At 36.6% G+C, this 57,671-nt stretch carries 53 protein-coding genes (2 of these 53 cut by a window edge); 18 read left to right on the top strand and 35 right to left on the bottom strand.

What is annotated here, in order from left to right:
* Positions 1–399 carry the 5' portion of a fumarylacetoacetate hydrolase family protein gene (locus HX124_RS05705; protein ID WP_286382222.1) on the bottom strand. The gene continues 261 nt to the left of window position 1, outside the view, so the window shows 399 of its 660 coding nt (coding positions 1–399); the start codon lies at positions 397–399; its stop codon lies off the left edge, out of view.
* A gap of 149 nt (positions 400–548) precedes the next feature.
* On the opposite strand from HX124_RS05705, the gene hpaA reads away from it, so the two are divergent.
* Positions 549–1,436 carry a 4-hydroxyphenylacetate catabolism regulatory protein HpaA gene (gene hpaA / locus HX124_RS05700; RefSeq protein ID WP_286382221.1) on the top strand — a complete coding sequence of 296 codons (888 nt, stop codon included), beginning with the start codon at positions 549–551 and terminating at the stop codon, positions 1,434–1,436.
* A 57-nt stretch (positions 1,437–1,493) separates the two neighbouring features.
* Here hpaA and efp read toward each other — a convergent pair whose 3' ends face one another.
* Entirely contained in the window at positions 1,494–2,063 is a 570-nt protein-coding gene (gene efp / locus HX124_RS05695) for an elongation factor P (RefSeq protein WP_107006601.1), read from the bottom strand.
* A 349-nt stretch (positions 2,064–2,412) separates the two neighbouring features.
* Between efp and epmB the strand changes: the two genes are divergently transcribed.
* The 3 genes from epmB to HX124_RS05680 are packed head-to-tail and all read left to right on the top strand — an operon-like array spanning position 2,413 to position 7,412.
* Positions 2,413–3,426 (top strand): EF-P beta-lysylation protein EpmB, encoded by a 1,014-nt coding sequence (gene epmB, locus HX124_RS05690; protein WP_286382220.1) that lies wholly within the window; start codon positions 2,413–2,415, stop codon positions 3,424–3,426.
* Positions 3,427–3,453: 27 nt separating this feature from the next.
* Entirely contained in the window at positions 3,454–5,208 is a 1,755-nt protein-coding gene (locus HX124_RS05685) for a cyclic-di-GMP receptor FimW-related protein (RefSeq protein ID WP_286382219.1), read from the top strand.
* Positions 5,190–7,412 (top strand): EAL domain-containing protein, encoded by a 2,223-nt coding sequence (locus HX124_RS05680; RefSeq protein ID WP_286382218.1) that lies wholly within the window; start codon positions 5,190–5,192, stop codon positions 7,410–7,412. The genes HX124_RS05685 and HX124_RS05680 overlap by 19 nt, the downstream gene beginning before the upstream one ends.
* 130 nt (positions 7,413–7,542) lie before the next feature.
* Here the strand turns inward: HX124_RS05680 and rpmE are convergent, their stop codons facing one another.
* From rpmE to HX124_RS05660, 4 genes are all read right to left on the bottom strand, one after another.
* On the bottom strand, positions 7,543–7,767 hold the full coding sequence (gene rpmE, locus HX124_RS05675) for a 50S ribosomal protein L31 (RefSeq protein ID WP_005015004.1): 225 nt from the start codon (positions 7,765–7,767) through the stop codon (positions 7,543–7,545).
* A gap of 216 nt (positions 7,768–7,983) precedes the next feature.
* Complete coding sequence (locus HX124_RS05670; protein WP_286382217.1) at positions 7,984–8,991, bottom strand: bile acid:sodium symporter family protein; 1,008 nt, start codon at positions 8,989–8,991, stop codon at positions 7,984–7,986.
* Positions 8,992–9,184: 193 nt separating this feature from the next.
* The gene (gene gloA, locus HX124_RS05665; RefSeq protein ID WP_286382216.1) at positions 9,185–9,586 is read right to left on the bottom strand and encodes a lactoylglutathione lyase; all 402 of its coding nucleotides are present in this window, start codon (positions 9,584–9,586) and stop codon (positions 9,185–9,187) included.
* Positions 9,587–9,814: 228 nt separating this feature from the next.
* Positions 9,815–11,983: an AmpG family muropeptide MFS transporter gene (locus HX124_RS05660; protein ID WP_286382215.1), complete on the bottom strand. Its 2,169-nt coding sequence runs from the start codon at positions 11,981–11,983 to the stop codon at positions 9,815–9,817.
* Between the two features lie 183 nt (positions 11,984–12,166).
* Between HX124_RS05660 and HX124_RS05655 the strand changes: the two genes are divergently transcribed.
* Positions 12,167–14,785: a Lon protease family protein gene (locus HX124_RS05655; protein WP_286382214.1), complete on the top strand. Its 2,619-nt coding sequence runs from the start codon at positions 12,167–12,169 to the stop codon at positions 14,783–14,785.
* An 89-nt stretch (positions 14,786–14,874) separates the two neighbouring features.
* On the opposite strand, the gene pstB is transcribed toward HX124_RS05655, so the two are convergent.
* The 10 genes from pstB to HX124_RS05605 all read right to left on the bottom strand — a co-directional run bounded on the left by pstB (position 14,875) and on the right by HX124_RS05605 (position 26,066).
* Entirely contained in the window at positions 14,875–15,789 is a 915-nt protein-coding gene (pstB, locus tag HX124_RS05650; RefSeq protein WP_107006593.1) for a phosphate ABC transporter ATP-binding protein PstB, read from the bottom strand.
* Between the two features lie 13 nt (positions 15,790–15,802).
* Positions 15,803–17,197, bottom strand: coding sequence for a phosphate ABC transporter permease PstA (gene pstA, locus HX124_RS05645; RefSeq protein WP_107006592.1), 1,395 nt, complete (start codon positions 17,195–17,197; stop codon positions 15,803–15,805).
* Entirely contained in the window at positions 17,194–18,573 is a 1,380-nt protein-coding gene (pstC, locus tag HX124_RS05640) for a phosphate ABC transporter permease subunit PstC (RefSeq protein ID WP_286376439.1), read from the bottom strand. Before pstC ends, pstA begins: the two co-directional genes overlap by 4 nt.
* 102 nt (positions 18,574–18,675) lie before the next feature.
* Positions 18,676–19,701: a PstS family phosphate ABC transporter substrate-binding protein gene (locus HX124_RS05635; protein WP_107006590.1), complete on the bottom strand. Its 1,026-nt coding sequence runs from the start codon at positions 19,699–19,701 to the stop codon at positions 18,676–18,678.
* A 480-nt stretch (positions 19,702–20,181) separates the two neighbouring features.
* Positions 20,182–20,958: a M48 family metallopeptidase gene (locus tag HX124_RS05630; RefSeq protein WP_107006589.1), complete on the bottom strand. Its 777-nt coding sequence runs from the start codon at positions 20,956–20,958 to the stop codon at positions 20,182–20,184.
* Between the two features lie 110 nt (positions 20,959–21,068).
* Positions 21,069–21,374, bottom strand: coding sequence for a hypothetical protein (locus HX124_RS05625; protein ID WP_286382213.1), 306 nt, complete (start codon positions 21,372–21,374; stop codon positions 21,069–21,071).
* Positions 21,375–21,523: 149 nt separating this feature from the next.
* The gene (locus HX124_RS05620) at positions 21,524–22,315 is read right to left on the bottom strand and encodes a M48 family metallopeptidase (protein WP_107006587.1); all 792 of its coding nucleotides are present in this window, start codon (positions 22,313–22,315) and stop codon (positions 21,524–21,526) included.
* Between the two features lie 180 nt (positions 22,316–22,495).
* A complete protein-coding gene (locus tag HX124_RS05615; protein ID WP_107006586.1) occupies positions 22,496–23,815 on the bottom strand; it encodes an adenylosuccinate synthase in 1,320 nt (439 codons plus the stop codon).
* A 72-nt stretch (positions 23,816–23,887) separates the two neighbouring features.
* Complete coding sequence (locus tag HX124_RS05610; RefSeq protein ID WP_286382212.1) at positions 23,888–25,054, bottom strand: ATP phosphoribosyltransferase regulatory subunit; 1,167 nt, start codon at positions 25,052–25,054, stop codon at positions 23,888–23,890.
* Positions 25,055–25,292: 238 nt separating this feature from the next.
* Positions 25,293–26,066 (bottom strand): YidX family protein, encoded by a 774-nt coding sequence (locus HX124_RS05605; RefSeq protein WP_286382211.1) that lies wholly within the window; start codon positions 26,064–26,066, stop codon positions 25,293–25,295.
* 197 nt (positions 26,067–26,263) lie between these two features.
* Here HX124_RS05605 and HX124_RS05600 point away from each other — a divergent pair, with 197 nt between their 5' ends.
* On the top strand, positions 26,264–26,818 hold the full coding sequence (locus HX124_RS05600; RefSeq protein WP_286382210.1) for an RNA 2'-phosphotransferase: 555 nt from the start codon (positions 26,264–26,266) through the stop codon (positions 26,816–26,818).
* Between the two features lie 66 nt (positions 26,819–26,884).
* The gene (locus HX124_RS05595; RefSeq protein WP_286382209.1) at positions 26,885–27,616 is read left to right on the top strand and encodes a hypothetical protein; all 732 of its coding nucleotides are present in this window, start codon (positions 26,885–26,887) and stop codon (positions 27,614–27,616) included.
* Between the two features lie 67 nt (positions 27,617–27,683).
* Here the strand turns inward: HX124_RS05595 and HX124_RS05590 are convergent, their stop codons facing one another.
* A complete protein-coding gene (locus HX124_RS05590) occupies positions 27,684–28,145 on the bottom strand; it encodes an Lrp/AsnC family transcriptional regulator (protein WP_286382208.1) in 462 nt (153 codons plus the stop codon).
* 150 nt (positions 28,146–28,295) lie between these two features.
* Here HX124_RS05590 and HX124_RS05585 point away from each other — a divergent pair, with 150 nt between their 5' ends.
* Together HX124_RS05585 and HX124_RS05580 are read left to right on the top strand one after the other, a co-directional pair.
* Entirely contained in the window at positions 28,296–29,039 is a 744-nt protein-coding gene (locus HX124_RS05585) for an AzlC family ABC transporter permease (RefSeq protein WP_286382207.1), read from the top strand.
* Positions 29,036–29,335, top strand: a complete 300-nt coding sequence (locus HX124_RS05580; protein WP_286382206.1) for an AzlD family protein — start codon at positions 29,036–29,038, stop codon at positions 29,333–29,335. The genes HX124_RS05585 and HX124_RS05580 overlap by 4 nt, the downstream gene beginning before the upstream one ends.
* Positions 29,336–29,371: 36 nt before the next feature.
* Here HX124_RS05580 and HX124_RS05575 read toward each other — a convergent pair whose 3' ends face one another.
* Positions 29,372–29,671 (bottom strand): hypothetical protein, encoded by a 300-nt coding sequence (locus HX124_RS05575; protein WP_286382205.1) that lies wholly within the window; start codon positions 29,669–29,671, stop codon positions 29,372–29,374.
* Positions 29,672–29,774: 103 nt separating this feature from the next.
* Entirely contained in the window at positions 29,775–30,800 is a 1,026-nt protein-coding gene (gap, locus tag HX124_RS05570; RefSeq protein ID WP_286376449.1) for a type I glyceraldehyde-3-phosphate dehydrogenase, read from the bottom strand.
* Positions 30,801–30,994: 194 nt separating this feature from the next.
* Here gap and HX124_RS05565 point away from each other — a divergent pair, with 194 nt between their 5' ends.
* From HX124_RS05565 to csrA, 5 genes are all read left to right on the top strand, one after another.
* Entirely contained in the window at positions 30,995–31,774 is a 780-nt protein-coding gene (locus HX124_RS05565) for a hypothetical protein (protein ID WP_286376450.1), read from the top strand.
* Between the two features lie 237 nt (positions 31,775–32,011).
* Positions 32,012–34,705: an alanine--tRNA ligase gene (alaS, locus tag HX124_RS05560; RefSeq protein WP_286382204.1), complete on the top strand. Its 2,694-nt coding sequence runs from the start codon at positions 32,012–32,014 to the stop codon at positions 34,703–34,705.
* A 10-nt stretch (positions 34,706–34,715) separates the two neighbouring features.
* Positions 34,716–35,114: a hypothetical protein gene (locus HX124_RS05555; protein ID WP_286382203.1), complete on the top strand. Its 399-nt coding sequence runs from the start codon at positions 34,716–34,718 to the stop codon at positions 35,112–35,114.
* A 25-nt stretch (positions 35,115–35,139) separates the two neighbouring features.
* Complete coding sequence (locus tag HX124_RS05550) at positions 35,140–36,420, top strand: aspartate kinase (protein ID WP_107006574.1); 1,281 nt, start codon at positions 35,140–35,142, stop codon at positions 36,418–36,420.
* A gap of 230 nt (positions 36,421–36,650) precedes the next feature.
* A complete protein-coding gene (csrA, locus tag HX124_RS05545) occupies positions 36,651–36,911 on the top strand; it encodes a carbon storage regulator CsrA (protein ID WP_107006573.1) in 261 nt (86 codons plus the stop codon).
* Positions 36,912–37,000: 89 nt separating this feature from the next.
* Here the strand turns inward: csrA and rnhB are convergent, their stop codons facing one another.
* Both rnhB and HX124_RS05535 read right to left on the bottom strand, forming a co-directional pair.
* Positions 37,001–37,573, bottom strand: coding sequence for a ribonuclease HII (rnhB, locus tag HX124_RS05540; protein WP_107006658.1), 573 nt, complete (start codon positions 37,571–37,573; stop codon positions 37,001–37,003).
* Positions 37,574–37,634: 61 nt separating this feature from the next.
* The gene (locus tag HX124_RS05535; RefSeq protein WP_286382202.1) at positions 37,635–38,015 is read right to left on the bottom strand and encodes a hypothetical protein; all 381 of its coding nucleotides are present in this window, start codon (positions 38,013–38,015) and stop codon (positions 37,635–37,637) included.
* Positions 38,016–38,244: 229 nt separating this feature from the next.
* On the opposite strand from HX124_RS05535, the gene HX124_RS05530 reads away from it, so the two are divergent.
* A complete protein-coding gene (locus HX124_RS05530; protein ID WP_107006571.1) occupies positions 38,245–38,799 on the top strand; it encodes a cytochrome b in 555 nt (184 codons plus the stop codon).
* Between the two features lie 116 nt (positions 38,800–38,915).
* Here the strand turns inward: HX124_RS05530 and HX124_RS05525 are convergent, their stop codons facing one another.
* The 12 genes from HX124_RS05525 to HX124_RS05470 form a co-directional block, all read right to left on the bottom strand.
* Positions 38,916–39,917: an adenosine deaminase gene (locus tag HX124_RS05525; protein ID WP_286382201.1), complete on the bottom strand. Its 1,002-nt coding sequence runs from the start codon at positions 39,915–39,917 to the stop codon at positions 38,916–38,918.
* A gap of 84 nt (positions 39,918–40,001) precedes the next feature.
* Positions 40,002–41,321 carry an NCS2 family permease gene (locus HX124_RS05520; protein WP_107006569.1) on the bottom strand — a complete coding sequence of 440 codons (1,320 nt, stop codon included), beginning with the start codon at positions 41,319–41,321 and terminating at the stop codon, positions 40,002–40,004.
* Between the two features lie 282 nt (positions 41,322–41,603).
* On the bottom strand, positions 41,604–41,780 hold the full coding sequence (locus HX124_RS05515; protein ID WP_171405049.1) for a hypothetical protein: 177 nt from the start codon (positions 41,778–41,780) through the stop codon (positions 41,604–41,606).
* A gap of 412 nt (positions 41,781–42,192) precedes the next feature.
* Positions 42,193–42,636, bottom strand: a complete 444-nt coding sequence (locus HX124_RS05510) for a 2-amino-4-hydroxy-6-hydroxymethyldihydropteridine diphosphokinase (RefSeq protein ID WP_286382200.1) — start codon at positions 42,634–42,636, stop codon at positions 42,193–42,195.
* Positions 42,593–42,973 (bottom strand): dihydroneopterin aldolase, encoded by a 381-nt coding sequence (folB, locus tag HX124_RS05505; RefSeq protein ID WP_286382275.1) that lies wholly within the window; start codon positions 42,971–42,973, stop codon positions 42,593–42,595. Before folB ends, HX124_RS05510 begins: the two co-directional genes overlap by 44 nt.
* A gap of 120 nt (positions 42,974–43,093) precedes the next feature.
* Positions 43,094–44,392: an ABC1 kinase family protein gene (locus HX124_RS05500; RefSeq protein ID WP_286382274.1), complete on the bottom strand. Its 1,299-nt coding sequence runs from the start codon at positions 44,390–44,392 to the stop codon at positions 43,094–43,096.
* A 51-nt stretch (positions 44,393–44,443) separates the two neighbouring features.
* A complete protein-coding gene (locus HX124_RS05495) occupies positions 44,444–45,190 on the bottom strand; it encodes a HesA/MoeB/ThiF family protein (RefSeq protein ID WP_286382273.1) in 747 nt (248 codons plus the stop codon).
* A 489-nt stretch (positions 45,191–45,679) separates the two neighbouring features.
* Positions 45,680–47,326 carry an AMP-binding protein gene (locus tag HX124_RS05490; RefSeq protein ID WP_286382199.1) on the bottom strand — a complete coding sequence of 549 codons (1,647 nt, stop codon included), beginning with the start codon at positions 47,324–47,326 and terminating at the stop codon, positions 45,680–45,682.
* Positions 47,327–47,524: 198 nt separating this feature from the next.
* Positions 47,525–48,091: a LemA family protein gene (locus HX124_RS05485; protein ID WP_286382198.1), complete on the bottom strand. Its 567-nt coding sequence runs from the start codon at positions 48,089–48,091 to the stop codon at positions 47,525–47,527.
* A 22-nt stretch (positions 48,092–48,113) separates the two neighbouring features.
* Positions 48,114–49,139: a hypothetical protein gene (locus HX124_RS05480; protein WP_286382197.1), complete on the bottom strand. Its 1,026-nt coding sequence runs from the start codon at positions 49,137–49,139 to the stop codon at positions 48,114–48,116.
* Between the two features lie 196 nt (positions 49,140–49,335).
* Positions 49,336–50,718 carry an amino acid permease gene (locus tag HX124_RS05475; protein ID WP_286382196.1) on the bottom strand — a complete coding sequence of 461 codons (1,383 nt, stop codon included), beginning with the start codon at positions 50,716–50,718 and terminating at the stop codon, positions 49,336–49,338.
* A 170-nt stretch (positions 50,719–50,888) separates the two neighbouring features.
* On the bottom strand, positions 50,889–52,610 hold the full coding sequence (locus tag HX124_RS05470) for an alpha-keto acid decarboxylase family protein (RefSeq protein WP_286382195.1): 1,722 nt from the start codon (positions 52,608–52,610) through the stop codon (positions 50,889–50,891).
* 130 nt (positions 52,611–52,740) lie between these two features.
* On the opposite strand from HX124_RS05470, the gene HX124_RS05465 reads away from it, so the two are divergent.
* Entirely contained in the window at positions 52,741–53,208 is a 468-nt protein-coding gene (locus tag HX124_RS05465) for an Lrp/AsnC family transcriptional regulator (RefSeq protein WP_286382194.1), read from the top strand.
* 87 nt (positions 53,209–53,295) lie between these two features.
* On the opposite strand, the gene HX124_RS05460 is transcribed toward HX124_RS05465, so the two are convergent.
* Both HX124_RS05460 and HX124_RS05455 read right to left on the bottom strand, forming a co-directional pair.
* Positions 53,296–54,828, bottom strand: a complete 1,533-nt coding sequence (locus HX124_RS05460) for a pyridoxal phosphate-dependent decarboxylase family protein (protein ID WP_286382193.1) — start codon at positions 54,826–54,828, stop codon at positions 53,296–53,298.
* A 3-nt stretch (positions 54,829–54,831) separates the two neighbouring features.
* The gene (locus HX124_RS05455) at positions 54,832–56,205 is read right to left on the bottom strand and encodes a diaminobutyrate--2-oxoglutarate transaminase (protein WP_107006558.1); all 1,374 of its coding nucleotides are present in this window, start codon (positions 56,203–56,205) and stop codon (positions 54,832–54,834) included.
* Positions 56,206–56,670: 465 nt separating this feature from the next.
* On the opposite strand from HX124_RS05455, the gene HX124_RS05450 reads away from it, so the two are divergent.
* Positions 56,671–57,375, top strand: coding sequence for an SIMPL domain-containing protein (locus HX124_RS05450; protein WP_286382192.1), 705 nt, complete (start codon positions 56,671–56,673; stop codon positions 57,373–57,375).
* A 198-nt stretch (positions 57,376–57,573) separates the two neighbouring features.
* Positions 57,574–57,671, top strand: partial view of a phosphatase PAP2 family protein gene (locus tag HX124_RS05445; RefSeq protein WP_107006556.1) — the beginning only. 499 nt of this gene lie beyond the right edge of the window; the window shows 98 of its 597 coding nt (coding positions 1–98); its start codon is at positions 57,574–57,576; the stop codon falls past the right edge of the window.

Genomic DNA, 57,671 nt, shown 5'->3' with positions numbered 1-57,671 from the left:
ATCACGAGCAACAGCTTCACCAATGACACAAAAGCCATCCTGACATTTGGCTTTAATGGCTGGGCGATAATAACTGTCTTCAGGCAAACTCAATTCATTGACCACGACATAAGCTGCAATATGTTCATGCGCATCTTTTTCTTGTACACGACTGGTACTTTTCCCAATCACAATACCCACCGTAGGTCCTGCTTGTAAAACATCATCCACTTGTTTAAAAACCACCTGACCACTTTGATTACGGGTATTTGGAGTTTTAATAAACAAAACGGGTTTGACAGGCTCTTTCACATAAGGCTTTTGATTAAATTGTGTCTGTAAGCTTTCATATAAACACTTATAATTTAATGCGATACCAAAAATATTGCCGTGAGTATCTATCTTTTTTAGATCATTCATCGCGTTTTCTCTTCCTTGGATCTAGATATTTTTTTCTAGACTTTTCACAAATTAGTTAATATATTAACTTTATAGTTAACATCATAACTAATTGCAAGCACTTTTTACGTTATGATATAAAAAATTATACTTTTCATGGATCCGAAGGTATGAAAAACGCATTTATCCCCAATTTACCGATGGGGCAAGTTGATGATCAAGGTCTTATCACTGAAGACATTCATTATGAAGATCAAGCGAAACTGGCGAACTTTTTTGGTCAAAATATGCCACCGCATCGTCATGACCGCTTTTTTCAATTACATTTTTTCACTAAAGGTACAGTGCAAGTTTTTCTAGACGATGTGAAATATATCTGTCAAGCACCTGCTTTTTTTCTAACCCCACCCTCTGTTGCACATTCTTTCATGACTGATCCTGACTGCGAAGGACATGTCTTAACTGTGCAACAAAATATTATTTCGCGACTACAAAATGACTTAAAAATTCAGCATATTTACCCTATGTGTGTACATTCAGGTCAGTTCAATCATTCTGATTTTCAAGATTTACATCGTTTAGAACATTATTTACATCAACTCAAAGATGAATTTGAAAATAATCAACAAGGTAAAAATTTTGTTTTAAAAAGCTTAATTGGTCTGATTTTTTTACAAGCCATGCGACTCGCTGAATCTGCTTTACCTTATACCTATAATAACAATCATGATCTGGCAATTTTTCGTAAATTTAATGAATTAATTGAATCTCATTATGATCACCATTGGACATTAACTGAATATGCAGCTCATTTAGCCATTACAGAAACACGTTTAAATGAAATTTGCCGCCGTTTAGCCAACACCTCTTCTAAAAAGTTAATTTACAACCGACAAATGCAAGAAGCTAAACGTATGCTTATTTTCACAGATAGTTCTATCCATATGATTTGCTATCAACTAGGTTTTAAAGATCCTGCTTATTTCAGTCGCTTTTTTCAAAAATATGCAGGTATAAGCCCTTCTAAATTTAGACAAGTAAATCTGCTATCTTATTAAAATTTAAAATAAAAAAGGGATGATTATCATCCCTTTTTGCATCTTGTAAAACTACAATTATGCGCGCTCTAAATAGTCACCAGTACGAGTGTCTACACGAACATTTTCTTCTTGCTGTACAAATAATGGAACACGTACTACTGCACCTGTTTCTAATTTTGCAGGTTTACCGCCACCACCAGAAGTATCACCACGTACACCTGGATCAGTTTCAACAACTTTTAATACAACAAAGTTCGGTGCATTTACAGTTAATGGCACGCCATTAAATAGCATAATCGTACATTTTTCATTTGAATCATCTTTCAACCATTTCGCAGCATCACCCATTGCAGTTTTATCTGCTGCAATTTGCTCGAAAGATACAGGATCCATGAAATTCCACATTTCACCATCGTTGTAAAGGTATTCCATTTCAACTTCCACAATATCTGCTGCTTCTAAAGAGTCGCCAGATTTGAAAGTTTTTTCTAATACTTTGCCAGACTTAAGGTTACGTAGTTTTACGCGGTTAAATGCTTGCCCTTTACCTGGTTTTACATATTCGTTTTCCATGATTGAACATGGGTTACCATCAAGCATAACTTTTAAGCCAGCTTTGAAATCATTTGTAGAATAATAGGCCATGAAAGGCTCACTCCAAACTTAAATCTTGAATCTATTCATGCTGAAAATTCATGCATTGAATAAAACTATGTGTGAATTTGTCTAGCAGACTGCTAGCCATATGTTGTCATTCTTGGCTATTCTAAATGAGCAACGTACTTTGAAGCAATGTAAAAATTTTCAGCAGCGCTCAGATATTAGCTAAATACAGCATATTATCAAGTTTTATCCCCTGCATCTTCGCCAACTAAGTGCTAAAATCATCAAGCTGAAATAGATAATTGAATGATCTATTGCATTGTAAACAGGATCTAACTTTTTCAAGTTACTGTTCGTTTTTTCTCCCAACACTCTATATTCTTTTATTTTCATGACTTATCTATATCAAGAGCAAAACTGGCAATCACAGATGAGTGATTTGATCACTTCACCGCAAGAACTGCTTGAGCAATTACAGCTTTCACCCGCTGAATTATTGTCAGGTGCTTTACTCGCTTCAGAACAGTTTAAACTGCGTGTGCCACGTGCTTTTGTCAAAAAGATGGAAGTAGGAAATGCATATGATCCTTTATTATTACAAGTGCTTCCTCATCATTTAGAGCTTGAAGAACACGAGGGTTTTGTCACAGACCCTTTAGGAGAAGAGCAAGCAAACCAACTTCCTGGCGTATTACATAAATATAAATCAAGATTTTTACTCACCCTAACAGGGGCTTGTGCTGTACATTGTCGTTATTGTTTTCGTCGTCATTTTCCTTATCAAGAAAATTTACCTAAAAATGATGACTGGCTACATATTAAAAATTATTTAGAACAACATCCTGAAATTAATGAAGTGATTTTAAGTGGTGGAGATCCCCTAACCTTATCAAATCGTAAACTTGCACTTTGGATTGAAAGGTTAGAATCTTTAGCACAAGTTAAAATTCTAAGAATTCACTCCCGCGTTCCAATCGTAATTCCTGAAAGAATCGACGAAGAACTTGTTTACTTATTGAAAAACAGTCGGCTACGTGTCATTCTAGTTGTGCATGCAAATCATGCAGCAGAACTTGATGCTTTAACCTGTTCTAAGCTTTCTATGCTGGTTAAAGAACAAATTTTAGTACTGAATCAAGCTGTTTTATTAAAAGGGGTGAATAATTCTACAAGTGTTTTGGTTGAACTCAGTCAACGCTTGTTTGAAGCTGGGGTATTACCTTATTATTTACATGTGTTAGATAAAGTAAAAGGTGCACATCATTTTGATTTACATACAAATGAAATTGATGACATTTATAGAGAACTACTCGCTAGCTTACCCGGTTATTTAGTTCCTAAATTAGTCAGAGAGATTGCGGGAGAGAAAAATAAAACACCGCTATTTGGGGCTTCAAGTTTTTAGATTTTTTAAAATGAGTTCAATATAAGTATGATAAATAAGGAAATCTCTGATATTTTCCACGCTTCAACGGTCTTAAACCGTGAACAGTTGAGCTTTTCAAAAGCATCAGTAGAAGCACTACACCAATGGGTGTCAGACTTATCTATTATGAAGCTAGGCGACAGTTCAGAAGCGTTATTAAATGCAATGTATGAAATTGCAGAATTAGATTGCACCGAAACATTACGTTTTGATTTGCTACAAGTTTTGCATCCTAGCATTGAAAATGTGTTAATTGGTTTAGAAAAATACTTTTTAGATCAAGGACTTTCTCATTCTGATCGTAATGAGCATATTATTGAGCTCACGACGTTTATGCGTGCCTATTTTGCAAAAATTTATGTCGATATTACACACAGAAGTTCCTTACAACTCAATCAACAAAAATATGCCATTTTAAAATTTGCACAAAATCGTAGTTTTAAAACGGCTCGTATTTTGTCTAGCTATTATGCGTTACAACAACTCGGTTTACTCCTTACGCAGCAGCAAATGCTTTACAGCCCTGCTTTATCAAATCAGTGGCAAACGATTCATAATATTTATGAACTTGCTGCAAAAAATAACGAATTATTAATTAATATCAATCAATTACAAGGAACACATTTTCCTGTACAAAATATTCAGCAAGCTTATGCTCAAGTCTTGTTATTAGATATTTTTAATACTCATCAAATTCGCCCTAATGAGATTCAAGCCCTTTATCAATGTAGTCTAGACTGGGCAAAGCTCACACAAATTTTACCAAGAGAAAGCTCTCTTTCAAGATATATTGTAGATACGACAAAAGATCATCCTCCTATTTACAACCGTAAACATCATGAAGATTTTAAAGCAAATGTCTTTGTTTCAACCCAACAATTGCTTGAACATATCAATGATACGATTCAAAATGAATCCACCTATATTTCTAAAAATGAAAAGGATTTTCTTTCCTCTGCACTAAAATTTCATGTACAAAACGTTTTAGGAACGCATTCTGAGCGTCAACATGAACGTTATGAATATTCTGCGCAATTACAAATTTGCTTTACTTTACAAACAGCACATTTTTATTTATCTAATGCGAAAACTTTTGATGAAACATTATTAATCAATCAAAATTTCGGCTTTAGGTCTGAAGCGAATGTACAAACTAGTATTGCAAATCACAATTATGATGCTGCACAGACACAAAAAATTAAGCAAATTGACCGTGAAGTTAAGCAAATTTATCAAACCGAAGTACTCGATATTAGTATTAATGGTTATCGTATTGCTTGGTCAGGTGAAGCACCTAAAAATTTGCGTACAGGCGAACTGATTTTGGTCAGTGAAAGTCAACAAAATAAATGGAAATGCGCTGTTGTACGTTGGATTAAACAAAGTGTAAATAAAAGCTATGAGGTCGGGATTGAGATTTTATCGCCAGATATTTATCCATGTGCCATCAAAGTGCCTTCTGAGGTTTCAAGTTATAATTATCAGCCTTGCTTATTGGTTCAAACTGAACAAGAAGAGCAAAATAGATTGTCTTTAGTTCTCCCTAACTTAGCACATTTCAAAGAACAACAAGCTTTGTATTTACGTTTTAAAAATCAAGAAATCAAAATTTATTTATTGAAGTCACTGTTTATTTCTCAAAGTTTTGTTCAGTTTGATTTTGAATTGCTCAACGATGAAGAACAAATGATTATCGATGAATTTATCCAACAACAATTAAATGATTTAAATAATCATGACTTATGGGACACTTTGAAGTGAGAAATTTATTATTATCTAAGAAGTTAAAACTCTCCGAAACACGAGTACTGATTATTGATGATAATCAAATTCGTTATAATATGCTGATGGAGATGTTTCAGAGTAAAGATCATCTCGCACAAGGTTTACTATTAGATGATTTGAAAAGCTTCGAAAAACAACTTAATACGTCTTGGGATTTAATCATTTTTGGACGTGCTTATGATTTAAAAATGGAACAGGCGGTTACATTAATCCAAGCGTCTGAACAAGTAAATATTCCCGTGATTTTATTACGTCCTACGGAATATAAACCTGAACAATATGAATATTTTATTCATAAAGGCATTTATGACATCATTGATTTGCAAGAACCAGAACATTGTTATATCAGTCTAGTTCGGGCATTGTCTTATAGCCGTGCGCTACAATCAAAACAACATTTACTACAAGATTTAGAAAATGCTAAAACTCAAGCACAATCTCTTGTAGAAGAACAGCATAAAGCATGTGCTGTGATCGAAGAAGGTATTCATACTCAAGCAAATCCTGAATATCTTGAGTTATTTGGTCTAAAAAGCGAAGAAGAGCTGATCGGTTTACCAATTTTAGATATTTTACAGCCTGAAAATTTAAATGATTTCAAAAATCGTTTCAAAAAAATAACTCAAGGTCAATTTGACTATGCTCGTTTTGATTTAAGCACTCAAAATCAAAATGCCAAAACTCAAAACCCTTTAAAAATTGAGTTTCTACCAGGTTTAGACGAAGATTCACTTAGCATTACAATTGAAGTTGGTGGCGCGCAGCAGAGTACAAATACTCAACCTCAGCAGAATAACTCTAGCTCTATCTCTAACTTATTCCCACAAATCAACCGTGCACTGATCAACCAGCCTGCAAAAGCAAATGCGTTGGTTATTTTTAGTCTTGCAGATTGTCCTGACTCTATTTTTGATCTTTCGTGGCAAGACGCAAATAAATATTTTGAAGGTATTCAAAACTTTCTTAAAGAACAAACCAACCAAACGATTTTCAATATTTACCCTGGTGTCTATGGGATCTTATTACAAGCAGGTTCTGATTCATTATTAGAATCTAGAATTTCTAATTTGCATGTACTACAAAAACCACAATTGCAAGAAATTAATTTTCAAGCCTATAACTTCCATCTCAAAATTGGGGTTGCTCCTATTATTGCGCATGATTTTCATGAAAATAATTTTTCTGAGTTACTGACCCAAGCCTATAACTCACGTATATCAGCACAACCATCTGAATCAGATTTACAGATGAGTGCATCATTAGAATCGACCAAAATTGAACTTGCGCCGCTTGTAGAAGCGCCTATTTCCGAAGAATCTGCACCTGTTATCATTGAAACGATTGAAACAGCAAGCGTTGACGTACCGACGATTACACCTGTGTCAAAGCCAGAAAATGTGATAAAACAAGACGTTTCACACCAGTCCTCACCTATTCTTCGCCAAATTGCAAATAGTTTGGAAAAAGGTGAAATTCGTATTAAATATCAACAACTTTATGATAAACAAGATACTAACTTATATATTTACCAAGTGACCAGTGGTTTTATTTATGAAAATCAATGGAAAAAAATTAGTAATCTCATTGAGCTTGATGAAGATATTGAACTTTCTATTAAATTAGATCGCTGGATTTTGGTAGAAGCTTGTAAACAATTACATAACTTTATTCATCAATATCCTGAAGCAAAGATCATTGTGAATTTAAATCGTCATGTTTTATTCCATGATAAACAATTCCCTGAACTTGTTTCAAAATTAATCACTATTGTTGGAAGTCGTGCCACGCACCCAATTATTTTGCAGTTTGATGAAGAGGATCTTGCGAAAAATATCGTTGAAGCACAAAAAAATATTGCAATCTTACGTGAACATGGTGCTGATATTGCGGTACGTCGCTTTGGCTCAAGTATTTCCAGTGAAATTATTTTGCAACAAAGTGATATCACGCATCTAACCTTAGATGAAAAATATACATTGATGCTCAACAAAGAAAATACAACTCAAGCCTTACAGGAAATAATTGATAAATATCAAGAAATTAAACCTGTAGAGTTTCTGCTTACCCAACTAGATGACATGAATAGCTTTGCCAATGCGTGGAATGTTGAAGCACGTTTCTTACAAGGCGACTATTTCCAAAAGAAACTTGACCAACTCACAGATGTTCAAGATCAATAAAATCTGAGCTGACTAAAATACATCAGGAGCTTAGCAATAAGCTCTTTGAATCTCAAAGCAAAAGATCGTCACAAAGCAAAATATAGATACAAAAAAACGAGCCAAAGCTCGTTTTTTATGTTTTGTCGTATTAACGTTTGATAGAACGTGACATACCAGCAAAACGTTGTTTGAACTTGTCGATACGACCGCCAGTGTCCACATTCTTTTGTTTACCAGTATAGAATGGGTGACAAGCTGAACATACGTCAAGATAAAGAGTTTCTTTACCTAAAGCAGAACGTGTTTCGATTACGTTACCACATGAACAAGTTGCAACTAATTTTTCGTATTTTGGGTGAATATCGGCGCGCATGGTCGATTCTCCTAAGTTAAGAAAGGTTTTGCTGTCATCGCAATTAACCACTCTTAAACAGAGTGTAAACCCTATTTAAGGAAAGCAAATTTAAAAATAAATTTAGCAGGCTAACACCATAACAGACCATTTCTTTTGAGCCCACCGAGACTATAAGTGTCAGAGCTAAGCACAACAAGTGGGCAACATTATACCGAGTTTTTCTCAATAATGCGACTAATCAAGTACAGAATTTTCTTGAGTTTGACTATTTTCATCGTGTTGTTTAGACCAATAGTTCGCAATTACACCACAGACCATCAATTGGATTTGATGGAAGATCATGATTGGTAAAACAATCATTCCGATCGGCTGTCCAATAAATAGAATTTGCGCCATTGGAACACCACTTGCCAAAGTTTTCTTCGAACCACAGAAAAAAATTGAGATTTGATCTGCTTTATTAAAACCAAGCCACTTGGGAATATACAAAGCCAAAAGCATGATGATGGTTAAAAAAATCGAACAAGCCAATGTTAAATATGTCAGTGTCGTCCAACTCACCTGATGCCATAATCCTGCAACAACTGCACCACTAAATGCGCCATAGACCACCATCAGAATGGTGCCCTGATCAAAAGTTCTGACAATACTCGGAACTTTTTGCATCAATGGAAATACATAAGGACGTAACAACTGCCCCGCGATAAATGGCACTAAAAGCAATAAAGTAATTTCAATAATTGATGAGGTTGGGTCATAATCATGTTTAGATTGACCAAAGATAAATAAGCTCACCATTACAGGTGTAATAAACATCCCGATCAAGTTTGAAAATGAAGCACTACAGACCGCAGCCGCGACATTCCCTCGTGCAACTGATGTAAATGCTATTGAAGATTGGACAGTTGACGGCAAGAAGCACATAAACAAAAAGCCCCAATACAGCTCTTGCCCAAGTAATGGTAATAAAACTGGTTTAGCCAACAAACCTATGATTGGAAATACGGCAAAAGTGAATGCAAAAACAACTGCGTGTAATTTCCAATGTAATACTCCTTCGATAATCGCTTCTCTTGAGAGTTTTGCACCATGTAAAAAAAATAAAATGGCAATTGCAATAGTGGTTATTTTCCCAAAAATGTCCGCAGCAATACCATGTACAGGTAAAAAAGTTGCCAAGATGACCATCACAATCAATAGAATTGTGAAACGATCCAAAGCGAGTATTTTTAAAATATTCATCTTAAACATCCTGTCTTTTGAATGAAAGAAAAGCTAAAAAGCCCAGTGAGATGAATTTACCTAAAGGTAAACTTTTATCTTACTGAGCTTCTTGAATATAGCTACTTTTTGAGCAAAATGTTCAGTATTTAATTTCGACACTTAAGCTTTATATAATGTGTTCTTATATAAGTTGTATCGCAATTTTACGCTATTAATTGTTACGTGCATCTTGATCTTGTTGAATAAGTTCAACTTTATAACCATCAGGATCTTCTACAAATGCAATAACAGTTACACCGCCCTTCATCGGACCAGCTTCACGCACAACATTTCCACCACGTGCTTTAATCTCTTCACAGGCTTTATATGCATCTTCAACACCAATAGCGATATGACCATAAGCATTTCCTAAGTCATAACTTGATGTATCCCAATTATGCGTTAACTCTAAAACAGTATTGTTTTCTTCATCGCCATAACCAACAAAAGCTAAGGTAAAACGACCTTCTTCATAGTCACGTTTGCGAAGTAAAGTCATACCGAGTACTTCAGTATAGAACGCCAAAGATTGTTCTAAATTGCCTACACGTAACATGGTATGTAGCATGCGCATGATAGATTTCCTAATTAACAAATACTAATCTCTCAATATAGGCAATGCGCATTCACATTTCAATTTATTGCTTCAAATGAAATATAAAAATAATGATGAATGTTTAATTTTCAGTATCATTTTACTTTGCTCTAAACTAATAAAAATAAAAAACCGACTCAATCTTGTAGATCGAATCGGCATTTAAACCTTACAACGTATTCATGATATTACATAAATTACTTTTTTCTATCCTTGTAATTTCTGGTGATCTCTTAATAATTTTCCGACCCAAACAACAAGTATCAAAATCGGGATACCAATTAAAGTTGTCATTAAGAAAAATTTTGGATAACCAATATTGGTAACAATTGTACCTGAATAACCACCTAAAATTTTTGGTGTTAACGTCATTAAAGAACTAAAGATCGCATACTGTACGGCTGTAAATGAAACACTGGTGAGACTTGATAAAAATGCAATAAAAGCTGCACCTGCCAAACCTGATGCTAAATTATCAACAATAATGGCGAAATATAGCCAATTTGAACTATATTTTTCAATCACTTTACCTTTAATTTCAACAGCGTCGCTATGACCAACAACAATTGGTTTTAAAGGTTGAATATCAATATCTAACGTCGATGTGCTATTCACCAATTGATAGTTTTGTTGTGCAACTAAATACTGATGATTTTGATTAAAATTAACCACTGCACTGACATTTTTTGATGTAGAAGCTTGTAAGTCTTGAGCATCAATCGAGCCTGTGAAAAAGCCATCTTTATCTATTTTTGCAGGATATTCTTTAGTATCCAACTTTAACGTAATCGGCTGCTCAGCGTTTAAATCACTTGTATTCACCCCAAGTAACTGCCCTTTCACCACAATATTTTGCTTTAATTCAGCAGTAGATAATTGGTTGTCACTGGTCAGCGGTAAAAGTTGAATTTGCGCTGTGCCAGTATCTTTTAAATAAGGAAGTTGTACTTGTCGCTGTTCAGATTTGTCTTGATATTGCGTCGAAATACTCACATTTTGACTACTTGCCAAAACTTGATTAGGAACTTGAACTTTCCAATAACCCACTTCATCAGGTGTAGCTGTAAACTGTTGCTGCCCAACCTGTACTGTAACTTGATCCATCGGTTTGCCTGAGTTGACTAAACCAATAAAAATCAAGTTTGTTGAACTTGCTAATACCGCACCAACAAACATCAATTTCATGATATTCATGCGTTGTGCCAGTAAACCACCTAAAAAACCACCGACTAAACTAAAAATAACACCATAAACTTTAACAGCCTCGGCAATTTGTTCTTTGCTAAAGTTTAAATCTTGGTAATATACATTAGAAATCACCCCAGCAATAATGTCAGAAATTCTATAAAAACCAATAAGTAATAGTAAAACTAATGCAAGTTTCACCCCATAGCGTCTAAAGAAATCTGCGATTGGATTGACCCAAGTTTCATATGCCATCTGCGAATTTACAAGACCTGCACGAATCAGCATAATTGCTACGCCAATGGCTGCTGCGCCTGAACCTAAAAAGCGCAATGTTTCCATTAAAAACTTAAGAAAATTATCATTAATTTTCCATTCAGTTTGTAAATGTTGCACCAAATCATCAGAAAAATAATAGCAACCAATAAAAGTGATCACAGCAACGAAAAATACCGCAACCAAGCGATAATAATCTGTATTTTTATAATGCTTATCTACACGGTTAACCTGTGGCTCGCGAATACATAGTGTTGTTATAACGCCAACGCACATGACTGCTGCCATTGCTAAATACGTATATCTCCAAGCCTCATAAATATAATTACCTTTAGCTGTACCAAGTTTTGCAGCCAAGAATAATGCACCTGCGCCCGCAATAATCATGCCGATTCGATAACCTGCATTATAAGTGGATGCCAAAATGGTTTGCATTTCTGTTTCAGCAAGTTCAATACGATAAGCATCTATAACAATATCTTGTGTTGCGGCTGAAAAGCCGAGTAACACAGCACCAATTGCCATTTGATAAAGTGCGGACTGCCCATTGGCAGGATTCGTCATTGCCATGATACAAATCGCACAGATAATAAGCACTTGTGCAACCAACAACCAAGCACGTCTTCGACCTAGTTTTTTGGTCAGTAAAGGAAGTGGGATTTCATCAATCAAAGGTGCCCAAACAAATTTGAATGAATAACCTAATGCAGCCCAACTAAAAAATGTGACTGCACTTTTATCAATTCCTGCTTCACCTAACCATAGAGATAGACTCGAGAAAATCAATAAAATAGGAATTCCTGCTGAAAAACCTAAAAATAACATGATGAGGGCACGACGATCTAAAAATGCTTTAAAAGCAGCGATCCATCCTTGATGTTGTGCCGATGTTTGCTCAGAACTTGACGATGACATTGCGTTATTATTTTCTGAAAAATGAAATAGTGCTATTCAACCGCTTAATGCTTCGAGTTTCAATCATTTTTATGCAACAGAGCACAGCTTTTACAGATATTTCCGTTTTTGACGCTTGATCTTTAGTACCATTCCTGTATACCTTTAAACTTTCAATTTCACATTTAGTTTTGGATTTCACCTGTGACCCAAAGACACGATCAATTAAGCTCAACGACTGTTTCAACTCCAGCAACGCCAACCACATTACAACAAATCGAAAACACATTACCTTCAGCTTTTGATCAAACGGACATCAAGAATACTTTGACACAAACTGCACTAAAACCAGAACAACTGACCCATATTCCAAATTACGCTACGATTCCATCCTCAACCAAAAGAATCAAACCGTTAAATAACTTTTTGGGTCAAGATCGCGCTAAGGCTTCGGTTGAAGCAGGTATTGCCCTGCCTTACTCAGGCTATAATATTTTTGCAGTCGGCACAGCAGGTCTTGGCAAGAAGACCATGATTAAGCGTTTACTGCAACAACATGCTAAAACCATGTCTACGCCTGACGACTGGGTGTATGTCAATAACTTTAAACATGCGCGACAGCCGATCGCCCTACGCTTTCCTGCCAGTCAAGGTGCAAAATTTCAAGCTTTATTGCATCAAACATGGAAAACGATTGTAAAACAATTAGAACGTCGTTTTAGTGCTGAAACCTATCACAATCGCATTGAAAATATTCGTCAAATCACAGGTAATGAACAACAACTTGCTTTGGGTGAACTCACCAAAGAAGGTGAAAAACTCGACTTAAAACTGATTAATCATAATGATGAACATATTTTTGTTCCTATTCATGTGGTAGACAATCAAGTTTTAGAGTTATCTCAAGACGATTTAAATGCACTTGATAGCAAACAGCGTGCAGAAATCTCTGCCAATATCCGTTACATGGATAAAAAACTCGATCGTCTCGGCTTACAGTTGGGTGACCTTGAAGATGATGCGCGTGATCAAGTTTCTGAACTTAATCGTGATATTGCCAAACAAGTTGTCATTCCACGTATAGAATTAATTCGCAATAAATTTGAAGCAATTGAAGGCTTAGAACAATATCTCAAACTCTATGCAGCCGATATTATTGACAATGTCGAAACCATTTTAGATCAAGAAGGTGATGAATTTTCACCTGCTTTATTTAATCATGTACCTTCACGTTATCAAGCCAATGTTGTTGTCAGTCATAAGTTAAATTCTGGCGCGCCTGTGATCTTTGATGATTTTCCAACGCATTACAATCTATTAGGACATGTTGAGCAACTCACTCAAAATGGCACCATCACGACAGATTTCACTTTGATTCGTCCAGGAGCATTGCATCAAGCCAATGGTGGTTTTTTAATTTTAGAGGCGGAGCATCTTTTAGAACAGCCTTATGCATGGCAAGGTCTAAAACGCGCTTTAAAATCTGGGCAACTCAAGCTCTCGTCTTTAGAACATATGCTGACTTTAACAGGCAGTATTTCTATTGAGCCTGCGCCAATTCCTCTAGATATTAAAGTGGTTTTATTGGCTGAGCCTGAAGTTTATTATGAAATATTAGAGCTTGAACCAGAGCTTGGCAGTGTTTTTAAAATCCGTGCTGATTTTACCGATACATTACAACGCAATGATGACAACGAACAAGCTTATATGCAGTTGATTGCAGACTATGTGCAACAAGATAAACTTTTGCCATTTGACCGCTCTGCTCTTGCTGCGTTATTAACGGATTCGAGTCGTCAAGCTGAAGACCAAAGTTCATTATCATTACATGCTTTAACTTTAGGTGACTTAATTCGTGAATCACACCATCATGCTGCACAGATGGAACAAAAACTTGTCACCTCACACCATATCAATACAGCACTCAAACACCGTCAATATCGCTTAGGCTATTTACGTGAATTGTATTGGCAAGATTTATCCCGTGGCACACAGCTCATTGAAACCAAAGGACATCGCTTAGGTCAAATCAATGCACTCTCCGTGATTCAATATGCCGATGTAGAGTTTGGTCTACCTTCTCGTTTGACCGCCTCTGTCTATCAAGGTGGTGGTGATATCCTTGATATTGAGCGTAGTGTCGAACTCGGTGGCTCTTTACATGCTAAAGGCGTTTTGCTGATGTCGAGCTTCTTAAAAGCACACTTTGGGCGTGAACAGATTCTACACTTCTCTGCTGCGCTTGCCTTCGAGCAAAGTTATGGGCAAGTTGATGGTGATAGTGCCACTGTTGCTGAACTTTCCGCATTAATCTCAGCGATCAGTCAAATCCCTATCGATCAATCATGGGCAATTACAGGCTCTATGAATCAGTTAGGGCAAGTTCAACCGATTGGTGGTGTCAATGCCAAAATTGAAGGCTTCTTTGATGCGTGTAAATTACAAGGTTTTACAGGCAAACAAGGTGTGATTATTCCTCGTCAAAATATGCAACATTTGATGTTACGCCAAGATGTAATTGAATCCGTTGAAACAGGTCAGTTCCATATTCATGCTATTGATACCATTGACCAAGCCCTTGAAATCCTGATGGCGCGCCCTGTTGGAACTTTAGATAAAAAAGGGCGTTACAGTAAAAATTCGATTTATGCCGCAGTCATGGCACAACTTGAATATTGGCAAGCCCTTGAAGATGGTATAGAAATCGAGGAAAAACCAAAGAAAAAAAAGAAGAAAAAAGCTAAAGATGCCAAGAAGAAAGCTGTTAAAGATGAAGTTGACAGTAATGAAACAGATACTGCTTTAACGCATAAAAATACCTAAACCCAACATTTCCCCATCAAAAAAGCCTCTGAATTTATCAGAGGCTTTTTTATTGATTAGATCATTAACAAAATATTTAAATCAGTAAATTAACCAAAACGACCTGTAATGTAAGCTTCAGTAAGTTGATGGTCAGGCTGAGTGAATACTTTTTCTGTTGAATTCACTTCAATCAAATCGCCTAAATGGAAATAAGCAGTACGGTCAGATACACGCGCTGCTTGTTGCATTGAGTGCGTAACAATGGCGATCGTATATTGTGCTGAAAGTTCAGATATTAACTCCTCAACTTTTGCAGTTGCAATTGGGTCAAGTGCAGAACATGGCTCATCCATCAAAATGACTTCAGGGCTCACAGCAATCGTACGTGCAATACACAAACGTTGTTGTTGACCACCTGATAAACCTGTTCCCGGCTGGTTCAGACGATCCTTCACCTCTTCCCATAAACCAGCTTTACGTAAACTGTTTTCTACAATTTCTTCCATGTCATATTTATCACGTGCCAAACCATGTAGTTTTGGACCATAAGCAACATTATCAAAAATTGACTTTGGAAATGGATTTGGTTTTTGGAAAACCATACCCACTTGAGCGCGTAGTAAAACAACGTCTAAATTAGGATCATAAATATCTTGATTATCTAGCGTAACTTTACCTGTCACACGACAGCCATCAATGGTGTCATTCATACGATTTAAAGTACGTAAAAATGTTGATTTACCACAACCTGACGGACCAATAAATGCAATGACTTCATTTTCATAAATCTGCAAATCAATACCTTTGATCGCTTCAAAGTCACCATAATATACATGTGCATCTTGCGCACTGATTTTGACTGTTGTTGCTTGGTCTTTCTTAGGTGCAGTATTTGACTCAAATTGAGAAACAAATGAAGTTGCTGGACGTTTATGTTCCGTATCTTGAGTCGTAAATTGTGTGTGATCTTGATTCACTGTCTGATCCTTTTTTAAGGAATTTTTAATATCTAGAGTACTCATATTTTGTCCTTGATTACCAACGTACTTCAAACTTTTTACGTAACCAAATTGCGAAGCTATTGAGTAAAATCATCAAACCAAGCAATACAATAATGGCTGCCGCGGTACGTCCTTCAAAGAAGTTACGTAATTCATTGCCTTGCCATAAAAACACTTGAACAGGTAAAGCTGTTGACTGATCTAAAGGCGTCGCAGGAATATTTGCAACAAAGGCACTCATACCAATCAACAATAAAGGTGCTGTTTCACCTAATGCCTGTGCAACACCAATAATTGCACCTGTTAAAATACCCGGTAAAGCCAAAGGTAAAACATGATGGAAAATGGTTTGTATACGTGAAGCACCTAAACCTAAAGCTGCTTGACGAATAGAAGGTGGCACAGCTTTCAACGATGCACGTGTCGTAATAATAACCGTTGGCAAAGTCATTAAACTTAGCACTAAACCACCAACCAATGGAGCTGAAATTGGCATATGCATCCAACCAACAAAAATTGAAGCACCAAGCAAACCGAACACAATAGAAGGTACGGCTGCTAAGTTGTTAATATTGACTTCAATAATGTCAGTTAGCCAATTTTGTTTAGCAAATTCTTCTAAATAAATCGCACTTGCTACCCCAATCGGAATCGAGATAAAAATAACGATCAGCATCATGAACAATGAACCCATGAATGCACCAGCAAGACCTGCAGTTGCAGGAGAACTACGCGAGTCTGGATTTGTAAATAATTGCATATTAAACGTACGATCAATAACGCCAGACGCACTCATCGAATCTGCTAGCTTACGTACTTCAGGACTAAGCTGCTGTTGGTCATCAGGAAGATTTCGGTCGATATTACCCGCAAGCCATACATCCACATTGGCATCAGCTAAAATTTTGACATCACGCTTTTGCCCAATCAATGCTGGATCTTTAAAGACCATATCACGCAAACGATATGCTTCAGAGCTAGTATAAATACTCCCTAAATCATCACGATGTTCCGCCAATTTAGGGTCTTTTGTAATCATACCATTTACAAGTAATGCATCCCAATCCACCATACCCATTTTTGTTTGCCATTCAACATAGCGTTCCTGAAAATGAGCAGGTGCTTCATTTGCGGCTTGAGTAGGTTGTGGTCCTGCATCAATCACTTTAGGATCAAAATATACAGGAACATTAATACTCGCTTGCCAAAATGCAGGTAAACCTTTTGCCAAAATACTGCCAAAAAGTAAAGCAACAAAAGCAAGACCAATAATGACTGAGGTTAAACCAAAGAAACGAAATGCTTTTTCTGTACGATGACGCGAAGCCAAAGATTTCGCAATTTTTGCTTTACGTTTTTCACGAAGCTCTGCTGCTGCACGAGGATCAAATACATTTTGATCCACTGGAGATGTATTTGATGTACTCATTCGTATTGCTCACGGTATTTACGCACAATATAAAGTGCAACAATATTTAGACCCAGTGTAATGACAAACAGTGTTAGACCTAAGGCAAATGCAACCAATGCTTGTGGGCTTGCAAAGTCTGTATCACCTGTTAATTGATTGACAATAGTTACAGTCACTGTAGACACTGCTTCTAATGGATTGACATGTAACAATGGGCTATTTCCTGCCGCTAAAACCACGATCATGGTTTCACCAATAGCACGAGATGCAGCAAGTAAAAATGCACCAATAATCCCTGGTAATGCCGCTGGCATCACTACACGACGAATGGTTTCTGACTTCGTTGCGCCTAAACCTAAAGAACCATCACGCAAAGCACGTGGTACTTGAGTGATAATGTCATCTGAAAGGGATGATACAAATGGGATAATCATAATACCCATGACAAAACCTGCGGTTAACGCACTTGTTGCATTGATATTAAGTCCAATTGCATCACCTGCCATTTTAAAAAATGGACCAATGATCATTAAGGCAAATACGCCATATACAATTGTTGGAATACCCGCCAAAATCTCAATTGCAGGTTTTGCCCATGAACGCAAACGTGGTGAAGCATATTCAGCAAGATAAATTGCAATCATTAAGCCTACAGGTACAGCAACCAATAAAGCCACTATACTAACCATCAGTGTGCCCCAAAGTAATGGTAATAAACCATAACTTCCTTCAGCACTCCCCGAGGTACTAAAACCAGGATTCCATTCAGTACCTAAGAAAAAGTCAAGAGGACTTACAAACTGGAAAAAGCGCATAGCTTCACTGAACATTGACATCACGATGCCAACGGTCGTTAAGATCGCAACACCTGAACACAATGCTAAGCTAACATTAATTGCTTTCTCAACTTTGTTACGTGCTCGATATTGTTTTTCAACACGTTTTTTCGCCCAAACTAATCCCAAGAGTGCAACACAAATGACAACAGCAAATTTGGCGAAGGCACCAATTGTTTGTACTTTCTTTAATTCTGCGGCAGCAGCTACTTCATAAGCTGCTGGCGTATCACTTACCCCAAAACCAGATGCAATGGCTTTCACACGCTCAACAAGAACTTGAATACTGGCATGATCTGAAGATGCTACAACTGATGCAGGTATATGATTTAAAATTATTTGTTTTAATAAGTTAGGTTCAACCAGATTCCATACAATCAAAATCAAAAAAGCAGGTATACCACACCACAAGGCAACCAATGCCCCATAATAGCCTGGGCGTGAATGTAAGGTTGCTGAGTTTTTCCCCTTACCCGCTATATTTCGACTTTTACTCAATCCGATTTGATACGCAATTGCTACAAGAGCCAATAACACACCAATAAGTAGCAGATTCATGCATTCTCCACAGTTTTTCCAATGATTTCGCTTGAAAAAACACTGCTTAAGCAAAAAATGCTAATGGCAGTCTCCCACCATTAGCCTCTTATTTTTTGAAAATTATTTAACGCCTTGACCTGCTTTAAATGCAGCTAGAACTTTTGCACGCTCAGTATCAGACATCGGAATTAAGCCAGCACGTTCAAGTTTAGATCCTTTACCAGATACTTTTTTACTTAAGAAGAACTCAGTAAATTGTGGTAAACCTTTGATTGATTTCAAATGTTCGCCTTTCACATAAAAGAACAATGGACGAGAAACAGGATAAGCGCCATTTAAAATCGTTTGTTCAGAAGGTGCAACGTTATTTACAGTTGCAACGCGTAATTTGTCACGATTTTGATCATAGAAACCTAAACCAAACACACCTACCGCACTTGGAGATGTTTTCAAACGTGCCAATGTTTCAGTGTAGTCACCTGAAATTTCAATCACTTTGCCATCTTTACGGAAATTAGAACATACTTTTTTGATCGCATCTTTGTCTAACTTCTTGATTGCATCATAAGTTTCACAACCTGCATCAACCATTTTCTCTTGGAAAACTTCACGTGTACCGTGATTTGATGCTGGAATAACTAAAGTAATCGGTTCATCTGGAAGTGTTTTATCAATTTGACTCCAACGTGTATATGGATTTGGAACCATTTTACCATTTGATGGTAATTCAGCCGCTAAGGCTGCAAATACATGTTGTGGACGCAATTTATATGCTGCTTTATTTGAGTTTGAAGCAAATACAATGCCATCATAACCGATTTTTATTTCTAAAATTTGGTTTACGCCTGCTTTTTTACATGCTGCAATTTCAGTATCTTTAATTTTACGTGAAGCATTTGCGATATCAATTGTATTATCGCCCACACCTGAACAGAATTGTTTTAAGCCCGCTGAGCTACCACCAGAACCAACAACAGGTGCTTTAAATTGTGGAAATGTATTACCAAATTCTTCAGCAACAACACTCGCATATGGAAGTACAGTTGAAGAACCAGCGATTTGGATTGTGTCACGAGCTGCATTAGCTGCTGTTGCCACCGTTGCCCCTGAAACAACTAAAGCAATTGCGATATGGTTTAAGCGCATTCTTTTCTCTCTTTATAAATTGCAAGTTGAGTACTTCACTTCCATCATGGAGTACCTTTTTGGATACCTGCATTTTGATTTTAAAATATGACAAATAAGTTACAGCTTTATGACGCTTTTATGATAATTAAAGACTTGTTTTTGATTTATTTAAATTTCTTTAATTTTCAATATGTAATCACATTTTTCTAAATATTTATTTTTTCAACTTTCTCTACATTAATTGTAATAATTCATGAGACTGTCATACTGATGTAAATTTTTTTATTATAAACAAACACAATTTACCCCAAATTTATCATTTAAAAATACACAGATTAAAACAACTGAATCAAATCTCATCTCAATAATTTACCAACAAATATGATTTAACCATTATTTTTAACTGAGATATAAAAGTATTTATGACCCATTTAAATCTATATAAATAAAAAAAACCGAGATTTAAAAATCTCGGTTTTATAGAAGATATGATCAAACTTAACGTTTATTATAAATTGCTTGTGCGGCAGGTAAATTTTCACGCATTGCAGCAATACGTTGTGAATTTGATGGGTGAGTCGACAAGAATGATGCACCACCAGCACCTTCAAGTTTATTCATTTTCTCCCAAAGAGAAATTGCAGCTTGTGGATTATAGCCCGCTTTTGCCATAAGCATTAAGCCGCCTTGGTCAGCACGACTTTCTAAGCTACGTGAATAAGGTAAGCCCACGCCCACTTGTGAACCTAATTGTGCTGCTGCTGTACCAAGCTGCCCTACACGATCACCTGCTGCACTTAAACCGATTTGTAAAGCTAAATCTGTCAATGCTTGAGCACCAATTTTATTTTTTGCATGTTCTTCTAAAGCATGCACCATTTCATGCCCCATCACTGCGGCAATTTCAGCATCAGTTAAACCGAGTTTATTGACAATACCTGTATAAAATACAACTTTACCACCAGGTGCAACGTAAGCATTGACCTGATCAGACTTTAATACTGCCAACTGCCAATCAAACTTTTGACCTGTTTGGTTCATCTGATCTGCATACGGTTTTAAACGTATAAATACAGAGTTAATACGACTATAAGTTGAAGATGAAGTATCTAATGTTTTATTACTACGTGCTTCTTGCACTGTTTTATTAAAACCTTGTGTCGCTGCAACATTAAGCGTGGCACTATCAGCACCAGCCATATCTGCCATAGTTGTACAACCAGAAAGCGTTATTAAGCCTGCTGCACAAATACCCATCATAAGTTTATTATTCATTATCGTATGTTCCAATAATCTCAAGTTATATCTACAATTATATTTAAATTACAACGGAGTGAGTATATAAAATTTCTTCATAATCATAGTATTTATGTAATTTTCCATTTTTATAAAAATTGAATGGCTAACCAATATAACAAACATAATGCATCTAAAATCAAATAAAAACTGCTCACTGGCTTTATTTTTTCATTCAGCCCTGCTTTATTACGATTAAAGAAAATAATACTGTTCTGAATCAAAATAATTGGAATCAGAATACATGCCAAAGAAATACTTAAGCCCAATAAAGCATTTTGAATAATTTCAGGATTATTGGTTTGTGCTTGGATAATCAGCATTGCCAATGTAGGTGCGCCACCTATTGCAAATAGCGAGGAATAAAAAATAGTATTGGAAATATTTTTCTGCATGACAATAATCGTTTAATAAACTTCTAACAACATTCTAACAACCACATAATGATTGAGAAGCAGAACTTTGCACGACTTTAGTCTGCAATAACAAATAAAAAAACTCGATAACGACGCGCATTATCGAGCTATTTTAAAATTCTTTAAAATTATTTTTTAGTTGCAGCCAAATAAACTTGTTTTGCTTCAAGCATATTCTTATTTAGCTCTTTAATACGATCATCATTTGATGGGTGTGTTGAAGTAAATTTCTGTACAGCACTATTTCCAGAACTGTCAATTTTATTCATTTTTTGCCAAACAGTCACTGCTGCTTCAGGATTATAGCCTGCTTGAGCCATTAACATTAATCCGCCACGGTCAGCTGCTGACTCTAAGCTACGAGAATATGGTAAACCAACACCATATTTACTACCAATATCAAGCGCTTGACTACCCAATGAACCAAACTTTTCTTCTGCATAGCCTTTGCCAATTTTAACAGCCATATCCGTAAGTGCTGTCGCACCCGCAGATCGCTTAGAGTGCTCTTCTAAAGCATGCGTCATCTCATGCCCCATAATTGCGGCAATTTCTGCATCTGTAAGCTTTAAAGTATTGACAATGCCTGAGAAAAATACCACTTTTCCGCCTGGCATAACAAAAGCATTTAATTCATCAGAATGTAATACACTTAGTTTCCAATCAAATTGTTGACCTGTTTTGTTGGCTTGATCTGCAAATGGTTTCATTTTTAGAAAAATAGTATTAATACGTTTATATGTTGAAGACGTTGTATCTAATGCTCGCTGAGCTTTCGCATCTTCAATCAGAAGTTGATAGTCTTGTGCTGCATTAAAATTCAGTGTTGCTGAATCATTTCCAGTCAAATCTGCAATTGTTGTGCATCCTGATAACGCCACTGCAAGACCCAAACCCAATATTAATTTTTTATTAGTCATTATATTTTCCACATCTTAAATCATTATTGATTTTTAACCCAATATAAACATTGGTTAATTTATGAATGTAGATTATCTTACAAATATAATAAAAAATCAAAAAAAAAGAACAATTTAATTTGATTAATTATTTAAAGTGCTAAAAAAAGCTCCCGAAGGAGCTTTTTTTATTAAAATCGATTAAGCATCAAATGGATGACGTAATACAATTGTTTCATCACGATCTGGACCAGTCGAAACGATATCAATTGGGCATTCAATCAGTTGCTCAATACGTTTGATATAGTTAATCGCAGCTTGTGGCAATTGATCTAAAGATTTAGCACCAAATGTAGACTCAGTCCAACCTGGCATCGTTTCATAGATCGGTTTTAAAGCTTCAAATGCTAAAGCATCAGAAGAACCTACACAGCCAGAATCAGCAGCTTCATAACCTACACAGATTTTAACTTCTTCTAAACCATCTAAAACATCAAGTTTAGTTAAGCAAATACCTGAAAGTGAGTTTACATCAACTGAACGACGTAAGATTTCAGCATCAAACCAACCACAACGACGTTGACGACCTGTAGAAGCACCAAATTCAGCACCGATTGTACCGAGGTGTTTACCAATCGCATCACCCACATCATTGGCAGCGTCATACACCAATTCTGTTGGGAAAGGACCTGCGCCTACACGTGTTGTATATGCTTTAGTAATCCCTAAAACATAATCAAGGTGCAAAGGACCTAAACCAGAACCAGAGCTTACGCCACCCGCTGTTGTATTTGATGAAGTAACATATGGATATGTACCGTGGTCAACGTCAAGAAGTGAGCCTTGCGCACCCTCAAACATCACGTTTTGACCATTTTTACGGTAGTTATGCAATTCAGTCGTTACATCAATCACGAGCGGAGCAACAACTTCACGCCATTGGTCACAAAGTGCAAGTACGTCTTCAACTTTAACCGCTTCAACACCAAAGAATTGAGTTAACTGGAAGTTATGGTACTCAAGTAATTCTTCAAGTTGTGCTTTAAGATGTTCACCACCACGTACTAAATCCGCAACACGGATCGCACGACGAGCAACTTTATCTTCATACGCAGGACCAATACCACGACCTGTCGTACCGATTTTCGCATTACCACGTTTTTTCTCACGTGCTTGGTCTAACGCAATATGATGCGGAAGAATCAAAGGACAGTTTGGAGAAATACGTAAACGCTCACGAACTGGAACACCTTCTTTTTCAAGGATATCCATTTCTTTAATTAACGCTTCAGGAGAAAGTACAACACCATTCCCAATTAAGCACAGTACGTTTTCACGTAAAATACCAGATGGAATGAGGTGAAGAACTGTTTTCTTACCACCTACGACGAGCGTATGACCTGCGTTATGTCCACCTTGATAACGAACAACCGCAGCCGCCTGATCTGTGAGCAGGTCAACGATTTTACCTTTACCTTCGTCGCCCCATTGGGTACCAAGTACCACAACATTCTTGCCCATAATAGCCTCATTACATCATGCTGTTAAAATTGAAAACCACACACCAACGACATGAACACTGGTGTCTAGTCATTAAATTTTTTCGATTTTCCACTCACCTGCAACTTCAATCATTTGATGAGTTGCATTTGGAACTGAGCTTAAATCATCATTACCCAATAACTGTATTACACTTAAACCTTGTTGGCGTGCTGTCGTAATTGCCGCCAATAACGCTTGATTTGTACCTTTTGGTGCTACAACTTTTTCTATTTGTTTAAATTGACCTGCACTGAGTGCATAAAGGTCACAAGAGAAACCTGTTGCTGGACGTGCACGACCAAAATGCTCACCAATACCATCATAGCGACCACCTTGAGCCAGTGGTGCTGCACGATTTGGTGCATAAACTGCATACATCAAACCTGTATGATAATGGTATGAACGTAATTCAACGACATCAATACCAATATGTAAATTTGACCAACGCGCTTGAATCTCAGCTTGAGTTGTCGTTAAGACATCAAATGCTTGTTTAAATGCTTCATCAGCTAAGATTTCAGCACTTAAATTCGTTTTTAGTGCTTGAATATCACTTGCATAACGACCTAATGCATAAAAATCTGCACCGAATTTTAAATTTTGCGTAAATTCAGCAAGCTCTGGCAAAGCTTTACGTTGATATAAATCTGAAAGATGACGTTCAATATCTTTGGTCAATCCAGCGTGTTTAACTAAACTTCTAAATAAACCGACATGCCCTAAATCGAGATGGACACCTTCAACCAAACCAGCATTTTCAATCAAACTGAGCATGACGTCGATCATTTCAACATCTGCATCTATACTGTCTGAACCAAATAATTCTGCACCTAACTGTAAAGGTGCGCGAGTGGTATTAAACCCACGTGGTTTAGTGTGAAGTACTGTTCCTGCATAGCAGTAACGAGCAACGCCTTCAACTGGATGTACATGCGCATCAATACGAGCCACTTGTGGTGTCATATCGGCACGCACACCTAGTAAACGACCTGTTAACTGATCAATTACTTTGAAAGTGGCTAAGTCTAAATCTTGATTCGATTCGGAAAGAGAAGAAAGAGATTCGATGTATTCGATAAACGGCGTGTACACCAACTGATAACCTCGAGAAGCGAGGAAATCTAAAGCGTTACGGCGCAAAGTTTCAATTACTTGCGCTTGCTCTGGTAATACATCAGCTACACCATCAGGTAATAACCATGTCTCTGAAATGGGCATGTTGTAAACCTAAATCCTGTCAGCGCGGAAGTAATCCGCATAAAAAAATCGGGAACACACCCGATTTCTCTTATTTTAGCACGATCCTTAACACTGTGCATTAGACTTTTGCAGAAAAGATGCATTTCATTTTCAATCTCATGCTTTTTAGACTTTATACTGAATTATGTTTAATTATAAATGCTAGAAAACTTATACGCAGATCATTACAACTTGAGCTAATCTCTAAAAAAATAATCTATATTTTAGGTGTTTTATGACTTAAAAAACCAACCACCTGAATAGGACTCGTTACCAAATCAAAGGTAATTGCTAAGGGGTATAAAGCAACATTCTTTGCTGTCTGCAAAAATTTAGACTTTTGTTTGGTTTGAAATACAATTAACTCAAGTGGATGCTTAAACCGATGTTGAAGTTGTTGTTTATTATTCACATGTTGAGCCAACCGTAAATCAATTGAAATCTTTTGTACACATTGCAATTCTTTTTGGCTATGTAAACATTCGAATTTTAATTTTTCTAGTTGACTTTGCTCATTCTTTTCTATTTGAGCTAAAGACTTACGGTAAACTAGATAAATTTCCGTATTCATACTCTTCCCATCTTTTTTCATTTCAAAAACGATTGGGTTTTCAAGTTGTTGGCGACTAATTACAGCTCTCATTGACTGCTGTACATATCCTGGCTGATGTATTTGTAAATACTTCAAGTCTATATTCTGCAAAATAGTATTCAGCATTTCTGTTGTCATTGTTGCATCTTTATCTTTAACAGGTGTTATAAAATAACTATATTTTTCACCAGCTAAAACGAGTGCATTTTGATATTCGGCAACCGTTTGGCTCGTATGTCCTATAGCAATTAATTGATCCTGAAAAATAAATTCTTGCGTTGTTCGATAGTGATCTTGTTCACCTACATAAGCATTTAATATCGCTGTTGCACATCCAGACAAACTCATAGCCATCCAAATGTAACCCATTAGCAAACCTAGCCTTTTTTTATTTTTCATTATTTTTATTACCCTTCTACTTAAAATAAATTCACTTTATTAAATCAGTCACCTTTGTATTTTTCAATTTTCTATAAAAATTCTATTTCCATCTATGCAAAATAAATCATTTTCCAAGAGAAACCATGAGACTCATTTACTTTTAAAAAATAAAGTGTCACAATAACACTTTATATAATTTCTACGAAAAACAAAAAATGAATGAAAAAATATTACGACAACGTAGTAAGTTTCTCAGTTTAGTCCTACGCCACCAACCTGAAACGATTGGTATACAACTTGATGCCGAAGGCTGGACAGATGTATCTAACTTACTGCAACAGATGATCAAACATCGAAATCCGCTCAAACTACAAGAATTAATCGAGGTCGTTGAAAATAACGATAAAAAACGTTTTCAACTTTCAGAGGATCATAGCAAAATCCGTGCTGTTCAAGGACATTCAACTCAACAAGTACAACGTGAATATATAGCCATGACACCACCTGACATACTTTATCATGGCACAGCAACACGTTTTGTAGATACAATTCTTGAACAAGGGTTAATTGCAGGTCAACGTCACCATGTGCATCTTTCTGCCGATCTAATCACAGCCACAAAAGTCGGACAACGGCACGGCAAAGTGGTCATTTTTAGAGTAAATACGCAACAAATGCAGCAAGATGGTTTTAAATTTTATCAAGCTGAAAATGGCGTTTGGTTAACTGAAAAAGTACCAAGTCATTATCTGAGTCTGATGAGCAAATAAACTGATTTACTCGACATCACGAATAAACAAACTTATACTTTTAGCATTGCCAATATTTAAAAATTAATGAAAAACATTCAAAAAAATAGTTTCCTTAAACTCCCTCTTGTTCGTTTTACTTATGCCTATAGTGCTTTTTGGATCATTGTCGTTTGTAGCGTTGATTTTTTCCAAAGCTTTCAAATAGAAACGATTTTAGCACTCGTCATTTGCTGTTTAGGGTCGAGTTTAATTCACTATTTTGATTATCAACATCTAAACAATAGTGAACAAGATATTCGTTTTCAAAGTTTAAAGCTTCATTTTTGGCTTGCTGTAATTTTTTTAGTCGCGACGCCTTTACTCATCAATAAAAAAGTTGAAGCCATTTGGTATAATGTTGAAAAGCAAGCACATGAAACTCAACCGCTTCGCAAAGGATTTCTGAGTCTAGCAGAAGTACACTTACCCAACTATAAACAGAAAGTCGAAAGTGTAGTTTTTTCAGAGCAAGACTCACAACCCGTCATTTGTGACCTGATTCAACGTAAACAATGCGCTTACACAGAGCATTTTAACCAAATGGCTGAAATCAGTTTAAGTACAAGGAAACTCTCACCTTATCAATTTCAACCGATTATTTTTGAATTAAAAACTGAAAATTTCCACTACACCAAACAGCAACACATCACATTTTATAAAAAGCAACAAAGGTCTGTTTATTGCTATTTTCTCTTTATTTTTTTCCCAAGCCTAATTCTGTTTTTCCGATTACGTGAGACTTTACTACAACATTACTTTAATCAAGTTAAAGGTTAACTATTTCGTTTTAAAATATGATTTTAAAAGATTTAAAAAACATCAAATGCAAATATTCAGGCTATTTTTAGTGTAGTGGCAACTCAGTTGTTTGTTTAATTTTTTGTAAAGGAATCTCAGTTTTTACATTTTGAATCCCTGAGATTTTATTTAAATGATTAATTTGAAATTTACGATAAGCCTCAAGATCCGACACTACGATGCGCAAGAAAAAATCACAATCCCCTGCCATAAGTTGACACTCAACAATTTCAGGAATATTCATAATGGCATCAATAAATTGATTTACTGTACGTTCATCCTGACTTTTCAGCCAGATTCGGGCAAAAACCGTTAGACTTAAATTCACTTTATGCGGATTTACCAATGCCACATATTGATCAATGACGCCAACGTCTTCTAACTGTTTTACACGACGTAAACACGGCGATGGAGATAAGCCAACCTGCTCAGCCAAATCATTATTTTGTAGTTTTCCATTCCGTTGTAACGCTTGCAAAATACGTCGGTCAATCGCATCGAGTTTCATAAGATTTTTTTGATATTTAAAGTCTAAAAATAACATATTTGAGCAATATTATTTCAAAATAAAATATTCAAGCATCATTTTTAGTGAAATATAGCCCTCTCTTTAGCATAAAATGAATCTTGAAAAATTCATAATCTTTCAGAGCCTCCCATGTTCAGCTTTAAAAATACTGCGACAGAACTTTCCTATTCTTCAGAATTTAAAGAATTTCTTAGAGGAATCAAAATTTCTATTCCAATGCTACTCGGAATTATTCCATTTGCATTGGTACTCGGTACACAAGCTGCACAAAAAGGCTTTTCTGCTTTAGAAGTGCCATTATTAACAGGTTTAAACTTTGCAGGTGGTTCAGAGTTTGCGATTATTGAAGTATGGACGCAACCGCCTCAGCTTTTATTTTTGATTTTAATTACCTTTTTAGTCAATAGTCGCCATATTTTAATGGGTGCTAGTTTAGCGCCTTATATTCGCCATTTACCCAATCGAAAAGCATTACCTTTACTCTTTTTTATGTGTGATGAAAGTTGGGCTTTAAGTATTACCGATGCGCATAAAAATAATCCACGTAATCCTTATCTGGGCTTTAGTGTATTTTTTTATATCGGATTATGTTTTGCACTTTACGTGATGTGGGTCGTTTTCACTACGATGGGCGTTGGTATTGGTGCATTTCTAGGTGATGTGACTAAGTTCGGTTTTGATATGGCATTTCCAGCCGTTTTCTTGGTTCTATTACGTGGCATGTGGAAAGGTTTTAAACCTGCATTACCATGGCTTGTGAGTTTAATTTCGGCTGCATTGGCTTATTTATATTTGCCTAATGGTTGGTATGTACTGGTTGGCTCTATTTCAGGTGTGATTGCTGCATTATTTTTAGTGGGAGATGAAGAATGATTCACAGTACAACACTTATTGCGATTATCTGTGTTGCATTAACCACTTATTCCACACGGATTTTGGGTTATTTATTGCTTAAAAATAAAACCTTAAGTAAACGTACAACACGCATTCTTCAAGTTATTCCAGGTTGTGTACTGATTTCAGTGATTGCGCCTTATTTTGTCTCAGACAACCCTGCAAATCTGATCGCGATTGTCATTACTTTTCTTGCTGCATGTTATTTATCGTTATTGCCTACGGTGCTGATTAGTATCGTTGCAACAGGTATTTTGCGATACTTGATTCATTAACTAAATCAAGTATCTCGTTGTCCATCTATTTTTGTATTATCGATCTGAAAAATTTTGCTGTAATAAGCGAATTAGCTCCGCATTTTGCACTTCAACTTGTGTCATACGTTGTGTTGTTTTATCTAAAACTTCTTGCTGGATATGCATCTTTTTCGCTAGATCTTGCATCAATTGTAACGTTTGTTTTAAATGTTCTTCTTGTAAATGTGTCTGCTGTTCTTGCGCTTGTAAGACCTGCATTGCATCATGATTCTGTTGATTTAGCACATTTATTTTCCAAACCAAAAATAATATAGCCACATACAAAACAACAATTGCGATGAGTATGTAAATCAAGATCTTTCTCCTTTATAGTTCATTTTTATTGGTTAAAGTTTTGATGAATGACTATCCGCATCCATCAAAAGATATAAAATATTCAATGCATTATAAATTAACTTTATGCGGTAAATGACTCACACAAATCAAGTAAACGATTTGCATAGCCCCATTCATTGTCATACCAAGCAAATACCTTAGCTTGATGACCAACCACCATGGTTTGAGTTAAATCGACAATTAAAGAATATGGCGAATGGTTAAAATCACTCGATACTAAATCTTCATCTGTCACAGACATAATCTCAGCATAATCATATTTAGCTGCTTGCTTTAAAGTTTGATTAATCAAGTGATTTGTAATAGGTGATTTAGCAATAAAAGTCAGATCAATCGCAGCAACATTAATTGTTGGTACTCGAATCGAATAACCATCAATGCGATTTTCCATTTTTGGCATCACTTGTTTTAAAGCACCTAAAGCAGATGAAGTGGTTGGAATGATATTTTGCCCAGATGCTCGTGCGCGACGTAAATCACGATGCGCATGATCCAATACAGATTGGTCGGCTGTGACTGCATGAATTTCTGTCATTAAAGCCGTATCAATGCCAAAAGCATCGTCAATAATTTTGACCAAAGGAACGAGTGCTTGAGTGGTACATGAAACACTGGAAATGATTTGATCCGTCGCTTTTACTTCTTGATGATTTACACCATAAACAATTGCGGCATCGACAGTATCAAAAGGTGCAGCACCGATGATGACACGTTTTGCTCCTGCACAAATATGCTGAGTTGCAGCTTGTCGTGAGCGAAACAGTCCTGTGCATTCCAAAACAACATCAACGTTTAAATCCTGCCAAGGTAATTGGCTTGGCTCTGCTTGACGAAGAATTTGCACACGTAATTTAGTTTGACGGGCATCAATACATAAATAAATTTTATCATTTTCTTCTTGAATCGTTACAGCACCATCAAAACGCCCGTGCGTTGTATCGTATCTAAACAAATGAACCATCGTTTCAACATCAGCAACATCATTGATTGCAACGATTTCAAAATGAAAAGGTTTTGGATTTTCAAACCAAGCTCGCAATACATTTCGCCCGATTCGACCAAATCCGTTAATTGCCACACGTTGCATCATTTTTCCTTCGGATTGAAAGCTTTTTGTACTTTCCTATGTTAATGGATTTAACGCATGCTTAGATATAGTCAAATACAAACAATCTCATTTAAAATCAACTTAAATCTCACAAACATATTTTAAATCGGCACTAAAATAACTTTAATGGAGTTAAATTTTATAAATCATTTTAAAAATAAGGATATGCCAAAATGAAAATAACCATGTTGTTTTTTATTTTCATGATATTTACTTTATCCTCAACAATTTACGCCCAAGAAAACTATCAAAGATGCAGTGATTTAGAAGCAGATCATTTACTTAAAGCTTTAACTCAACAGTCAAATCTCTTTAAAAAGTCACAAAGCAATCTAAATCCCACTTTTTACGATTGTCTGATCATTCAGCAAGAACAAGTACTCATTGCAACAAGTCAGGAAATCCAACAATTTTCAAACAATGCAGGCAATTATCAACTCGATTTATTTTTAATCAATCGACACAAGCAAAGTACTATTCAACACTACCACCACCCGACTCCAATCATTCCGCAAACACGCTTAGAAAATATCAAATTTGATATAAATCCTTATTCCAATATTCCAAATCAGCACATTATAGGATTAGGATTACATCAAGTTCATATTGGTGGTGTAAGTAGCTCGACACGAATATTACAACTGTTTCACATTCAAGCAAAACAAGCCATAAAGTGGGTTTTACAAGACCTTATTACTGATCAGGTAGCAAATTCAACTCCTTATCAATGCGATGATGCCCAAAGCTCCGAACTAAACAGAAAGCTCATTTTACTCAGCTCTAAAACACAGGGTTTACCAGATATTCGACTCAATGAAAATATAGAAAATATTCATGTGGATATACAAAACTGTCATGTTAAAATCATCAAACAAAAACAATCACAAATTTTAAAATTCGATGGCAAAAAGTATTATTTCAAAGCTAAAAATCTGTTGCAAATCGACATTTAATGATTGACTGATCGTTTAACAAATATTCAGTACATTGCCATGTTATTCACTAAATTTCGTTCTATACTTGATTTTCAATATAAATCGCACTTATTCCCCTGAAAATCATTGGTGCATACGGCATTTTCCGTTATACTTTGGCGTTCTAAAAAATTAAGCCCGTGTGTCAGTTAAGCGTAAAAATCAGACTTAGCGACATACTTTTAGCCAATACGAAAATTGAGGAGTGACTTGGTTGTGAGTACTCGTTTTATGACAACTGCTGAAATACGTGAAGCATTTTTGCGTTACTTTGAATCGCAAGGACATACACGTGTCGCGTCGAGTTCACTTGTACCCGCCAATGATCCCACTCTGCTTTTCACCAATGCAGGGATGAACCAATTCAAAGACTGTTTCCTCGGTCTTGAAAAGCGTGACTACGTTCGTGCTACGACATCACAAAAATGTGTGCGTGCAGGCGGTAAACACAACGATTTAGATAATGTTGGTTATACAGCACGTCACCATACTTTCTTTGAAATGTTAGGTAACTTCTCTTTTGGTGATTACTTTAAACGTGATGCCATTCGTTTTGCTTGGGACTTTTTGACTGGCGAAGAATGGCTAGCACTCCCTAAAGACAAACTTTATGCCACTGTTTACCATACAGATGACGAAGCATTTGACATCTGGAACAAAGAAATTGGTCTAGATGCAAGCCGTATCATCCGTATCGGTGACAACAAAGGCGAAAAATACGCATCAGATAACTTCTGGGCAATGGGTGACACAGGTCCTTGTGGTCCTTGTTCTGAAATCTTCTTTGACCATGGCGACCACATTTGGGGTGGTTTACCGGGCACACCTGAAGAAGATGGCGACCGTTTCATTGAAATTTGGAACAACGTCTTCATGCAGTTCAACCGTACTGCGGATGGTGTATTGCATAATCTTCCCGCACCTTCTGTAGATACAGGTATGGGCTTAGAGCGTATTTCTGCTGTTTTACAACATGTAAACTCAAACTACGAAATCGATTTATTCCAAAACTTACTTAAAGATGCTGCCGAAATTATCGGTGTCGATATGACAGAGGCTGTTGCAACAGCTCAAGCCAATAATAAACCAGTTGAATACCCTGCCTCGCTTAAGGTTGTTGCAGACCATGCACGTTCTTGCTGTTTCCTCATTGCAGATGGCGTGAATCCTTCAAACGAAGGTCGTGGCTATGTACTCCGTCGCATTATTCGCCGTGCTGTACGTCATGGTAATAAAATGGGCGCAACAGGCACATTCTTCTACAAAATGTTGCAACCTTTGATTAATGTCATGGGCGAAGCTTATCCTGAATTGGTTGAACGTCGTCAAGTCATTGAAAATGCCTTGATCCGTGAAGAAGAACTCTTTGCTAAAACACTTGAACAAGGTTTGAAATTGCTTGAAGGTGAATTAGCAAACCTTAAAGGTAAAGTCATTGCTGGTGCGACTGTATTTAAACTTTATGACACTTACGGCTTCCCAACAGACTTAACCGCAGACATCGCACGTGAACGTGAATTAGAAATCGACGAAGCTGGTTTTGAAGTTGAAATGGCAGCGCAACGCCAACGTGCACGTGATGCAGGTAAATTCTCTGTAGACTACAACGCAATCGTTAACGTTGAAGGCGAAACTCAATTTGACGGCTATGATGCCACTCAAGGTCAAGGTCAAATTGTTGCAATCTATAAAGATGGTGAACAGGTTAATGAAGTTGTTGAAGGCGATGAAGCTTTAATCGTATTGAATCAAACGCCTTTCTATGCGGAAAGCGGTGGTCAAATCGGCGATACAGGTATCTTCAAAAACGATACAGGTATTTTCGAAGTTCAAGATACTAAAAAATCTGGTGGTGCATTTGTCCATCAAGGTATCGTGACAATGGGAAGCTTAAAAGCGACTCAAGCAGTTGAAGCGATTGTAAAAGCAGATATCCGTGATGCAACAGCGCGTAACCACTCTGCGACTCATCTTCTTCATGCGGCGCTACGTCAAGTTCTTGGCGAGCACGTACAACAAAAAGGTTCTTTGGTTGCATCTGATATTTTACGTTTTGACTTTGCCAATGACCAACCTGTTTCATTTGCACAAATTCAGCAAATTGAACGTATTGTCAATGCTGAAGTGATTGCCAACACTGCCGTTTCTACCGAACTGCTTGATATTGATGCTGCCAAAGAAAAAGGCGCAATGATGCTGTTTGGCGAAAAATACGGTGACGAAGTACGTGTACTCTCTATGGGTACAACAAAAGATGAGAAAAACTTCTCGATCGAACTTTGTGGTGGTATTCACGTAAAACGTACAGGTGATATTGGTCTATTCAAAATCACATCTGAAGGTGGTGTTGCTGCGGGTGTACGTCGTATCGAAGCAGTGACAGGTACGAAAGCGCTTGAAGTGGTTCAAAAAGTGGATGCTGATATTGTTCACATCAATGATTTGCTCAAAGCACAAAAAGATCAAACGGTTGAGAAAGTTGAAGCAACTGTAGAAACAGCGCATCAATTGCAAAAACAAATTGAGCAACTGAATCAAAAACTGGCAAACTTCCAAGCTTCTGATCTTATTGGTCAAGTTCAGGATATCGCTGGTCGTCAAACCTTGATCGCAACTGTACAAGGTCAAGATGCAAAATCAGTCCGTCACCTTCATGACAGTGTCAAATCTAAACTTGATAATGCAGTTATTGTGATTGCAGGTGTAGATGGCGATAAAGTGAGTTTGATTGCCTCAGTCGCGAAAGATTTTACTGCCAATATTAAAGCAGGCGACATTATTAAACACTTAGCAACTGAATTGGGTGGTAAAGGTGGCGGTAAACCAGACCTTGCTCAAGGTGGCGCACCATTGAATGAGCAGTTTGATCGCGTAATGACAGAATTATCTGCGTGGATTGCTGCAAAATAAGGTCACTCACATGATGACAAGGCTCGTATTTTGTTGTTTAGTTTTATTCAGCCCAATGCTTTTTGCGGGTACGTATTATCAATTACATGTTCCGAGCAAAGCCTTGCCTTATTGTGAGTTTATGCCTTTTGATTATGTTGAAAAGAAGATTGTAAAAACTGAACTTTACAATCGAATCTATATTAAGCAGCCTGTAACATTAGAATTTATTCGTTTAGATTCTAAGCCATTCACAGGATTGCAATTATGGAGTCCAAAGGGGCAAGTTAAAGCAACTCGCCTCTCTGACACAAAGTATCGATATGAACTTCCTACTTTAAACAAAGGGGAAATTTACGAGCTACGTGGTATTTTGAAACATCCAGCAAAGTCTGGTTTTCAAATATGTGTAAGTGCTTTAAGTCGTTAGACTTATTTACTTGGTAAGGAAAGTTATGGCATTAATCGTTCAAAAATATGGCGGTACCTCAATGGGGACTCCCGAGCGCATTTTAAATGTAGCTCGTCGTATAAAGCGTTGGCATGATCATGGTCACAAGGTGGTTGTGGTTGTTTCTGCAATGAGTGGTGAAACCAACCGCTTATTGGCTTTAGCGAAAGCCATTACCGAAACCCCAGACCCACGCGAGTTAGACCAAATGGTGTCTACTGGTGAACAGGTAACGATTTCTATGTTAGCGATGGCGCTAAACTCTATTGGAGTTTCTGCACAATCACTAACAGGTCGCCAAGTTGGGATTAAAACAGACAACTCATTTACCAAAGCACGTATTGAGTCAATTGACACAGAAGTTATGACTTCACTTTTAGATGCTGGCAATGTCATTGTTGTTGCTGGTTTCCAAGGTGTAGACGAACAAGGCAATACGACTACTTTAGGTCGTGGTGGCTCAGATACAACAGGTGTTGCACTTGCAGCAGCGTTAAAAGCTGATGAATGCCAAATCTATACTGATGTAGACGGTGTTTATACCACTGACCCTCGTGTTGCACCAAAAGCCAAAAAAGTTGATCGTATTTCATTTGAAGAAATGCTTGAAATGGCATCACTTGGTTCTAAAGTTCTACAAATTCGTTCAGTTGAATTTGCTGGAAAATACCAAGTGCCTTTACGCGTATTATCAAGTTTTGATAATGACGATGATGGCGCATTCGACGAAGAATTTAAGAAAAACGTTGGGACACTAATCACCACTGAAGCGGAAGACAACATGGAAAATCCTATTATTTCAGGTATCGCATTTAATCGTGACGAAGCAAAATTAACTATTTTAGGTGTACCTGATGAGCCAGGTATTGCATCTAAAATTTTGTCTCCGATTGGTTCTGCAAATGTTGAAGTGGATATGATTATCCAAAACGTTGAAGAAGACGGTACAACTGACTTTACATTTACGGTTAACCGTGGCGAACTTAAAAAAGCCAAAGCAATCTTAGAAGATACAGCAAAAGCAATTAATGCGCGTGAAGTTGCTACTCGTGATGACATCGTTAAAGTTTCGATCGTGGGTGTAGGTATGCGCTCACATGCAGGTGTTGCAAGTAAAATGTTTACTGCGCTTGCAGATGAAGGCATTAACATCCTAATGATTTCAACTTCTGAGATCAAAATTTCTGTCATTATCGAAGAAAATTACTTAGAACTTGCTGTTCGCACACTTCATACTGCTTTCGGTTTAGACCGTGAACATGGTGAATCTAGCACACGTGCTTAATATTTGAACAAAATTGACAATTTATTGGCAATTTTGCCCTACAAAATGACGGAGCCACTATAGTTTTTTATAGTGGCTCTGTTATATTAAGCTCTGAGGTTGTAAAAAATTTCATCAGAGTGATTTAAAGTGAAAACTTGATCACATTATTCTGTTAAAATGCTCTCTGTTTTCAAAGTTGCTTTCTAAAGAAATTCATTGCAGGTTTAGCGTTTTGCAAGGAGATAAACATGCTGATTCTGACCCGTCGTGTCGGAGAAACATTAATGATTGGAGATCAAGTCAGTGTAACTGTGCTTGGTGTCAAAGGTAATCAAGTTCGTATTGGTGTTAATGCGCCTAAAGAAGTTTCTGTCCATCGTGAAGAAATTTACCAGCGTATCCAGCACGAACGTGCGATGCACGAACATCTTCAACATATTGATCAAGATTATCAACCTTCGTTTGAAGATGATAACTACTCTCAAAATAACAATAACTTTAATCGCTAAGTTATTGCTAATTTGGAAAGTATAAAGCGGCTCAAGAGGCCGCTTTAAATTTATAATAAGAAAGAAAAATACATTACTTTTTAGATAAACTATTCAACTAAGCCTAATGCTTTTTTTACAGGTGCATAACTACGGCGGTGTTGATCAATCACACCATGTTCTTCAATCGCTTCAAAATGCGCTTTGGTTGGATAACCTTTATGTTTAGCAAAACCATATTGAGGATATTTTTCATCAAGTGCGACCATGTCATGATCTCTTGTCACTTTAGCTAAAATACTTGCAGCAGAAATTTCTGCATGTAAAGCATCACCTCCAACAATCGCATCACAACTCATGGTTAAGCCTTGTGGTACTTTATTGCCATCAACCAATACATGTTCAGGTTTTATATTCAAAGCCTCAACAGCTCTTCGCATCGCTAATAATGAGGCTTGTAAAATATTAAGTTCATCAATTTCTGTATGTGAAGCTTCTGCAATTGCCCAAGCTAACGCCTTTTCCTTAATCTCAATAAATAACTTTTCACGTTTCTTTTCACTTATTTTTTTAGAGTCATTTAAGCCTTCAATTGGATTATTTGGATCTAAAATTACAGCCGCTGCAACCACAGACCCCACTAAAGGTCCACGCCCAGCCTCATCAACACCAGCAATTAACATCATATATTCACCCACAAAAAAAGAGGCTGAACAAGTCAGCCTCTATAAAGTATAACACAAATTATTTTACAGCTTCTGCTACACACGCATTGATCGTTTTCGTCACAGCATTTGATACAATCGTTGCTCTTGCTTGAGGGTCAATTGCAGCCGTTGCTAAGTCTACTGCTGTTACACTTTGCGGTGCCTTGTCGCTCACACAGCCACAAATTTCACCTTGAACATTGTTTTTTTGCTCAGTAGTCATTAACTTTGTTGCCGTTTGCCAAGCAGGTAAATTATTCAGTTCAGTTGTACATTTCGCATTAATTGCAATTTTTAATGCAGCAGTACCCAATTGCTGTGTAGTCGTTGCTGCTGTATTCCCCGTTGTGCCTGTCGTTGATGCACATGCTGTCAAAACTAAAGCGATAGGCGCAAGTGTTGCAATCAATTTTTTCACAGTGTTTTCCTTTTTATGAAAATTTCGTGGGCATATTGTGCCCAAACTCTTTGACCGAGAAAACTCTATCTTGAACGTATTCTTGTAACGAAAGGCTATTTGTTTAGAAAGCGTACACTTTTTCAAACAGCGTTGCAAAATTAGTGCTCTATCGTTGCAAAATTAACATAGGTATCGCATTTAAAAATTCGCTAGGATATAGACTCCCTGCAAATATGTAATTTTAGCAATGTCACAAAATAAAATGTATTACACAAGAACAGCTCAATGGCTACATTGGATTATGGCAATTATTTTCATTAGTGCTTGGTTCATTGGCTTTTATAGTGGTAATTTTTTAAGCTATGAAGCTGATGGTAGCTTTAAAGGTGATGTCATCACTTTTCATAAAAATATTGCGTCAACCATTCTTTTTTTAGTGATTATTCGTATATTTTGGCGCTATACACACCCTACGCCTGCACTCCCTGACACCATGTCGCCGATGATGAAAACACTGGCTCATTTAGGTCATTTAGCACTTTATTTTATGTTGTTGGCTCTCCCGATTACAGGTTGTTTATTTAGTTGGAGTGCAGGACACCCTGTTCCTGTTTTATATTTATTTGAAATTCCAAGATTAGTTCAGGACAATCCAGACTTGATGGACATTGTAAAACCATTACATATTTATCTTTCTTGGGCAGCAGGTTTACTTTTAGTTGGTCATATCGCAGCAGCATTAAAGCATCATTTTGTTGATAAAGATAATGTTTTACGTAGTATGACTCGCCAAAAAGATTAAATCTATTTTCCATATTTCTTATGCGCTAAGATATACAGTTTAAATAACCCAATCTTTATAAAATAGTCAAAAGCAGCATCACTTAATGCTGCTTTTGAGAATTAAACACACAACATTTAGATCAATGCATCTATACGTTCAATCCACATTTTCTTTTCAGCATCTGTAATAAAAGAAGCTTCAAACGCATTTTTAGCCAACTGTTTGAGCTCCTCTGTCGTTAAATTTAAAGCTTCTGCGATCGCAAAATAATTGTCATTCATATATCCCCCAAAATAAGATGGATCATCCGAATTTACCGTCACTTTTACGCCTTGTTGTAGTAAACGCTGAATATTATGCTGTGCCATATCATCAACAACACATAACTTTAAATTGCTCAGTGGGCAAACGGTCAAAGGCATTTTTTCAGCAATTAAACGTTGCATTAAAGTTTCATCTTCTTCAGAGCGAACACCATGATCAATACGATTGACTTTAAGCAGATCTAAAGCTTGCCAAACATAATCTGCTGGACCTTCCTCACCTGCATGTGCAACCACAAGAAAGCCAGCTTCACGTGCTTTGGCAAAAACACGTTCAAATTTTGAAGGTGGATGTCCAACTTCACTAGAATCTAACCCTACCGCAATGATTTGATCTTTATAGGCAAGTGCCTGTTGTAAAGTTTCAAATGCCACATCTTCACTTAAGTGACGTAAAAAACACATAATAAGATGCGAACTAATATTTAACTTTTCATGTGCATCATCACATGCACGTTTTAGTCCAGTAATGACTGTTTCAAAAGCGATACCACGATCTGTATGTGTTTGAGGGTCAAAAAATATTTCTGTATGTACAACATGATCTTCTGCACATTTTTCAAAATACGCCCAAGCCAAATCATAAAAATCTTGTTCATAAATCAGAACATTTGCACCAGCATAATAAATGTCTAAAAATGACTGTAAATTATGAAAGTTATACGCCTGCTTGACTTCCTCTACAGATTTATAGGGAATTTCAATGCGGTTACGTTGAGCAATGGCAAACATCAGTTCTGGCTCAAAAGTTCCCTCAATATGTACATGTAGCTCTGCTTTTGGTAATGCACGAATGAGTTCTGCTTGATTCATATGAAAACCTCAATCTAAATTTTTTAAAATATGAAAATAAAAAAGGGTGCAAACTGAGTTTACACCCTTAAAAAAAATGCTGAATTAGCCACCAAAATACACAAATTTAATCACCCAAAGTAGAGCAATAATCCACACCATATAAGGTACTGTTGCAGCTTTACCTGTGAGTAATTTAACCAAAGCATAGCTAATAAAGCCCATTGCAATACCATCAGCAATTGAATAGGTAAATGGCATAAATACAATGGTTAAAAATGCTGGGACAGCTTCAGTAATATCATCCCATTCAATGTTGGTAATCCCTTGAATCATCAACACACCAACAAACAATAATGCAGGTGCAGTGGCAAAACCAGGAACAGATTGTGCTAAAGGTGCTAAGAATAAACAAGCAATGAACAGACAACCGACCACAATGGCAGTTAAACCTGTACGACCACCCGCAGCAACCCCTGCTGATGACTCAATATAAGGTGTTGTTGAAGATGTTCCCAAAGCCGCACCAGCTACAATTGCTGTAGAGTCAGCAAAGAGTGCTTTTTTCAAACGTGGTAATTTACCATCTTTGAGTAAGCCTGCACGATGAGAAACCCCAACCAAAGTTCCTGTTGAGTCAAATAAATCGACCAAGAAAAATACGAAAATTACACCAATTAAACTCGCTGTAAATAGACCTTCAAAATCCATTTGCATAAACGTTGGTGCAATAGATGGAATTGACCCCACCACACCTTTATAGTCGTTATAGCCCATCACCGTCGATAAAGCTGTCACCACTAAAATACTGATAATAATTGCACCACGCACTTTAAAATGATGCATGACAACAACCAGTAAAAAGCCAAAAAGTGCAAATAAAACAGTTGGATTTTTTAAATCACCTAAACCCACTAAAGTTGCCTGATTTGCAACAATAAGACCTGCATTTTTCAATGCGACCAAAGCAAGGAACAAACCAATACCGCCACCAATCGCAAACTTTAATGACATCGGAATAGCATTTACAATCGCTTCACGGATCTTAAACATGCTGATTGCAATGAACACCAAACCTGAAACAAATACAGCAGCTAAAGCGGTTTGCCAAGGCACACCCATTCCCAAACATACAGAATAAGTAAAGTAAGCATTTAAGCCCATTCCTGGTGCAAGTGCGATTGGATAATTAGCAACTAGCCCCATGACAAAACAGCCAATAGCAGCAGCTAAACAGGTTGCAACAAATACAGCCCCATGATCCATCCCTGTTTCAGATAAGATCAATGGGTTCACAATGATGATGTAACACATTGTTAAAAATGTTGTTACACCTGCAATAATTTCAGTTTTGAACGTGGTTTTGTTCTCACTGAGTTTGAATAAGCGTTCAAGCAAACCCGCAGAAGGATTTGGAGTCGTCATTGTTGAGCCCCTATGAAAATTGAGCTATTCATTAAAAGAGTTATAGGCATAAAAAATGAAAATCCCACACAGTATTATGTAGAATACATTCAATTTACATACCAAAGTAGCAAGATAAATAAAGATAACGTTAATTAAAAAAGCTGCAAAAATGCAGCTTTTTCTACGTTTTAAGGCAATCAAAATTATTACCTTATTCTCTATCTTTGTATGATTGGCAAATTATACCATATTGTTTATTTATTTTTTAAAAATACAAAATCACCATAACCAATTCAATCACTATTTCACATAATTCATATTATTATGCGGATTGTTTTCCACCGATAAAATATTTTTATTGGCTTCTTGAATGAGCTTTAACATGTCTTGTTGCTTACGTTTATTGGTATCAATATATGTCCAATAACCAACAAGAAAAAGTGAGCTTAGAGAAAATAATACGATTATCTTGACCATGAGTTTTCTATTCTTAGCGACTTTCATCTATTTTAACACCAAAAATGTGATTTAGTTTGCAATTTAATTAAATTTTCTAAAGAATATTTTTAGATCTACAAATCAATCTCAAAGAAATAAATTTAAGTGCTTGATCTTATTTTATAAAATAGATCACTCCAGTTATAAACTAGTCATAAAAAAGTTCTATTCAAAATATACTTATACACGACTTACTCAAGATATAATACACAGATATAAAATAAACAATAACAAAAATAATCATTCAAACAATAGTTTAATTATACCAAAATAAAAACACTGTGCTATAAAATAAAATATGATCAGCGATTACATTTTATTTTTTCTTAAAAATAGTCACTCAACCAAATATTCTAAAGATAGATTTATTGATCAAGATATTCTTTGAAAATTAAACTGAAGAATGAAGAAAAACTTGCGGATATTGATGAGCTGTATGATTAAAAATTGGATTTTCCCAAATATTACGCATGGGTATTTTTACATCTAAAGCCAAAGGTAATTTTTTCGGGTTAAATTGCATTGCACTTAGGTCTTTGCCCCATGCAATCAAATCAATATCTAAAGAAATCTGGTGTGAAGGTCTGACTCGCCCTGAATCCTGTTCCATTTTCTTTAAAATCGTCTGTATTTCATCTAAAGATAAGGTACTTTTTAGTAAACAAGCAGCATTCCAATATTCTGCACCTACGCCATCACGACAAGGAATAACGTAAATATGGGAAAAGATCACCTCGCCCAAAGTTGAAATTTGAGCAAAAGTATTGTGAAAATAGTACTTAGGTTGATGATTACTGGCGAGTGCTAGGGCGAAAATCATTTCGGTGGCGTTCAAGACGAATTCCTACAGAATTTGCTTGCGGGATAATGGCAGGCTTACGAACCACAATGATAATAGATTCAATTGCAGGAAAGGTAGTAAAAAGTGCATTCAACACTAATTTTGCGGCATGTTCGATTAATTTTGGGGCAGCCTCTTGAATAACCTGAGCTGAAATTTCACAAATCTCTGCATAATTCAGCGTATCCACTAACTCATCTGAATCTGCCGCTTGTTGCAAAGAGGTATGTATCGTCAAATCTAGCATCAAAGGTTGAATAATCTGTCGCTCCCAATTAAAACAGCCGACAACTGTATCAACTTTCAAACCTTCAATAATAATTGCATCCATGACACTCAAATTCTCTATTTCAATTTAAAAAAAGACCTTCTTTAAAAAAGGAGATATTTAAGGGAATTTTCTAATAAAAAACTCCCTTATCACTTCCATTTTAAAAGAAGGAACACTCAATCACTGCTTCAATAAAGTTGCAGGATCTAGATTTTGTACCATTTGCAAACGTTGATCTGCATAAATATCAGTATATGGCGCAAGAACACGCATAAAACGATCAAAATACAACATTTGCTTAAATAATAAAGCAAAATCACGTGGGAAACGAATGCCATGGCGCTCGCCTACTGCCACCATATCTAACATAATGTCATTGAGGTCAGAAGGATTTGAGGTCATGATTTGCTGTGGATCTGCCAATAAAACACCACCAAATAAACGCTCCAAATCATCAGCAAGTACTTTGGTGTCAATTTGTTGATCTGTCATGCCCATTTTCAGCATATTTTCAGCCATTAAAATATAGTCAGTACGTTGTAAAGCATCCATAAATGCCATACATGCTGTCCATACTTGTGGGTTTAACTGACCTACAATACCAAAATCAATAAAACCTATACGACCATCTTCAAGTAACATCAGGTTACCTGCATGCAAATCGGCATGGAAACTTTCACACATCATTAAACTACCAAACCATGTATTCATTGCGGTAATTAATACTTGTGATGGATCTTTTGCCACTTTTTTAACAACTTCAAAGTCAGTCAGTGGCACACCATATAAACGCTGCATGGTTAAGACACGGCGTGTTGAATATTGGTGATAAACTTTCGGTGCAGTTGCGGCTTGATTTTGTGAAACATTTAAATAATTCACAAAATCATCTAAGTTTTTGGCTTCTTCAATAAAATCAACCTCACGTACCATACGTGTTTTGATTTCATCTACAATATCTGCCAATGACGCAAATTTTACTTTAGGCACCGCTTTTTCAAGCAATTTCGTTGCCCAATGCAAGACATTTAAATCGGTATAGAGAATAGTTTCTACACCTGGTTTTTGTACTTTAATGACAACATCTTCGCCTGTCACGAGTTTTGCTGCGTGTACTTGAGCAATAGAGGCTGAAGCTAGAGGCTTTTCTTCAATAGAAGCAAAAATCTCAGTCAAATCACGACCCGCAAATTCTTCAGCTAACACAGTTTTCACATAGCTAAAAGGTAAATAAGGCGTTTGATCTAGACAACCTTGAAACTCTTCCACATATTCACGTGGAAATAATGAAGGTGTACTCGCAACAAATTGTCCGAGTTTAATATAGGTTGAGCCTAAAGACTCGAAAGTCTCTCGCATCAATTTTGCATTACTTGGTTTTTCAGTGGCATATTTAATGCCTGCTTTTGCTGCAATCACTGCCGTTTCACCGACACGGGCAACGGAGCGCAGTCCATCTAAGAAAATTTTGTTTTTCATCATGTCTAAGTACAAGCAAAGAATAAAAATAATGGGATTGAGTGTAGCAAATTAAATGACATTTGCAGTATGGCTTGCCTGACAGTTTGCACAATCTTGATCTTTTTCAAAGCTTAAAATTCGTTGTTTCATTGTTAAACCATCCCAAAGTAAGAGTTTTTGTTTCAATGCCATCCGATTTAAACCCAAATATAAAAGTGCATGATGTGCTTGCAAACTCGCCATTACATTCGGGGTCGTTGCCAAAACACCTGTATCAGCACAGCGTAAGCTTTCATTGGCATGTTGTTCTTTGGGAAATAGACACTCATAACATGCCGAATGCTCTACCACCATAAACAATTGCCCTTGAAAACCAATCGCAGAAGCACTAATCAAAGCAATATTATGCTGAGTACATATTTGATTGACCAAATAGCGAGTTTCAAAGTTATCACAACCATCTAATACTAAATCTTGAGCATGAATGAGTTGCTCAGCATTTTGTGCTGCGAGTTTTTCTGTAATACTTTCAACCTGTATAAAAGGATTAATTTGTTGCAGTCGTTTCGCCAAAATTTCGGCTTTATAAAAACCAATATCTTGCTGACTATACGCAATTTGTCGTTGTAAATTACTCATTTCTATTGTATCTGCATCAATCAGAGTAATTTTCCCTACACCTGCACGTGCAAGTAATTCAGCAGTGGTACAACCAATTCCGCCACATCCCACAATAAGCACATTGGCAAGTTTTAATTTTTCCTGCGCTTCAATATCCCAACCATCAAGCAGTATTTGACGTGAATAAAGATGCATTTCTGCATCACTGAGTTCCAAATCTAGCGCAAGTTCTGTTACCACAGGAATATCCTTTTCAGATGAATCTTGATCAGTTGAGGTATTATTATAATTGATCTACTGTGATTAGGAGATTTAACTTTCAGCACTCATTAAATTAAATTTAAATTATTGAAATTTGACAATATTTTTAAATAATGTAGAATAATTTCTTAAGCAGCCTAATTTATTCAAATCAGCTTCATTCGCTCAATGAATTTAGGTCATTTTTATCTTTTTATAAAAGGAGTAAATGGCAAATGTTTAAAGCGTTTAAACAATTATTTTGTAAACATCACTTCGTTCAATATGAGATGCAACATTTACATATTGCTGAATGTGTCAAATGTGGTGTGCAATTTCCGCATTAAATGGTCAACCTGTAAAAACCGTTTTACGACTTGAATCAAAGGGTAGATTCAGAAATCAAAGCACCCATTTCGGGTGCTTAGAGAAATTCTGAAACACTTAAACGGCTTGTTGCATCATCTGTAACTTTGCAATTTCTTGTTGTTTCAATAAATTACGCTGAATTTTTCCACTCGATGTTTTTGGTAAACGCTCTACAAACTCGATCTCACGTGGATATGAATGCTTAGATAAACGAGAACGCACATAATCTTGTAATTGAATGGCTAACGCAGCCGATGCCGCAACTTGAGGTTTTAAAACCACAAAGGCTTTGACAATTTCAGTACGCTCTACATCAGGTTTACCAATGACTGCTGACTCTAATACTTCTACGCATTCTAAAAGTGTACTTTCAACATCAAAAGGACCTACACGATAGCCTGATGTTGTAATCACATCATCAGCACGCCCCACAAAATCAATCCCACCTAATTCATTGAGTTTGACCGTATCGCCTGTTAAATAATAATGCCCAACAAATGATTTACGGTTATTACCGCCATAACCTTTAAACCATGTTAGAGGAGATTGTGAAAAGTCGATTGCCAATGTTCCAATGCCACCACGTTCGACTTCTTCATGCTTTTGATTGAGTACAGCAAAACGATGCCCAGGATTTGCAAAACCTGCTGAACCGATCTTCACTGGATGCTGCAAAGCATGATGATTACCGATCACCATTCCCAATTCAGTTTGCCCATACTGATCAAAAATATTGACCTTTAAATCTTGCTTAAACCAATGAATCACTTCAGGCGTTAAGGGTTCACCTGCACTACTGACCACACGCAAATGCGCTTGAATTGAAGCATCAAATTTTTCTTTAAAGCCAAAAAACATACGAAAAGCGGTCGGTGAACCTGTTAAATTACTGACTTTGTATTTTTTGATTATTTCCAAGGCATTATCTACACTAAATGCACGCTCATCCATCATGATGCTATGCCCCAACGCCAATGGACCTGTAATACCATAATACAAACCATACGCCCAACCAGGGTCAGCTAAATTCCAAAACGAATCTTCTTCAGTTAATCCAACTGCATGCAACATATATTCTTTAAATGCCAAAACTGCCTTTAAAGGAACAGGAACAGATTTTGCCAAACCTGTCGTTCCTGAGGTAAACATCATTAAAAAATCATCATCAAAACCAAGTTGCACAGCTTCAAATGTTGCATGTTGTTTATCGACCTCTTGCCAAAAATCTGGGTCAAATTTTTTCTCAGGTTGATCTGTATAGACCGTCAAAATCTGTGCAACTTCAATATTATTTAATTTACTTCGTTGCTCTGAATTGGTCACAACCAATTGAGTATTGGCAGTATCAAGGCGATGCTCTATCGCTTTCGACTCAAAAGCAGTAAATAAAGGCTGATAAATTGCACCAATTCGCCATGTTGCCAAAATAGTGATTAATAACTCAGGCGTACGTGGCAATAAACCTGCAATACAATCTCCAGTTTGAATCCCCACATGCTTAAAGTAATTGGCTAATTTTCCTGAAGCTTCCGCAAGTTGCTCAAAGGTCCATTGTTCAGATCTGCCATCTTTCGCTTGCCAAATCAGAGCAACTTTGTCTGAGCCAACATAACGTTCACAACATTCAATATATGCATTCAGTACTTGTGCTGTGCCCACTAAACTCTTTGAAATCAATGCTTCATAATCAAAATCTTGATGCGCTTGTTCTAATGTCTTCATGACAATATCCTTTTAATCCCTGTGCAAACATCATAATTTTTATGACATTTTTCGCATATTTTTATTTTGAAAGCTCATTCATTGAGCATTTCTAAAGATAGGAATAGATAATCATGAATATAAATATTGAACAATTTCCAAACACCGCAAAGATCATGCAGTTTTTGGATATTTAACAATAAAAGCAATTTTATTATTTTAAAAATTTGGTCGATAATCAAAATTTTTCAACAAAATTGGATCTGAAAATGGACGTATTGCCTTTTTTGATAAGGTCAATGTATTAATTAAATTGTTTGGAAAAACCTGAATTGTATTGTTAAATTCTTCAACATTTCGATTAAAAATCGTAATGGCTGCGCCCACATTTTCATTCTGCTCTTGAATCTCATCCATCATTTTTAGATAAATCTGATCTGCTTTGAGTTCAGGATAATTTTCTACCACGACATTTAAATTTTTTATTAAATCTTGACTGAGCTTTTCAATATGTTGCAATTGAGAAACATCTGTATGATTCAAATTGAGATTTAAAATTTGTTGACGTAATTCAGTGACCTTTTCTAAAGTTGATTTTTCAAACTCAGTATATTTTGTCAAAACTTGTTCTAGATTACCTAAAATTTTGGCTTTTTGTACTTCAAAATTTGCAACTTCAGCCCAAGCTCGTTTGGTTGCATTAAAATAACGAACAATATTATTACGAATAGTCACTGCCCAAATAAATACAAGGACGAAAATTGCAATAAAAATGATGATCCCCATTTCATATTCTCCTTATCATTGTTTATGTGATTAAGTTTAACATGCTACGTTTAAATTTTTCATATTCAGGCATCCTAAAAGTTCTTAAATGCCCACGAAGTGTGGAAATATCACGAATTTGTTGTTTCTGTTGTGATTGCTGAAATAAATTTTGATTTCCCATATAGCACAACATATCTTCTGCAAAATGGAATACAACTTCACCTGAATAATATTGAAAAAAATCACTCAATTTCAAAGTCATCATTGGGCTAATATGACGTGCAAGTTGATTCTGATCATGCCCAAATATCCTAAGATTTTCATTCACTAAAATATCACTGTTTGACCATTTTTGTGTATAAGGTTCAAAAAATGCATGGCGCTGATTAGTTACTGCAAAACCTAAACGAGGCATATCAAAAATAAAAACACCCCACTGATCTTTGCGTATCCCTTGCATTTTATTCTGATCTTTATTGAACTGACTCATTGGCAATTCATTGATGTAATAATAATGAAACAATAAGACTGGGTATTTTTTATGTTCAAATTCCCATGTTGTAGCAATGTATTGAGTAATTTCATTTGTCGCATTTCCCTTTGAAAATAAAGGAAAAGATTGTTTTAATTTACTCATAACCAAAAGTGAGTTACTACTTTGTGGCAAAAAGCTTGGAACACGATTAAAATTTAAATCATAACGCAACACGATCATACGTTGCTCTAAAAAATAAATAACCTCTTCAATTGGTGAACGTGATTCATAAATTAAATAAGCTAAAAATAAACACAATAGACCGACCAAGAAAGTCAAAGCATAGGGAATATAAACATGAATCATCCAACCAAAAATCAGAATAAAAACACCTAAAACGATTAACAAATGGGCGATAAAATTATGGAAATATAAATCTTTACACTCACCCCAAGGATGCAATGCATCTAAAATATCTTGTGTTGACGTTGCTTGTTCACCTATTTTCCATAGTCGAGCAACATTTTTCATCACCTGTTGATTTTGTTTTGTAGTTACATGCCGCCATGTTTTCACAGTTTGAATAGGCATAATCTGCTAAAAATTTATTCTTAAATATATGAACAATTATGCTTTAATTCTTTGAATGATCAAAGATAAATAATAAACATAAAAAATCCGAGTTAAATGATTAACTCGGTTTCTCAAAAATTACTCGAATTATTGCAAAAAATGATTCTACAAAACAATTTCGGGAAAACTTTAACGACAAGTCTAGAACATTTATTTAGCGAGAAATACCTACCTCAGACATGATTGGGGCTTTTTTACGATATTTTGTCATATACATAACCCCTAAAAATATCAACCACACAGGAATCATCACCACGGCAATACGCATATCTGATGTAAAACTCATCACAATCAAGATAAAGAATACAAAAGCAATCGTGAGATAATTTGACCACGGCGCAAACAAACTCTTAAATGAAGTCTGCTCACCTGTACTTAACATCACTTTTCTAAATTTTAAATGTGTAATTGAAATCATCAACCAGTTAATCACCAATGCGGAGACCACCAACATCATTAAAAGCTCAAACGCTTTGCTTGGCATGATGTAGTTGATCAAAACACAAAGTGCTGTCACAGCCGATGACAATAGAACAGCATTCACAGGAATGCCACGTTTATTCACTTTCTTGAGAAATTTAGGTGCATTCCCCTGTTCAGCCAAACCATGTAACATTCGTGTATTACAATAAATACAACTGTTATAAACTGAGATGGCTGCAATCAACACCACAAAATTTAAAACATTTGCCACGCTACCACTATTTAAAGATTGGAAAATTAATACAAATGGACTACCGCCTTGTGCAACCTGATTCCATGGATATAAACAAAGTAAAATTCCAATCGCACCGACATAAAAAATCAGCACACGGTATACAATTTGATTGACTGCTTTCGGAATGGTTTTCTGAGGATTTTTAGTTTCTGCCGCCGCAATCCCAATCAACTCAAGCCCACCAAAAGCAAACATAATCATCGCCATAGCCATGATAAAGCCATGTATACCATTGGGGAAAAATCCACCAAATTGCCAAAGATTGCTCACACTTGCCTGTGAACCTGCTTGCCCACTCAACAACAAATAAGCACCAAAACCAATCATGCTCAAAATCGCCACGATTTTAATCATTGAAAATAAAAATTCAGATTCACCAAAAAACTTCACATCAATGAGGTTAATCCCATTCATCAAAATAAAAAAGAAAAGTGCTGTTAACCATGTTGGAATCTCGGGCCACCAAAAATGTATAAATGTACCAATCGCAGAAAGTTCTGCCATACTGACCAAAACATACAACACCCAATAATTCCAACCTGACATAAAGCCAGCCATTTTACCTAGATATTTATTGGCAAAATAACTAAAAGAGCCACTGACAGGCTCATGTACGACCATTTCACCGAGTTGTCGCATGATCAAAAATGCAATCACACCTGCCAAAGCATAACCTAACAATACTGAAGGTCCTGCAAGTTTAATGGTTTGAGAAAGCCCAAGAAATAAACCTGTTCCGATTGCGCCACCTAGTGCAATCAATTGAATATGACGATTGGAAAGCTCTTTTTTTAGGGTATTTTTTTCCTGAATTTCCATATTAACTCCTGTGTTGTCGTATCCATGACAACTTTTTTAGAAGAAATAATCTTTAACGGCTCATACCTTAAAGATCATAGTTTGATTAGCATCACATTTTAGAAATAACTTGAATTGGAAAATAAAAAAGAAGAGGAAATGTAGCACTGCCACTACATTTCCTCTTTGCGTCAAAACGAAATCGCATCCTGACATTTTATATACTGTTCAGGCATTTTTAGTTTTTGGTAAGCATGATCCCCATAGTCATAACGAGCTACGACATCAGCAAATTTTTGTAGGCTAAGAGGTGCATCCATCGCGGGTAGTTTTAATTCAATAAACGATAAATGCTGATGATCATTGATTTTTTCTAAGGCTTGCTCAAGCTCTAAAACCGTTTCCACGATACATGTTTCATAGGTATTTTTCCCATTAAATACATGAACCATTTCGGTATATTTCCAGTTCTGAATGTCGTTATAAGCTGCTTTTTCTCCTAAGATCAAACGTTCAATGGTATAACCACCATTATTAATGACAAAAATAATCGGCTTAAGATCATGTCGAATAATCGTTGAAAGTTCCTGCATGGTCAGTTGTATAGAACCATCACCAATAAACAAAACATGACGACGTTTTGGTGCTGCTTTCATTGCCCCTAATAATGCTGGTAAGGTATAACCTATTGAACCCCAAATTGGCTGAGCGATGTATTTTGCTGTTTTCGGCAATCTAATGCCTGATAGAGCAGAATTTGAAGTACCTACTTCACCAATGACCACATCATTTTCTTTTAAAAATGCACCAATATATTTCCATAAAATATCATGTGAAAGCTTTCGTGAAGCTTGAATACTTTGCGGTACAAAAGGCGTTGCCTCTAATACAGGTTTGAGGACTTTTCGAGTCGGTAAAGCATGACAGAGCGCAGTCAACAATTCAGATAATTCAATCGCAGGAAAGTTTTGACCAAAAATATTTAAATCATACTGTTTAATATCTACAAACGTTTTGGGATTAATTTGATGGGTAAAATACCCAGAACCCACATCTGTAAATCGTGCTCCAATCGCTATTAAACAATCTGAATTTTCAACCAATTGACGGACGATTTGCTGACTTGCTGAGCCCACATAGACACCTGCAAACAATTGTGAGGATTCATCAACAATATTTTTCGCTGTGCTTAAACACACATAAGGAATTGCATATTGGTTTGCTAATTTTTCAACAAGCTGCGTCACTTGGAAGATTTGCGCTTCATTATCAATCAAAAGCACTGGGCTTTTTGCATGCACAATCGCACTCGCCAGTATTTCAATTGCATTTTCAAGTAATTCAGGATCACTTTTCGGCATAACAAAATTTAAAGGCTGGTCTTCCACTTGTATTTTGACATGGGTAATATCTGATGGAAGTTGGATGTGTACAGGTCGTTTTTCGATAAAACATTGTTGCAATACACGGTCTATTTCTTTGGCTGCATTTGCAGGTGTTAAACGGGTCTGCGCCACTGTAAACTCTCGCATACAGTTCATGATATTGTCATAATTACCATCAACCAAGGTATGGTGTAAAAGTGCACCATTTTTTACTGCATGCAAAGGTGGAATCCCTGAGATATGAACCACCGCAACATTTTCAGTATAAGCACCTGCAATCCCATTGATCGCACTTAAGTCTCCTACACCATATGTGGTTGCAAGCGCAGAAAAACCGTTGATTCGTGCATAACCATCGGCAGCATAAGCGGCATTGAGCTCGTTGCAATTCCCAACAAAATCAAGCTGTTTCTCGTCTTCAACCTGTTCTAAATAAGATAAATTAAAATCACCTGGCACACCAAAAACATGTTTAATTCCAAGCTCTTGCAAACGTTTATTCAGGTATTTACCAATTTCTATTAACATATTCACTTTCCTTTACATTATTATTCCCTTTATAAAAATAATATTGCATTTCATTTTTATATTTCATGCATAATAGAAACAGATTTTTTGCAATATGCATGATTTGTGTATCATAAAAGGATTTTATGCAATGGATAAGTTTGATTGGCAAATCATACAAGCATTACAACGCAATGGACGTTTAACCAATCAAGAAATTGGTGACACGATTGGATTATCAGCTTCGCAATGTTCTAGACGTCGACAGATCTTAGAACAAAAAGGCATTATTTTAGGTTATAGCGCCCGAATTCTTCCTCAAGTACTCGGAATAAACGTTATGGCAATGGTTCATGTTAATTTAAGTACGCATGGTGCCGTATCAAAACAGGCTTTTCAAGATTTGATTGAATGTGAAGATCAAATTCAAGAGGCGTTTTCTTTAAGTGGAGATGCAGACTATATGCTCAAGGTTGTTGCTGAAAACTTGGAACAACTTTCACATTTTGTCACAGAGCGATTATTGGCTTGTGATTTTATTGGACATATAAAATCTTACATTGTTTTAAAAAACTTTAAAGAACAGAATCAGATCATGATGAAACCTAAATTTACTTAATGAGAAATACACAAGTTGCTAAAACGTCCATTTTCAAATCAAAAAACCCAGTTTTAAAACTGGGTTTTTCGTTGATGAATACAATGATTAGTCAATTGCAGGGGTATAGCTACCATCCGCAATAGCATCTTTAATACGGTCAGCTTCTGCAAGCACGAGTGCAAGCAAATTCTGTACGTTTTCTAAAGTTGCAACTGGACTTAAAGTGGTCATTTTCAATGATTGAACATTGCCAACTTTAGTCACACCGATATTTGCTTCACCACGTGCAAACAATTCATCTGCAACGTTTTGGTTCAGTGTATCAAGCAACTCTACAGGATAACCTGCTGGAATCACACGGAACAACACAGACGCAAATTGTGGATCTACCAACATTTCAAGACCGGCGGTTGCATTGATATAATCAGCAACTTCACGTGTGAGTTTCACACCGTGATCGATCATCGAACCATAAAGCTCTTCACCTAAGTTCTCAATGGTCATCCACAATTTCAACGCATCGAAACGACGAGTTGTTTGTAGTGATTTAGACACTAAGTTTGGAACACCATGCTCTTCATCATAAGCAGAGTTTAAATACTCAGCTTCATAATGCATGAAACGATAGTTCGCTTCATCTTTTAACAAGAATGCACCACATGAAATGCTTTGGAAGTAATGTTTATGGAAATCCAATGTGATCGAATCTGATAATTCAATACCGTCTAACATTGAACGGTAGTCATTTGACAGAATCAATGCACCACCCCATGCAGCATCGATATGCATCCACGCGCCATATTTGGTAGTGATTTCACGAATTTGTTTCAGTGGATCAATTGCACCTGCATCGGTTGTACCAGCAGTTGCAACCACACATGCCACGATTTTGCCTTCAGCTTGCAAATGCGCCATGGTTTTTTCCAGTGCATCTACATCCATCTGAGCATTTTCATTGACAGGAACAGTCACGACTGATTGGAAGCCCATGCCCATCATTGCCATATTCTTTTGCACAGAGAAATGCGCATTTTCAGAACAAATGACTTTGACATTACGCATTGCTTCATTTGGCACGCCGTCGCGCTGAACCGACCACGGATTACCGTTTTCGTCTTTCCAGTTCTTGGCAATACACCAGTCACGAGCAAGTAATACGCCCATCAAGTTAGATTGTGTACCACCTGAAGTGAACACGCCTGCTTGACCTGCGCCATAACCGACTTTTTGACGAAGCCAATCAATCAACTGCACTTCCATCAAAGAACCCGCAGGGCTTTGATCCCAAGAATCCATCGACTGGTTCGTTGCATTAATCAACACTTCAGCGATTTGACTTGTGACCATCGTTGGGCAATGCAAATGCGCTAGTGAGTGCGGATGATGTACTTTTAAGCTTTTGTTTAGGAATAATTCAACCATACGCTCAAGCGATTGTTGAAGTCCTAAACCTTCTTTAGATGGATTAAAAGAAATCGCTTGACGAAGTTCTTTAATGCTACCGCCTGTATACATTTTGTCGTTTTGCAACCATGCTGCGACCGCTTTGGTCGCCTCACCCATTGCTGACTCATAGTCAGCAATGGATTGAGCATCATTGCAGAGTAACGCTTTACGATGTTCTGCAAAATCTACCATAAATTACGCGCCTCGAACTGCAACAAGTGCTTCTGCAACCGCTTTCTTAAAGCGTGCAATCGCTTGTTCACACTCTTCTTGAGTAATGATTAATGGGCAAAGTAAACGGATCACCGTACCGCTACGACCGCCTTTTTCAAGCAATAATTTATTGTTGAAACAAGCCGTTTGAATTGCAGCAGCCAATTGTGAATCTGCAGGTAATGAACCCATATGGTCTGCTTGCTTGCGTTCATCGACAATTTCAACGCCGATCATTAAGCCACGACCACGAACATTACCAATACATGGGAATTCAGCAGCTAATTTTTTCAATTCAGCTTGTAAGAAATCACCACGTTCTTGCGCATTTTTCGCCAAGTTTTGCTCTTTAATTACTTGTAAAGAAGCTAAACCTGTACCCATTGCAAGTTGGTTACCACGGAATGTACCTGTGTGACCTGCTGGTTGCCAAGCATCAAACTTACGTTTAATACCTAATACAGCAAGTGGTAAGCTACCACCAACCGCTTTAGACATCACAACAACATCTGGTTCAATACCTGCATGTTCAAATGCAAACATTTTACCTGAACGCGCAAAACCTGCTTGAACTTCATCAAGAATTAACACGATGTTATGACGCTCAGTCACTTCACGGATTTTTTGCAACCATTTTACAGGTGCAGTCACCACGCCACCTTCACCTTGAATCGCTTCAAGAATCACAGCAGCAGGTTTAGTTACACCACTTTCGACATCTTCAATGAAGTTTTCGAAGAAATAGGTTAAAGCATCTACACCTGCTTCACCGCCAATCCCAAGTGGGCAACGGTATTCATGCGGATATGGCATAAATTGTACGCCTGGCATTAAGCCATTCACCGCATTTTTAGCAGATAAGTTACCCGTCATTGCTAGTGCACCATGGGTCATCCCATGATAGCCACCAGAAAAACTGATTACTGTGCTACGACCTGTATAGGTCTTCGCCAATTTAATCGCTGCTTCTGTACCATCTGCACCAGATGGACCACAGAACTGTAAACAATACTCTTCTTTACCACCTGGTAATTGCTCAAGTAATGCCTCAGTAAAAGCATCTTTTAAAGGCGTTGTTAAATCTAAAGTATGTAAAGGAAGACCACTTGCTAAAGTGTCTTGAATACTCTTAATCACCGCAGGATGGTTATGGCCTAAAGCCAATGTTCCTGCCCCAGCTAAACAATCGAGGTACTTTGTACCTTCAACATCGGTAACCCAACAACCATGTGCTTCCGCTATCGCTAACGGTAATTTACGTGGATAACTACGAACATTCGATTCCATCTGACTTTGGCGAGTCAAGTAGTATTCGTTTGTGGAAGTGGCAGCAGGATTTACAGAAGTAACGCTCATATCGAATTACCATCTCTGATATGGGTTGAAAGAAATAAGTCGGGGGACTTGTGGTCTTTTGACTCGGTGCTTTATAGAAATCTAGTTAGAGTGCTTTTAATATTCCTCACTAGGAGCGCGATAATACAGTTTTTTTCAAGAAAATAAATATCTTTTATGTACTTATCGTCTATTCGTTTATCGAAAAAAACGCTCATTAATATCTATACTAGAATTATCATCATACTATGTGACAAAGCAAAGAAAAGCCGATAATTTACTTGTTTTTAATTTCTGCGATATTTTAATTCATTTATTTTTTACAAAATAGAAATAACATACTAATTTATATCGTATTTTAATTTATTATTTGTTGCAAACTTGGTATAAATTATTACAAATGCACCACAAATTCTGCAAAAGCTCTCCCTGACTTATGCTTAATATCAAATAAATGATTTCAATGAATACTTTTAAGGACAAACTATGCGTTATTTAGCCTTAACCACCCTACTTTTAGGAACAACCCTGAGCACCCTGACTATGGCAGCAGAAAATGACGCGTTAAATTACAATGTTGTCAATGTACAAGCAGACGCAACTCGCCAAGTATCCAATGATGAGATGCATGCTGTCTTATTTATTGAAAAAACCAACAAACAACCTGCTGAATTGTCTGCTCAAATTACACAACTCATGAATCAAGCCATGAGCATTGCTAAAAAATATCCTCAGGTTAAAGTCGAAACAGGTTCTCAAACCACCTATCCGATTTATGACAATGACAACCAAAAATTAAAAGAATGGCGTGGTCGTGCCGAAGTCCAAATTGAAAGCAAAGACTTTAAAGCAGCAAGCCAGTTGATCAGCGAGTTGCAACAAAATTTCCAAACTCAATCCATTAACTTTACCGTTTCTGATGAACAACGGAAAAAAGTTGAAAATGAGCTGATGGTTGAAGCATCCAAAAATTTCCAGCAACGTGCGCAAATTTTGACACAGGCATGGAATAAATCAGCATATAACTTGGTGAGCTTAAATATCAACACCAATAATTCTTATCCTCAGCCGATCTATGCAGCACGTGCTAGCATGGCAAAATTTGAAGCAGCCGACGCAGGTGGACAAAACATGGCTTCTGGCGAGTCTAAAATTACTGTCAATGCCAATGGATCTATCCAATTTAAATAAGTCTTCTTATTTTTGACAAAAATACATACCTTATAAAACAGTAGATCAATCCCTTGTTCTGCTGTTTTTTATTAAAAAACCCGTCAGATTGGTTTCAAATTTTGAGTTACATTGTTGCTTTTAGGTGAGCACTATATTTCATTTTAATGACAATATGCTTAAAGTAGCCTACCGTCGATTTACTTGAATTTTACTCTAATGTCGATTGAAAACTTAAATTTTGCTGTATTTAATCTTTTAAATGCGCCTGAACATGCATCATCCTTTATGATGCACTATGCAATTTTCATTGCTAA

The organism is Acinetobacter sp. 226-1 (assembly GCF_030329325.1).
Taxonomy (GTDB): domain Bacteria; phylum Pseudomonadota; class Gammaproteobacteria; order Pseudomonadales; family Moraxellaceae; genus Acinetobacter; species Acinetobacter sichuanensis.
This window is presented reverse-complemented; position numbering and strand designations above follow the sequence as displayed.

Bases quoted from the DNA above. Each gene is read 5' to 3' on its own strand.
- csrA (WP_107006573.1), top strand. From the start codon at position 36,651: ATGCTGATTCTGACCCGTCGTGTCGGAGAAACATTAATGATTGGAGAT.
- HX124_RS05460 (WP_286382193.1), bottom strand. From the start codon at position 54,828: ATGGTAGATTTTGCAGAACATCGTAAAGCGTTACTCTGCAATGATGCT.
- HX124_RS05465 (WP_286382194.1), top strand. From the start codon at position 52,741: ATGGATAAGTTTGATTGGCAAATCATACAAGCATTACAACGCAATGGA.
- HX124_RS05585 (WP_286382207.1), top strand. From the start codon at position 28,296: ATGTTCAGCTTTAAAAATACTGCGACAGAACTTTCCTATTCTTCAGAA.
- HX124_RS05600 (WP_286382210.1), top strand. From the start codon at position 26,264: ATGAATGAAAAAATATTACGACAACGTAGTAAGTTTCTCAGTTTAGTC.
- pstA (WP_107006592.1), bottom strand. From the start codon at position 17,197: ATGAGTACATCAAATACATCTCCAGTGGATCAAAATGTATTTGATCCT.
- HX124_RS05485 (WP_286382198.1), bottom strand. From the start codon at position 48,091: ATGGGGATCATCATTTTTATTGCAATTTTCGTCCTTGTATTTATTTGG.
- HX124_RS05525 (WP_286382201.1), bottom strand. From the start codon at position 39,917: ATGAATCAAGCAGAACTCATTCGTGCATTACCAAAAGCAGAGCTACAT.
- epmB (WP_286382220.1), top strand. From the start codon at position 2,413: ATGACTTATCTATATCAAGAGCAAAACTGGCAATCACAGATGAGTGAT.
- rnhB (WP_107006658.1), bottom strand. From the start codon at position 37,573: ATGTTAATTGCTGGTGTTGATGAGGCTGGGCGTGGACCTTTAGTGGGG.
- pstC (WP_286376439.1), bottom strand. From the start codon at position 18,573: ATGAATCTGCTACTTATTGGTGTGTTATTGGCTCTTGTAGCAATTGCG.
- HX124_RS05515 (WP_171405049.1), bottom strand. From the start codon at position 41,780: ATGGTCAAGATAATCGTATTATTTTCTCTAAGCTCACTTTTTCTTGTT.
- HX124_RS05455 (WP_107006558.1), bottom strand. From the start codon at position 56,205: ATGAGCGTTACTTCTGTAAATCCTGCTGCCACTTCCACAAACGAATAC.
- HX124_RS05685 (WP_286382219.1), top strand. From the start codon at position 3,454: ATGATAAATAAGGAAATCTCTGATATTTTCCACGCTTCAACGGTCTTA.
- HX124_RS05530 (WP_107006571.1), top strand. From the start codon at position 38,245: ATGTCACAAAATAAAATGTATTACACAAGAACAGCTCAATGGCTACAT.
- HX124_RS05550 (WP_107006574.1), top strand. From the start codon at position 35,140: ATGGCATTAATCGTTCAAAAATATGGCGGTACCTCAATGGGGACTCCC.
- gloA (WP_286382216.1), bottom strand. From the start codon at position 9,586: ATGCGCATGCTACATACCATGTTACGTGTAGGCAATTTAGAACAATCT.
- HX124_RS05635 (WP_107006590.1), bottom strand. From the start codon at position 19,701: ATGCGCTTAAACCATATCGCAATTGCTTTAGTTGTTTCAGGGGCAACG.
- efp (WP_107006601.1), bottom strand. From the start codon at position 2,063: ATGGCCTATTATTCTACAAATGATTTCAAAGCTGGCTTAAAAGTTATG.
- HX124_RS05555 (WP_286382203.1), top strand. From the start codon at position 34,716: ATGATGACAAGGCTCGTATTTTGTTGTTTAGTTTTATTCAGCCCAATG.
- HX124_RS05475 (WP_286382196.1), bottom strand. From the start codon at position 50,718: ATGGAAATTCAGGAAAAAAATACCCTAAAAAAAGAGCTTTCCAATCGT.
- HX124_RS05620 (WP_107006587.1), bottom strand. From the start codon at position 22,315: ATGACTAATAAAAAATTAATATTGGGTTTGGGTCTTGCAGTGGCGTTA.
- HX124_RS05660 (WP_286382215.1), bottom strand. From the start codon at position 11,983: ATGTCATCGTCAAGTTCTGAGCAAACATCGGCACAACATCAAGGATGG.
- HX124_RS05480 (WP_286382197.1), bottom strand. From the start codon at position 49,139: ATGCCTATTCAAACTGTGAAAACATGGCGGCATGTAACTACAAAACAA.
- HX124_RS05590 (WP_286382208.1), bottom strand. From the start codon at position 28,145: ATGAAACTCGATGCGATTGACCGACGTATTTTGCAAGCGTTACAACGG.
- folB (WP_286382275.1), bottom strand. From the start codon at position 42,973: ATGGATGCAATTATTATTGAAGGTTTGAAAGTTGATACAGTTGTCGGC.
- HX124_RS05470 (WP_286382195.1), bottom strand. From the start codon at position 52,610: ATGTTAATAGAAATTGGTAAATACCTGAATAAACGTTTGCAAGAGCTT.
- pstB (WP_107006593.1), bottom strand. From the start codon at position 15,789: ATGAGTACTCTAGATATTAAAAATTCCTTAAAAAAGGATCAGACAGTG.
- HX124_RS05615 (WP_107006586.1), bottom strand. From the start codon at position 23,815: ATGGGCAAGAATGTTGTGGTACTTGGTACCCAATGGGGCGACGAAGGT.
- HX124_RS05670 (WP_286382217.1), bottom strand. From the start codon at position 8,991: ATGAATATTTTAAAAATACTCGCTTTGGATCGTTTCACAATTCTATTG.
- rpmE (WP_005015004.1), bottom strand. From the start codon at position 7,767: ATGCGCGCCGATATTCACCCAAAATACGAAAAATTAGTTGCAACTTGT.
- gap (WP_286376449.1), bottom strand. From the start codon at position 30,800: ATGCAACGTGTGGCAATTAACGGATTTGGTCGAATCGGGCGAAATGTA.
- hpaA (WP_286382221.1), top strand. From the start codon at position 549: ATGAAAAACGCATTTATCCCCAATTTACCGATGGGGCAAGTTGATGAT.
- HX124_RS05580 (WP_286382206.1), top strand. From the start codon at position 29,036: ATGATTCACAGTACAACACTTATTGCGATTATCTGTGTTGCATTAACC.
- HX124_RS05490 (WP_286382199.1), bottom strand. From the start codon at position 47,326: ATGAAGACATTAGAACAAGCGCATCAAGATTTTGATTATGAAGCATTG.
- HX124_RS05680 (WP_286382218.1), top strand. From the start codon at position 5,190: ATGGGACACTTTGAAGTGAGAAATTTATTATTATCTAAGAAGTTAAAA.
- HX124_RS05450 (WP_286382192.1), top strand. From the start codon at position 56,671: ATGCGTTATTTAGCCTTAACCACCCTACTTTTAGGAACAACCCTGAGC.
- HX124_RS05605 (WP_286382211.1), bottom strand. From the start codon at position 26,066: ATGAAAAATAAAAAAAGGCTAGGTTTGCTAATGGGTTACATTTGGATG.
- HX124_RS05625 (WP_286382213.1), bottom strand. From the start codon at position 21,374: ATGCAGAAAAATATTTCCAATACTATTTTTTATTCCTCGCTATTTGCA.
- HX124_RS05495 (WP_286382273.1), bottom strand. From the start codon at position 45,190: ATGCATCTTTATTCACGTCAAATACTGCTTGATGGTTGGGATATTGAA.
- HX124_RS05565 (WP_286376450.1), top strand. From the start codon at position 30,995: ATGAAAATAACCATGTTGTTTTTTATTTTCATGATATTTACTTTATCC.
- HX124_RS05610 (WP_286382212.1), bottom strand. From the start codon at position 25,054: ATGCCCATTTCAGAGACATGGTTATTACCTGATGGTGTAGCTGATGTA.
- HX124_RS05630 (WP_107006589.1), bottom strand. From the start codon at position 20,958: ATGAATAATAAACTTATGATGGGTATTTGTGCAGCAGGCTTAATAACG.
- HX124_RS05595 (WP_286382209.1), top strand. From the start codon at position 26,885: ATGAAAAACATTCAAAAAAATAGTTTCCTTAAACTCCCTCTTGTTCGT.
- HX124_RS05500 (WP_286382274.1), bottom strand. From the start codon at position 44,392: ATGAAAAACAAAATTTTCTTAGATGGACTGCGCTCCGTTGCCCGTGTC.
- HX124_RS05520 (WP_107006569.1), bottom strand. From the start codon at position 41,321: ATGACGACTCCAAATCCTTCTGCGGGTTTGCTTGAACGCTTATTCAAA.